The following is a 55,531-nucleotide window of genomic DNA, read 5'->3' on the forward strand; positions in this document are numbered from 1 at the left end:
CAGGGCCGCGGGGCTGTATCGATGTGCGGCTCCCGCCGCGCGGGCGCGACCGGTCACTGAAAACGCCGCGAGCTGCAACTCCCCAGGGCCGCGGGGCTGTATCGATGTGCGGCTCCCGCCGCGCGGGCGCGACCGGTCACTGAAAACGCCGCGAGCTGCAACTCCCCAGGGCCGCGGGGCCGTATCGATGTGCGGCTCCCGCCGCGCGGGCGCGACCAGCCACAACGCGACCCGCACCCGACCCACAACCCCCACACGGAACGACGATGGCCCGGACCCCCGAAGGGGACCCGGGCCATCGCCGCACGGCAAGAAATCAGACCGTACGGAACGCCAGAACCACGTTGTGCCCACCAAACCCGAACGAGTCGTTCAGCGCGGCGATCCGCCCCTCGACAGGCAGCTTCCGAGCCTCCCCGCGAACAACGTCCGCATGCGCCTCGGCCTCGGGATCGAGGTTCTCCACATTGATGGTCGGCGGAGCCACCCGGTGGTACAGCGCGAGCACGGTCGCAACCGTCTCGACCCCACCGGCACCCCCCAGCAGATGCCCCGTCATCGACTTCGTCGCGGACACCGCCATGTGATCGGCGTCGTCACCGAACACCTTCCGCAGAGCCTTCAGCTCCGCGATGTCACCGGCAGGCGTGGACGTGGCGTGCGCGTTGACGTGCACGATCTCCGCCGGATCCAGATCCGTCCGCTCCAGCAGGTTCTGCAGGGCGTGGCTGATGCCGCGCCCCTCCGGCTCCGGCTGCACGATGTCGTGGCCGTCCGCGGAGATGCCCTGGCCGACCGCCTCGGCGTACACCCGGGCACCGCGCGCGGCGGCGTGCTCGGCGGACTCCAGGACGACGACACCGGCACCCTCGCCGAGGACGAAACCGTCCCGGGCGACGTCGTAGGGGCGCGAGGCACCCTGGGGGTCCTCGTTGTTCTTGGACATCGCCATCATGTTGCCGAACGCGGCGATGGGCAGCGGGTGGATCGCCGCCTCGGTGCCGCCGGCGACGACCACGTCGGCACGGCCGGAACGGATCATCTCGATGGCGTAGCCGATGGCCTCGGCGCCCGAGGCGCACGCGGAGACCGGCGTGTGCACGCCCGCACGGGCGCCCACGGCCAGACCCACGTTCGCGGAGGGGCTGTTCGGCATCAGCATCGGCACGGTGTGCGGGGAGACGCGGCGTACGCCCTTCTCCTTCAGCACGTCGTACTGGTCGAGCAGGGTCGTGACGCCACCGATGCCGGAGGCGATGACCGCACCGAGCCGGTCGGGGTCGACGTTCGCGTCATCGCCCGCCTTGTCGGTGAAACCGGCGTCCGCCCAGGCCTCCTTGGCCGCGATCAGCGCGAACTGCGCCGAGCGGTCCAGACGCCGGGCCTGCGGGCGGGGGATCACCTCGGTCGGCTCCACGGCGACCGGTGCGGCGATCCTGACCGCCTGGTCGGCGGCCCATTCCTGCTCCAGGGGCCGGACGCCGGAACGTCCGGCGACGAGGCCCTCCCAGGTAGAGGCCGCGTCGCCACCCAGCGGTGTGGTTGCGCCGATACCGGTGACGACCACGGTGCGATTGGTCGAGCTCACGGGAATTCTTTCTCCAACGGGATACGAGGATTCAGCGGCGCCACCGCCGGGTGGCGGGGCCGGGCACATCCGGCCTAAGCGGAGACTCAGGCCTGGTGCTTGAGGATGTAGTCGGTCGCGTCGCCGACCGTCTTGAGGTTCTTGACGTCCTCGTCCGGGATCTTGACGTCGAAGCGCTCTTCGGCGGCGACGACGACCTCGACCATGGACAGGGAGTCGACGTCCAGGTCGTCGGTGAAGGACTTGTCCAGCTGGACGTCCTCGACCGGGATGCCGGCGATCTCGTTCACGATGTCGGCGAGACCGGCGACGATCTCTTCCTGAGTGGCGGCCATGTCGGGCGCTCCTTCGTAGATGTATCAGAGGGTGTGGCGGTGATTCCGTAACGGACCGACACGATGATCCGGCACGGAGTGCCTAGGGGAGGGTAACGACAGTGGCGGCGTACACGAGACCCGCCCCGAAGCCGATGACGAGCGCGGTGTCGCCGCTCTTCGCCTCGCCGGTCGCCAGAAGCCGCTCCATAGCGAGCGGGATCGAGGCGGCCGAGGTGTTGCCGGTGGTGCGCACATCACGGGCGACCGTGACGTGCTCCGGCAGTTTCAGCGTCTTCACCATCGAGTCGATGATCCGCTCGTTGGCCTGGTGGGGAATGAAGACGTCCAGGTCGTCCGGGCTGATTCCGGCCGCGTCCAGCGCCTGCTGGGCGACCTTCGCCATCTCGAACACGGCCCAGCGGAACACCGCCTGGCCCTCCTGCGTGATCGCAGGGAACTTGTCGACCTCGCCGTTGCGGTAGTCCGTCCACGGCACGGTCTGCTTGATCGTCTCGGACTTGTCGCCCTCGGAGCCCCAGACGGTGGGGCCGATGTGGGGTTCCTCGGCGGGACCCACGACCACCGCGCCGGCGCCGTCGCCGAACAGGAAGGCCGTCGCGCGGTCCTCCAGGTCGGTCAGGTCGCTCAGCCGCTCCACGCCGATGACGAGGACGTACTCCGCGCTGCCCTCGACGATCATGCCCTTGGCCAGGGTGAGGCCGTAGCCGAAGCCCGCGCAGCCGGCCGAGATGTCGAAGGCGGCGGCCTTCGCGGTGCCGAGCCTGTCGGCGATCTCGGTGGCGACGGCCGGGGTCTGCTTGAAGTGCGAGACGGTCGAGACGATCACGCCGCCGATCTGCTCGGCGGTGATCCCGGCGTCGGCGATGGCCTTGCCGGACGCCTCCAGCGACATGGCGGCGACGGTCTCCTCGTCGTTCGCCCAGTGCCGGGTCTCGATGCCGGAGCGCGAGCGGATCCATTCGTCGGACGAGTCGATCGTCTCGAGGATCACCTCGTTGGGCACGACCCGGGTGGGGCGGTAGCCGCCCACGCCCAGGATGCGCGCGAACGGGGCGCCCTTGCTGGGCCTGATCTTCGACATGCTGCTCGGCTCCTTCTCAGGCACTGTGCTCTGCGATGAGCTCGCGAGCCGCGTCGAGGTCGTCGGGGGTCTTCAGGGCGAGCGTCGCCACGCCCGGCAGGGCGCGCTTGGCCAGGCCGGTCAGGGTGCCGCCCGGGCACACCTCCAGCAGCGCCGTGACGCCGAGCTCCTTGAAGGTCTCCATGCACAGGTCCCAGCGGACCGGGTTGGCGACCTGGCCGACCAGCCGGTCCAGCACCTCGGCGCCGGTGGCGACGGTACGGCCGTCCTTGTTGGAGACGTAGGTGAGCGTCGGGTCGGCGGCGGACAGCTCCTTGGCGGCCACGGCCAGCGCGTCCACGGCGGGTGCCATGTGGTGCGTGTGGAAGGCGCCGGCGACCTTCAGCGGAACGACCTTGCGCACGCCCTCGGGCTTGTCCTCGGCGAGCGCGGCGAGCTGCTCCATGGTGCCCGCGGCCACGATCTGACCGGCGCCGTTGATGTTCGCCGGGGTCAGACCGAGCTTCTCCAGGTGCGCGACGGAGACGTCGGGGTCGCCGCCGAGCAGCGCCGACATCCCGGTCTCGGTGATCGCGGCGGCCTCGGCCATCGCCAGACCCCGGGTGCGTACGAGGGTCAGCGCGGCGGTGTCGTCGAGCACGCCCGCGAAGGCGGCCGCGGTGATCTCACCGACGCTGTGGCCGGCGACGGCGCCGGGGGTGATGTCACCCAGTGCCGCGGCGGACAGGATTCCGGCGGCGACCAGCAGCGGCTGGGCCACCGACGTGTCCCGGATCTCGTCCGCGTCGGCCTTGGTGCCGAAGTGGACGAGATCGAGGCCGACGGCGTCGGACCAGGCGGCGACGCGGTCGGCCGCGCCGGGCAGGTCGAGCCAGGGGGTCAGGAAGCCGGGCGTCTGGGCGCCCTGGCCGGGAGCGACGAGTACGAGCACTCTCACACTCTCTCTTGGGGACGGCCACGGCCGCCCGTGGGGACAGGGACGAAGAACAGCAGGGGGTTTTGTGGGCCCCCGACAAAAGCCTAGGGCTGAAGATCGCCGTCGACGAGACGTCCCAGGATGAGTGCGATCCGCAGCGTGAACGCGGAGCGTACATCGGAAGGCGACCAGCCGGTGACGTCAGTCACACGTCGAAGCCGGTAGCGCACGGTGTTGGGGTGAACGAAGAGCATCCGGGCGGCGCCCTCCAGGCTGCTCGCCTGCTCCAGGTAGACCGAGAGGGTCTCCAGCAGAGCGGACCCGGCTTCTTCGAGTGGTCTGTAGATCTCCTCCACCAACTGCTCGCGGGCGCTGGGATCCCCGGCGATGGCACGTTCCGGAAGCAGGTCGTCCGCCAGGACCGGGCGAGGTGCGTCCTGCCAGGCGGAACACGCCTTCAGCCCGGCGGCCGCGGCCTGCGCGGAGCGGGTGGCGGCGAGCAGGTCCGGCACGATCGGCCCGGCCACCACGGGGCCGGCGGCGTAGGGCCCGATCAGCGACTTGGCGACGGCGAGGGGGTTGTCGCTGCCGCCGGCGATGACGACGAGCCGGTCCCCGAGGACACCGGTCAGCACCTGGAGCTTGGCGTGCCGGGCGGCGCGCCGGATGGCCTCGACGGTCAGCTCCGAGTCCCCGTCGGGGGCCGTGCCGAGGACGACGCACACGTGTTCGGGGGAGTTCCAGCCGAGCGCGGCGGCCCGGGAGACCGCGCCCTCGTCGGCCTCGCCGCTGAGCACGGCGTTGACCACGAGGGACTCCAGGCGGGCGTCCCAGGCACCGCGTGCCTCGGCGGCCTGGGCGTAGACCTGGGCGGTCGCGAAGGCGATCTCACGGGCGTAGACGAGCAGGGCCTCACGGAGCACGGACTCGTCGCCGGGGGCCGCCACCTCGTCGATGGCGGACTCCATCACCTCGATCGTCGTCCGCACCATCTCCACGGTCTGGCGCAGCGTGATCGCCCGGGTCAGCTCCCGGGGCGCGGTGCCGAAGACGTCGGTGGAGATGGCCTGCGGGGCGTCGGGATGCCGGAACCACTCCGTGAAGGCCGCGATGCCGGCCTGCGCGACGAGACCGATCCAGGAACGGTTCTCCGGGGGCATGACCCGGTACCACGACAGCGTCTCGTCCATGCGCGTGATGGCCGCGGCGGCGAGACTGCCGGACGACTTCTCCAGCCGCTTCAGCGTCGCGGCGTGCGCATGGGCGCCGTGCGCTGCGGCTTCGGGCTTGGTGGCTTCGGGTTCGGGCACGGGGACAAGACTGCCTTATCCGGACGGGAGCATGCGCTGGCGGGGTCTACGGTGGTCGGGTGACGGACGTACGGCGCGCCGACGAGCGCTATCCAGGGGGCGACCCGGCGGCGGGCATCGAGTCCCGGCACGCCTTCTCCTTCGGCGCCCACTACGACCCCGGCAACCTCCGCTTCGGCGCGATGATCGCCTGCAACGAGGAGCGGCTGGCACCCGGTGCCGGGTTCGACGAGCACCCCCACAGTCACACGGAGATCGTGACGTGGGTGGTGGAGGGCGAGCTGACGCATCGGGACTCGCGCGGAAACGAGACCCTGGTCCGGCCCGGCGACGTGCAGCGGCTCAGCTCCGCGGGGGGTGTCCGGCACGTGGAGCGCAACGACGGGGCGGGGCCGCTCGTCTTCGTCCAGACCTGGCTGGCCCCGCTCTCCCCGGGTGGCGATCCGGGGTACGAGATCGTCCGCGGTATCGCCGACTCCACGCCGTACGCCGTCCCCGAGGCGGGCACGCTGCTCCATGTCCGCCGCCTCGCCCCCGGCGAACGCACCGCGGTCCCCGACGCGCCGTACGTCTACGTCCACCTGGTCCGCGGCGAACTCCGCCTCGCTGACCGGACCCTGTCCCCGGGTGACGCGGCCCGCCTCACGGCCCCCAAGGACATGGAAGCCGTGGCAACGACAGCGTCAGAACTCCTCCTCTGGGAAATGACCTGACCTCGCCCCGGCGGGGGCGAAGGAAAAGGCGGTCGGAGATTCAGGCGCGGAGGTCTGCGAGGAGCGCGTCCGTGAGGACCGGCCACGCCTCGGCCGCCCACGGGCCGAAGGCCCGGTCCGTCAGGGCCACGCACGCGCACCCGGCGTCAGGGTCCACCCACACAAACGTCCCGGACTGACCGAAGTGACCGAAGGTCCGAGGCGAGGACGAACCACCGGTCCAGTGCGGAGACTTCCCGTCCCGGATCTCGAACCCCAGCCCCCAGTCATTGGGATTCTGATGCCCGTACCCCGGCAGAACCCCCTTCGTCCCCGGAAACTGCACACTCATCGCCGCGGCCACGGTCCGGGCGTCGAGCAGCCGAGGAGCCTGCACCTCCGCCGCGAACAGCAGCAGATCCCCGACCGTGGACACCCCGTCCTTGGCCGGCGACCCCTCCAGCGACGTCGACGTCATGCCCAGCGGCTCCAGCACCGCCTGCCGCAGATACTCCCCGAACGGGATCTCCGTCGCCTTGGCGATATGGTCCCCGAGCTGCTCGAACCCGGCGTTGGAGTACAGCCGCCGCTCCCCGGGCGAGGCCAGCACCCGGTGCTCGTCGAAGGCCAGCCCCGAGGTGTGCGCGAGCAGATGCCGCACCGTCGACCCCTCGGGCCCGGCGGGCTCGTCGAGTTCGACCGCACCCTCCTCGTAGGCGACGAGCGCGGCGTACGCGGCGAGCGGCTTGGTGACCGAGGCGAGCGGGAACCGGTGCCCGACCGGCCCGCGGGTGCCCACGACCGTGCCGTCCGCCCGCACCACACCCGCCGCGGCGGTGGGCACGTCCCAGTTGTCGATCAGTGAAAGGCTCTGCAAGGACATGCCGGTGAGCCTAAGCGGCTCACAGGCCCAGCCGCATCGAGGGGTCCGTGTCCCGGGTGAAGCCGAGCGAGGCGTAGAGCGGCTCGGCGTCCGGGGAGGCGGTGAGCATGACGTACCCGGCGCCCCGCTCGCGGAACCAGCCCAGCAGCTCCTCCACGCACGCGCGCGCGTACCCCCGGCGCCGCGCCCCGGGGTCGGTGGCGACGCTGAAGACGTAGCCGATCAGCCCGTGCGGATTGCCGGCCCGACCGATCCGGTACTCCAGCGACCCCGCGGCGAGCGCCGCCAACTCGCCCGGCTGCTCGGGGTGGTCGACCACGAACGCCGCGAACGACCCCTCCGGAGAGGCGAGTCGGTCCCGCAGGACCGGCAGGGACTCGGCGTGCCAGTCCGTCGTACCCGGCGCGGGCGCCAGCGAATCGATCATCACCTGGCGCAGGCGCAGCACTTCGGCGGCGTCCTCGGTCGTGGCACGGCGTACGGGACTCATGTCCGGCACGCTAACCACGGTGATCACGCCATGTCCCGTGGTTTTCTCCCTCATTCGCTTGCTTGGAGCGCACTCCAAGGCCATAGCGTTGAGCGCATGACGGTGATGGAGACCACGGGTACCAGGACCGACACCTGCGCGGGGCCGCCGAGCCCCGACCGGCGCCCGGACGGCCAGGACAGCTACACGATCAGCGAGGTCGCCGCGTTCACCGGTCTGACCGCGCACACCCTGCGCTGGTACGAGCGCATCGGCCTGATGCCGCACATCGACCGCTCGCACACCGGGCAGCGCCGCTACAGCAACCGCGACCTCGACTGGCTCGACCTGGTCGGCAAGCTCCGCCTCACCGGCATGCCGGTCGCCGACATGGTGCGCTACGCCGAACTGGTGCGCGAGGGCGACCACACCTACGACGCGCGGTACGAACTGCTGGAGGAGACCCGCCGGGACGTGCTGACCCGGATCGCGGAACTCCAGGACACGCTCGCCGTGCTCGACCGCAAGATCGCTTTCTACGGCGACGCCGGGCGCGCCCTGGCGTCGGAGAGGCCCCGATGACCGAGAACAGCAGGATCGCGACCGCACGCCTGGGCGACACCGGCCCCGAGACCGGGGTGCAGGGCCTCGGCTGTATGGGCATGAGCTTCGCCTACGGCCCCTCGGACGCGAAGGAGTCCAGGGCCACCCTGGAGCGCGCGCTCGAACTGGGCGTCACCCTGTACGACACGGCGGACGCCTACGGCGCCGGGGAGAACGAGACCTTCCTGTCGCCGTTCTTCCGGGCCCACCGCGACGAGGTCGTCGTCGCCACCAAGTTCGCCCTGTCGATCCCGCCGGGCGAACCGACGCGCCGGGTCATCCGCAACGACACGCCCTACATCCGCCAGGCCGTCGAGGCGAGCCTGAAGCGCCTGGACGTGGAGGTCATCGACCTCTACTACATGCACCGCCGGGATGTGAACGTGCCGATCGAGGAGACGGTCGCCGTCATGGCCGAGTTGGTCCGCGAGGGCAAGGTCAAGCACCTGGGTCTGAGCGAGGTCACGGCCGCCGAACTGCGGGCCGCGCACGGCGTGCACCCCATCGCCGCCGTCCAGTCGGAGTGGTCGCTGTTCAGCCGGGACATCGAGGCCCAAGTGGTGCCCGCCGCACGGGAGCTGGGCGTGGCGCTGGTGCCGTACTCCCCGCTGGGCCGGGGCTTCCTCGCCGGGTCCTTCGGGTCGGCGGACGACCTCACCGACGGCGACTTCCGCCGTCAGCAGCCCCGGTTCACCGGCCACAACGCCACGGCCAACGCGGCCCTGCTGGCCCCCGTCCGCAAGGTCGCCGAGTCGCACGGCGCCTCCGTGGGGCAGATCGCCCTGGCCTGGGTGCAGCAGCGGGCGGCGGTCCACGGTCTGCCGGTCGTACCGATCCCCGGCACCCGCAGGCCCGGCCGGGTCGAGGAGAACACCGCCGCCACCCGGATCGAACTGACCACCGACGAACTGGCGTTGCTCGACCCGATCGCCCAACAGGTCGCGGGGGACCGGTACGCGGACATGACCTTCACCTCCGCCGGCCGGGAGTGACCCGGTCGGCGGACGGGAGCGCTCCGGACGGCTACCGGGAGTGACCCGGTCGGCGGCCCCTACAGCTCCGCGAGCAACTCCGCCTTCTTCATGGAGAATTCGTCATCGGTGACCAGCCCGGCCCGGTGCAGTTCCCCCAGGTGGCGGATGCGTTCGGCGATGTCCGCCGGGTCCCGGCGCGGCGCGGCCACCGCCGGGACCGTGGTCGCCGCCGGGACGGCCGGTCCCGCCGCGCGCACCGCGGCCAGCACCGACGCCGCGAACGGCAGCGACTCGTGGACCGGACCGTAGCCGAGGCCGAACACCACGGCCCCCGGATCCTGGTCCACCTGGGCCGGGCCGCTCTCACCGCGCCGCAGCAACCGCAGATGCCCCTCGAAGACCTCGGGGGAGCGCCACTCGACGCCGCACAGGTCGCCGATCGCGAACGACTGGTCCCCCGCCTTCCACTTCGCCGAGGACGCCCCCGTCCAGAACCACCGGAAGGAGACCGTGCGCCCGTCGAAGGACGCCTTGGCGTCGTACGCCTTGAACGCCCGCGGCGCCTCGGGCGCCGCCACCAGGAACCGGTCCGCGGGGCCGGACTCCTTGAGCTGCGCGCCCAGTTCGTCGGCGTAGTACTCGGCGAGGGTCTCCCGCTCGGCCGGCAGCACCAGCCGGTAGGGGTCGCAGCCCTCCTTCAACTGCCCGTCGGCCGCTTCCATCAGAGGATCGGCCCCGGGCCGGGGGTGCGCCCGCAGCACCACGGTCCCGCGCTTGCCGGGATCGAGGGTCACCGCGGAGAGCGCGGCCAGCGGTACCCGCCGCTCGCCGAGCGCCTGGAGCAGCTTCGGTGTCCGGATCCCCCGTTCGTAACGGATGAGCACGGAGTCGGACTCGAACTCCCAGGCGGCATGAAATCCGGCCAGTACGTCACCCATGCGGCTCATCGTATGCGGCACGCGCTCCTCCGTCGCCTCCTCGCGCAGACCGTACTTTCTGCGCTCTCTACGCGCGTCCGTCCGTCGTGGTGGCGGACAAACCCTCCCGGCATCCTTCGTCGTCGCCCCCGCAGTGCACCGCGTCATACGCGCCAACCCCGATCCCGGCGAGGTTGCGCACGCTGTCCGTGCCCGGCTCGAAGTACCCGCTGTGCCCCTCGGCGTCCGCCGCCGACAGCACCCGCGCCCCGAACGCCGAGGACATCGGATCGGCGCCGTGGCCGAGCCCGCCGAGCTCCAGGTACGGAACGTCCTGGATCCAGTCGTCGGCGTCCCGCATCGCCCACACCCGCGCCGAGGTGCCCAGGTTGGCCGCCTTGGAGACCCGCATGCCGGGGCTGCCGGCGACCGCGATGTCCTGGACCCGGCCGGGCAGGGTGTGCGCGGCGACACCGCAGACCACCGAGCCGTAGCTGTGGCAGAACAGCGACACCGGGGCGCCGCCGGGCAGGGCGCGCACCAGCGCGTTCAGCCGTACGGCGCCGTTCTCGGCGCGGGTCGCGGTGGCCGAGTCCAGACCGAGGCCGCCGGGCGCGGTGTAGTCCGCCCAGGCGATCACGGCGGTGGGGGTGGCCGGGGCGGCGGCGCGCTCGGCCGCGTACAGCGACTGGGCCATGCCGACCGGCGCCGAGTACTTGCGGTAGGTCCGCTGGAAGGTGAGCAGGTCGGTGTCGACACCGGGGACGACCACCGAGACCCGCTCGGCCCGGTCGAGGTCGCCGAAGACCTCGGCGACCCGTCCCGAGCCCGCCGGGTCGAACGCCAGGATGTTCCGGCCGGGGCTCATCAGCTCCTCGTACCGGTGCATCCGACGGCCGGCCGCCTGCTGCCCCTCGGGCGTCAGCCGCTTGTCGTGCATCCGTTTCAGCTCGACCTTGCGGGCCTGGAGCAGCGCGACCCGGTTGGCCCGGTAGCGCAGCCCCACGGGGGCGCCGTTCATGTTGCCGACCGCGAGCGGATAGCGGCGCACCAGGGCGGAGCTCTGGTCAGCGGTGAGCGAGGCGAAGAAGGACGCCAGCCGGGCCGGGGCCGACTCCGGGTCGGGCAGCCGGTGCCCGGCTATCCGGCCGTGCTCCCAGGCGGAGAGCGAGAGCTGAAGCGGGGGAGTGGTGCGCTGGTTGCGCAGCGCGGTCCAGCCGGTGGTCGCCAGCATGACGAACACCACGGCCAGCGCGAGCAGTGCGCGCCAGACGTTCAGCTGCGGGGAGGTGTCGAAGGAAGTCACTGGGAGGACACACTAGGAGAACGAACGAGTCTCCCGTTAACCGAGTGACGGGTATCACGTTTCGCGCCAGCTCTCGGTGAGAGCGGGGCCCACCTGCTCCAGGTAGGCGATGGTCAGCCGACGGATGCCGTCCAGGCTGAAGTCCTCTCCCATGCTCCACTGGCGCTCGGTCACCCGCATCACCCCGCCGAACACCGCCACCGCCAGCCGCGGTCGCGGATCGGCGTCCACGTCCAGGCCCTCGCGCTCCGCCAGCACCCGGGCGATCCGCTCCTCGGTCTCCGCCGAACGCCGCAGGTGGGCGGCGAGGAGGACGGGCGTGGACTCCACGACCCGGTACATCCGCAGGTACAGCTCCACCGGGACGACCGACTCGATGACGTCGTTGAGCCCGTCCCAGCCCTCGACCACGGCCTGGCGCAGCGCCTGCATCGGCGGCTCGCCGGGCGGCCGCAGCCGTACCGCCTCCACGTAGTGCGCCTCCGTCATCGCCTGGACGGCGAAGGCGGCCTCCTCCTTGCTGGCGAAGTAGCGGAAGAAGGTCCGCTGGGAGACCTCGACGGCGTCGGCGATGTCGTCGACCGTCGTCTCCTCGTACCCCCGGGTGGTGAACAGGCGCAGTGCCGCCAGCAGCAGTGCGTCCCGAGTGCGCTGTTTCTTCCGTTCGCGCAGAGTTTGCATATCCGTCAGTTACCGACTTGTGAATCCGTTTGTCAATTGTCAGAGGCTGTCACTAGCCTCGGCGGCATGACTAGTCAGACCGTCGTCGACAAGGCGCCCCAGGACGCCGTCCCGCCCTCCGGGCTCCGCGGGCATCCCTGGTTCACGCTCATAACCGTCGCCGTGGGCGTGATGATGGTGGCGCTGGACGGCACCATCGTGGCCATCGCCAACCCGGCCATCGCCGACGACCTCGGCGCCACCTTCGCCGAGGTGCAGTGGATCACCAACGCGTACTTCCTCGCCCTCGCGGTCTCCCTGATCACCGCGGGCAAGCTCGGTGACCGCTTCGGCCACCGGCAGACCTTCCTCGTGGGGGTCGTCGGCTTCGCCGCCGCCTCCGGCGCGATCGGTCTGTCCGACAGCATCGCGTTCGTCGTCGCCTTCCGCGTGCTCCAGGGCCTCTTCGGCGCCCTGCTGATGCCGGCCGCGCTCGGCCTGCTGCGGGCGACCTTCCCCGCCGAGAAGCTCAACATGGCCATCGGCATCTGGGGCATGGTCATCGGCGCCTCCACCGCGGGCGGTCCGATCCTCGGCGGTGTCCTCGTCGAGCACGTCAACTGGCAGTCGGTGTTCTTCATCAACGTGCCGGTCGGTGTCCTCGCCCTCGTGCTCGGCGGGCTGATCCTGCTGGACCACCGTGCCGAGAACGCCCCGCGCTCCTTCGACCTGCTCGGCATCGCGCTGCTCTCGGCCGCGATGTTCTGCCTGGTGTGGGCGCTCATCAAGGCGCCGGAGTGGGGCTGGGGCGACGGGCTGACCTGGAGCTTCATCATCGGGTCCGTGGTGCTGTTCCTGGCCTTCGCCTTCTGGGAGACGAAGGTCAAGGAGCCGCTGATCCCGCTCGCGCTGTTCCGCTCGGTGCCGCTGTCGGCCGGTGTGGTGCTGATGGTCCTGATGGCCATCGCGTTCATGGGCGGCCTGTTCTTCGTGACGTTCTACCTCCAGAACGTGCACGGCATGAGCCCGATCGACGCGGGTCTGCACCTGCTGCCGCTCACCGGAATGATGATCGTCGGCTCGCCGCTCGCGGGCGCCATGATCACCAAGTTCGGCCCGCGGGTGCCGCTGGCCGGCGGCATGGCCCTGACGGCCATCGCCATGTACGGCATGTCCACGCTGGAGACGGACACCGGCAGCGGCGTCATGTCCGTCTGGTTCGCCCTGCTGGGCCTCGGCCTCGCGCCGGTCATGGTCGGCGCCACCGAGGTCATCGTCGGCAACGCCCCCATGGAGCTGTCCGGTGTCGCCGGCGGTCTCCAGCAGGCCGCGATGCAGATCGGCGGCAGCCTCGGTACGGCCGTGCTGGGCGCCGTGATGGCCTCCAAGGTCGACAGCGACCTCGCCGGGAACTGGACCGACGCCGGGCTGCCCGCGCTGACCCCGGCGCAGGAGGCCCAGGCCTCCGAGGCGGTTCAGGTCGGTGTGCCACCGGTGGCCCCGGGCACCCCGGACGCCGTCGCCGCGAAGATCACCGAGGTCGCGCACGACACCTTCATCTCCGGCATGAGCCTGGCCTCGCTGGTCGCGGCGGGTGTGGCGGCGGTGGCCGTCGCGGTCGCGTTCCTGACCAAGCGCGGCGAGAACGCCGGGGCCGGAGCGGGCGCCGCGCACATCTGACCCGGTTCCCGACGAGGCCGCTTTTCGCTCATCAGGGTGACAGAGCTAAAGATTCCTCGTCCCCGGCACGCGCCGCAGGTCACAGTGGGTCAAGCCCTCCGTACGGCATAGAGGGGGCGACGGGTGCTGCGGCGCGCTGCCGGAGGGGGACAGCGCGCCCGGCAGCCCGTAGGCATAGCCGCTGGGTACGGGGTTACCCGAACCAGGAACCGAATCCAACGAATCGACGGTTCCCGGGAGTTGAGAAACCCATGGCGGGCTTCGGAAACGGAACGCGCAGGTACCCCCGCACACGTGGCCGGATGAGGTCACGGTCCGGGCCGGATCGCGCGACCCTCGGCATCATCGGAACCATCTGCGCGGTCGCCGGCTTCTTCACGCTGGGCATCGTCCTCGGCCCGGCGGCCATGATCTGCGGCTGGCTCGCGATGAACCGAACCTGGTCCGGATCCCGCCCTCTCCCGGCAGTGATAGCCCTGATCCTGGGCGCGATCGACACGCTACTGGCCCTGATCCTGCTCACCAGCACGACGCCCACGGGCTTCGGCCCGTTCTAGCCCCGGGCGTGCCGTGTGATCCGGTCGTGGGGTGACTGCGGGTCCGCCGTGACCGATCGCGCAGTTCCCCGCGCCCCTGGGTGGGACCACCCGGGCCGCATTCAAGAACCACTGCCGCCCAGCCAAGGCCACTGACCCAGGCCCACGCCAGGCACATCAGGGGCGCGGGGAACTGCGCGACCATCCCCCACCGGTCGATGGCCGACCGACGACGGCCGCACCACGCACATCAGGGGCGCGGGGAACTGCGCGATCAACCCCCATCGGCCGGTGGTCGACCGACGACGGCTGCACTACGCACCTCGGGGGCGCGGGGAACTGCGCGATCGGCCACGGCGGACCCGCGGCCGCCCCACGCCGGACCACCCGGCGCCCCGGGCGTCTACGCCCGGTCCGGGGCGGCCGCCCCGGGAAGCGGCCCCGGAGGCGCAGGCACCGCGCCCACCGGCGGAGCCGCCCGCTGCGACAGCGCCGCCACCTCCGCCCGCAACTCCCGCACCTCCCGCGTCAGCAGCCGAATCGCCTCCGTCTGCCGCCGCTCCTCCTCGTCGTCCCGCTCGAAGCGCGCGATGAACCAGGCGGCGATGTTCGCCGTGACCACACCCAGCAGGGCGATGCCCGACAGCATCAGCCCGACCGCGAGGATCCGCCCCAGCCCGGTGGTCGGCGCGTGATCGCCGTAGCCCACGGTCGTCATCGTGGTGAACGACCACCACACGGCGTCACCCAGCGTCTTGATGTTCCCATCCGGCGCGTCCCGCTCCACGGACAGCACCGCGAGCGAGCCGAACATCAGCAGGCCGATCACCGTACCGACGACATACGTGGTCAGCCGGACCTGGGACGCCATCCGGGCCCGCCGGCCCACCAGCATCAGCGTCGACACCAGCCGCAACAGCCGCAGCGGCTGGATCAGCGGCAGCGCCACCGCGCACAGGTCGAGCCAGTGCCGCCGGGCGAAGTCCCACCGCCGCTCCGCCAGCCCCAGCCGCACCAGGTAGTCGACGGCGAACGCCGCCCACACCGTCCACTCCACGACCGCGCAGGCGCGGGTCAGGGACCGGCTCGCCGAGCTGTCCACGATCGGCACGGCGTAGGCCACGGCGAACAGCACCGCCAGCACCAGCAGTGGCCGTTGGGTGCGCCGCTCCCAGCGGACCTGCGCGGTTGTCTCCTTCATGCCCGCATCGTAGGAAACGGCGAAGGGCCGGGGGAGACGAACCCCCGGCCCTCCAGCCGTACCCGAGCGGTGCCGCAGGCCCGCTCTACGCGTCGCCGCCCGCGGCCCCGGGGTCAGCCGCCGAGACGTCCAGCAGCTGGTACCGGTCGATGGCCTGCTTCAGGGCCGAGCGGTCCACCTTGCCCTCCTTGGCCAGCTCCGTCAGCACGGCCAGCACGATCGACTGCGCGTCGATGTGGAAGTACCGCCGCGCCGCGCCCCGGGTGTCGGCGAAGCCGAACCCGTCGGCCCCGAGCGACTGGTACGTCCCGGGCACCCACCGCGCGATCTGGTCCGGAACCGACCGCATCCAGTCGGAGACGGCCACGAACGGGCCCTCGGCGCCGCCCAGCTTGCGCGTCACGTACGGCACCCGCTGCTCCTCCTCGGGGTGCAGCAGGTTGTGCTCCTCGCAGTCCACGGCCTCGCGCCGCAGCTCGTTCCAGGAGGTCGCCGACCAGACGTCGGCCTTCACGTTCCACTCCTCGGCGAGGATGCGCTGCGCCTCCAGCGCCCACGGCACCGCGACCCCGGAGGCGAGGATCTGCGCCGGGATCGACCCCGCGGTGCCCTCGCCGATCCGGTGGACGCCCTTGAGGATGCCCTCGACGTCCACGTTCTCCGGCTCGGCCGGATGCTGGATCGGCTCGTTGTAGACGGTCAGGTAGTAGAAGACGTCCTCGCCCGGCTTCCCGTCCGCCGTCGGGCCGTACATCCGCCGCAGACCGTCCTGCACGATGTGCGCGATCTCGTACGAGAAGGCCGGGTCGTAGGCCACACAGCCCGGGTTGGTCGAGGCCAGCAGCTGGGAGTGGCCGTCGGCGTGCTGGAGCCCTTCACCGGTCAGTGTCGTACGCCCGGCGGTCGCGCCCAGGACGAAACCGCGCGAGAGCTGATCCGCCATCTGCCAGAACTGGTCACCCGTGCGCTGGAATCCGAACATCGAGTAGAAGACGTAGACCGGGATCAGCGGCTCGCCGTGCGTGGCGTACGCCGAGCCCGCCGCGATCAGAGAGGCCGTGCAGCCGGCCTCCGAGATGCCGTCGTGCAGCATCTGCCCGTTCGGCGCCTCCTTGTACGCCAGCAGCAGCTCACGGTCCACCGACTCGTACTGCTGCCCGAGCGGGTTGTAGATCTTCGCACTCGGGAAGAAGGAGTCCATGCCGAAGGTGCGGTACTCGTCGGGCGCGATCAGCACGAACCGCTTGCCGATCTCCTTGTCCCGCATGAGGTCCTTCAGCAGGCGCACAAAGGCCATGGTCGTCGCGATGGACTGCTGACCCGAGCCCTTCTTCACGGTCGCGTACGTCTTGTCGTCCGGCAGGGCCAGCGGCTTCGCCCGCACGACACGCGTCGGGACGTACCCGCCGAGCGCCTGCCGGCGGTCGTGCATGTACTGGATCTCCTCGCTGTCCCGCCCCGGGTGGTAGTACGGCGGCGCGCCGGACTCCAGCTCCTTGTCGGAGATCGGCAGGTGCAGCCGGTCGCGGAAGCGCTTGAGGTCGTCGACCGTCAGCTTCTTCATCTGGTGCGTGGCGTTGCGGCCCTCGAAGTTCGGGCCCAGCGTCCAGCCCTTGATCGTCTTGGCCAGGATCACCGTCGGCTGGCCCTTGTGCGCCTTGGCCGCCGAGAACGCCGCGAAGATCTTCTTGTGGTCGTGGCCACCGCGGCCCAGGTGCAGGATCTGGTCGTCGGTCATCCCCTCGACCATCGCGCGCAGCCGGTGGTCGTCGCCGAAGAAGTGGTCACGGATGTACGCACCCGTCTCGGTGGCGTACGTCTGGAACTGCCCGTCCGGCGTGGTGTTCATCCGGTTGACCAGCACACCGTCCCGGTCCTGGGCCAGCAGCGGGTCCCAGCTGCGGTCCCAGACCAGCTTGATCACGTTCCAGCCGGCGCCCCGGAAGATCGACTCCAGCTCCTGGATGATCTTGCCGTTGCCGCGGACCGGGCCGTCCAGCCGCTGGAGGTTGCAGTTGACCACGAAGGTGAGGTTGTCCAGCCCTTCGCGCGCGGCGATGGACAGCTGGCCGAGCGACTCCGGTTCGTCCATCTCGCCGTCGCCGAGGAACGCCCACACCTGCGACCGGGAGGTGTCCGCGATGCCGCGCGCCTCCAGGTACCGGTTCATCCGCGCCTGGTAGATCGCGCCGATCGGGCCGAGGCCCATCGACACGGTCGGGAACTCCCAGAAGTCCGGCATCAGCCGCGGGTGCGGGTACGAGGACAGCCCGTTCGGGGCCTTGGACTTCTCCTGGCGGAACGCGTCCAGGTTCTGCTCGGTCAGCCGGTCCAGCAGGAAGGCGCGGGCGTAGATGCCCGGCGAGGCGTGCCCCTGGAAGAAGACCTGGTCACCGCCGTCGCCCTCGTCCTTGCCCCGGAAGAAGTGGTTGAAGCCCACGTCGTACAGGGAGGCGGAGGAGGCGAAGGTCGCGATGTGGCCGCCGACGCCGATGCCGGGGCGCTGGGCCCGGGAGACCATGACGGCGGCGTTCCAGCGGGTCGCGTTGAGGACCTTGCGCTCGATCTCCTCGTTGCCGGGGAAGAACGGCTCGGCCCTGGTCGCGATCGTGTTCACGTAGTCCGTGCTGCGCATCTCGGGCACGGCGACGCGCTTCTCGCGGGCCCGCTCGATCAGGCGGAGCATCAGGTAGCGGGCCCGCTCCCGGCCGCGCTCGTCCACGGCGGCGTCGAGGGAGTCGAGCCACTCCTGGGTTTCCTCGGGGTCGAAGTCAGGAACCTGACTCGGAAGGCCGCCAATGATGATCGGGTTGCGATCGGATCCGGAAGCCACGCTGTTCCTTACCTGTCGGAGGGCTGGGTTGACTGGCTTGCTTCGGGCTTGTTTCTGTGCTTGTCGCCGGGTTTGCTCTCCCGCACCGTCCCCATCGTGTACCTCGGGACGGCAAACGTCATCTCTTCCACCGGGTAATCCAAGCGTGGTCCCGAGGGAGGGTTCCCAAAAGCGCAAAGAGGGCAGAACGGTGTGGCGTGTGTCACCTTGGGTCGTGGTGGCATGACGGCAGTTGCGGTGACACGGCCCGGAACGTCACCGTTTCGGCGGTCTGAACGGCCGGGTACTTGCGCGATTCGCCCCGCCCGTGTGGACTACGGCCAATGCTTCGCGCACGCGCGTGGCTGAGACATTCCCGAGGACATGATCAGGAGGCAACCCGTGAGCGCGACCGCGGACCACGCGGAGGAGCGGACGAACCCTGCCGTAAGGCTGGGGTTCCAGCCCGAGCAGGTGGTCCAGGAGATCGGCTACGACGAGGACGTAGACCAGGAACTCCGCGAGGCCATTGAGGAAGTCATCGGCAGCGATCTCGTGGACGAGGACTACGACGACGTCGCCGATGCCGTGGTGCTGTGGTTCCGCGACGACGACGGCGACCTGACCGATGTGCTGGTGGACGCCACCACGTACATCGAGGAGGGCGGCTCGATCCTGCTGCTGACGCCGAAGACCGGCCGCGACGGCTACGTCGAGCCGAGCGACATCTCCGAAGCCGCCACGACGGCCGGACTGTCCGCTTCCAAGAGCGTCAGCGTCGGCAAGGACTGGAGCGGCAGCCGTCTGGTGACACCGAAGGCGGCGAAGTCCGCCAAGAAGTGACCCTCCCCCGGACACTCCGGACGGGCTGACTTCGGTCGGCCCGTCCGTGGCCCCTTCGCGATCACTGCGTAGGGTGGTCGTGGACCACCCGAACAGCCCCACCGAAGGGACACAGCCGGTATGGCCATCCAGGTCGGCGAAAAGGCCCCCGACTTCGAGCTCAAGGACAACCACGGCCGCACCGTGAAGCTCTCGGACTTCCGCGGCGAGAAGAACGTGGTGCTGCTCTTCTACCCGTTCGCCTTCACCGGTGTGTGCACCGGCGAGCTGTGCGAGCTGCGCGACAACCTGCCGAGGTTCGCGGACCGCGACACCCAGCTGCTCGCGGTCTCCAACGACTCCGTCCCCACCCTGCGCGTCTTCGCCGAGCAGGAGGGTCTGGAGTACCCCCTGCTGAGCGACTTCTGGCCGCACGGCGAGGTCTCCCGCGCCTACGGCGTCTTCGCCGAGGACAAGGGCTGCGCGGTGCGCGGCACCTTCGTCATCGACAAGGAGGGTGTCGTCCGCTGGACGGTCGTCAACGGCCTGCCGGACGCCCGCGACCTGAACGAGTACGTCGAGGCGCTCGACACCCTGTGATTCTTCGGTTCCAGGGCCTGCGTGCCACGGGAACCCCTCACTAGGATCGACACGTTGATCCGGTATCAAACGCATGGCGGGGCTCCCCGCCCATGGACATCAATGGAGGACTCGTGGGAGTCAGCCTCAGCAAGGGCGGCAACGTTTCGCTGACCAAGGAGGCCCCCGGGCTGACCGCGGTCATCATCGGTCTGGGCTGGGACGTCCGCACCACGACCGGTACGGACTTCGACCTGGACGCGAGCGCGCTGCTGCTCAACAACTCCGGCAAGGTCGCCAGCGACGCGCACTTCATCTTCTTCAACAACCTCAAGAGCCCCGACGGCTCCGTCGAGCACACCGGCGACAACATCACCGGTGAGGGCGAGGGCGACGACGAGCAGATCAAGGTCAACCTCGCCGGGGTCCCGGCCGAGGTCGAGAAGATCGTCTTCCCGGTGTCGATCTACGACGCCGAGAACCGCCAGCAGTCCTTCGGCCAGGTCCGCAACGCGTTCATCCGCGTCGTCAACCAGGCCGGCGAGGCGGAGATCGCCCGTTACGACCTCAGCGAGGACGCCTCCACCGAGACCGCCATGGTCTTCGGCGAGCTGTACCGGCACGGCGCGGAGTGGAAGTTCCGCGCCATCGGCCAGGGCTACGCCTCGGGCCTGCGCGGCATCGCGCAGGACTTCGGCGTGAACGTCTGACTCGGACCCGATCCGATCCGTCCGGCGCCGCACGGTTTGCGTGCGGCGCCGGACGCGCAGGGAAACAACCAAAGAGGCACGACCCGGGGAGGACCAGCATCATGGGCGTCACGCTCGCCAAGGGGGGCAATGTCTCCCTCTCCAAGGCCGCACCCAATCTGACCCAGGTGACGGTGGGTCTCGGCTGGGACGCGCGCTCCACCACCGGAGCCCCCTTCGACCTCGACGCCAGCGCGCTGATGTGCACCGGCGGACGGGTGATGGGGGATGAGTGGTTCATCTTCTACAACCAGCTCACGAGCCCGGACGGCTCCGTCGAGCACACCGGGGACAACCTCACCGGTGAGGGGGACGGCGACGACGAGTCGCTGGTGATCGACCTCTCCAAGGTGCCCGCCCAGTGCGACAAGATCGTCTTCCCGGTCTCGATCCATATGGCGGACGAGCGCGGCCAGACCTTCGGACAGGTCAGCAACGCGTTCATCCGCGTGGCCAACCAGGCCGACGGGCAGGAACTCGCCCGCTACGACCTCAGCGAGGACGCCTCCACCGAGACCGCGATGATCTTCGGCGAGGTCTACCGCTACCAGGGCGAATGGAAGTTCCGGGCCGTCGGGCAGGGGTACGCGTCCGGTCTGCGGGGCATCGCCCTCGACTTCGGGGTCAACGTCTCATAACGCGTTATGAGCAAAAACCCGGTCCGGGTGGGCCGCTGTAGGGGGCCGACTACACTTCGGCTTCAAAAGTTCGTAAAGCCGAGTACGGCGCGGGGGAGACCCTCCCCCACACTCCGTGTGGGAGGGGCCCCCAACACAGGATTGGGTAGCCAGTGGTTCTGAAAACCTTCGGCTGGTCGTTCGCGGTCACCGCGGCCGGCTTGGTCGCAGCGGTCCTCATCGGGGGGTGGACCGCGTTCGGCATCGTGGCGATCCTCTCGATCCTCGAGATCTCGCTGTCCTTCGACAACGCGGTGGTCAACGCCGGAATCCTGAAGAAGATGAGTGCCTTCTGGCAGAAGATCTTCCTCACCATCGGCATCCTGATCGCCGTCTTCGGCATGCGACTGGTCTTCCCCGTCGTCATCGTGGCGGTCAGCGCGTCGATGGGGCCGATCGAGGCCGTCGACCTCGCGTTGACCGACAAGGACCGTTACGAACAGCTCGTCACCGACGCCCACCCGTCGATCGCGGCCTTCGGCGGTATGTTCCTGCTGATGATCTTCCTCGACTTCATCTTCGAGGACCGGGACATCAAGTGGCTCGGCTGGATCGAGCGCCCGCTGGCCAAGCTGGGCAAGGTCGACATGCTCTCGGTCTGCATCGCGCTGATCGTGCTGCTGATCACCTCCATGACCTTCGCGACCCACGCGCATCTGCACGACGGCAGCGCGAACAAGGCAGAGACGGTTCTGCTCTCCGGTGTCGCCGGTCTGATCACGTACATGATCGTCGGCGGTCTCTCGGGCTACTTCGAGGACAAGCTGGAGGAAGAGGAGGAGCGCGAGCACGAGGCGGAGGAAGCGGCGGAGCGCGCGGGCAAGCCCCGCTCGGCGGTCGTCCTGGCCGGCAAGGCCGCGTTCTTCATGTTCCTCTACCTCGAGGTCCTGGACGCGTCCTTCTCCTTCGACGGCGTGATCGGCGCCTTCGCCATCACCAACGACATCGTGCTGATGGCGATCGGTCTGGGCATCGGCGCGATGTACGTCCGTTCGCTCACCGTCTACCTGGTCCGCCAGGGCACCCTGGACGACTACGTCTACCTGGAGCACGGCGCCCACTACGCCATCGGCGCCCTGGCCGCGATCCTGCTGATCACGATCCAGTACCAGATCAGCGAGATCATCACCGGTCTCATCGGTGTCGTCCTGATCGGCTGGTCCTTCTGGTCCTCGGTGCGCCGCAACCGCGCGCTCGCGGCGGCCGAGGGAAAAGCGGAAGCCTCGGACAAGACTGAGGTCTCGTCCGGGGTGTGACACTCCCTTGAGTGAGGAACGCTTCTGAACGGGGCGGCCGGGCCTTCCGGCCGCCCCTTCGGTCTGTCGACATGCGCGTGGGGGCGGGAATGGGCTTGTTGGACGGGCTGCTGTGGCGCGGACGTGCCGCGCAGTTCGACTCGGGGAGCGCGGCGAGCAACGCGATCGAGCTGACCAAACGGCACGGCCAGGTCTCGCTCACCAAGCAGGACGCGGCCACCGGCCATCTGCGGGTCAATCTGAACTGGCGCATGCGCAGCTCCGACATAGGCGGGCCGCAGCGGGAGAGCCTGCTGCGGCACCCGTTCAAGGCGCTGAAGCCTCCGGAGGTGGTCGGGCACAGCCAGAGCATGGTCAACGTCGACCTGGACCTCGGCTGCCTGTACGAGCTGGCCGACGGCACCAAGGGCGTCGTCCAGCCGCTCGGCGGCCTCCTGGGGGACATCAACGCGCCGCCGTACGTGAAGCTCAGCGGGGACGACCGGTTCGGCTCGGCGTCCGGCGAGACGATGTACGTCAACCTCGACCAGCGTGAGCACATCAAGCGGCTGCTGGTCTTCGTCTACATCTACGACCAGACACCGGCGTTCGACCGTACGCACGCGGTCGTCACGCTGTACCCGAGCAACGGGCCCCGGATCGAGATCGGGCTGGACGAGCGGCATCCGCAGGCCCGCTCCTGCGCGGTGGTGATGATCGAGAACGTGAAGGGCGAGATCGTCGTCCGCCGCGAGGTCAAGTTCGTCTACGGCTTCCAGGCCGAGCTGGACCGGCTGTACGGGTGGGGACTGCAGTGGGGGCGCGGCTACAAGGCGAAGGCGGACCGCTGACCCGCCCCCGCCCTGCCGCGCGAGGCGCTACCGCCCGATGAACTGCGGCCCCTGCGGGGGCAGCCGGAAGTCGCCGGCGGGGGCCGGGGCCACCGGCTGCGGGTAGCCGTAGCCGCCCTGGGGCGGCCGGGCGGCCGTCTGGGGGTAGCCGTACCCGGACTGCTGGGTGGTGGGCGGCGGCGCCTGCGGATAGCCGTAGGCGGGCTGCGGCGGGACCGTCGTCGTGGGCTGCTCCGGCGGCAGCGGCTGCGACCGGGGCTCCTCGGCGGGCTCCTGCCGGGGCTCCTGGGCGGCCATGCCCTCCGACTCGTCCACCGAGATCCCGAAGTCCGTGGCCAGGCCCTCCAGGCCGTTGGAGTAGCCCTCCCCGAGCGCCCGGAACTTCCAGCCCTCGCCCCGCCGGTACAGCTCGCCGCAGATCAGGGCCGTCTCCTCGCCCGTCTCCGGCTTGATGTCGAAGTGCAGCAGCGGCTCACCGTCGGCGACGGACGCGTCGTACAGCAGGATGCGCAGGGACCGTACGCGGTCGAACGCGGCTCCGTCGGCCGAAGCGACCAGGTAAATCTGGCTGACGTCGGGCTCGACACCGGCGAGATCTGTCTGGATCGTGTCGGTGAGGCCCTCGGTGACCCTTTTCTTGCCGAGTCGCCACACCTTCCCGGAGGGGTGCCGGGGCTGGTTGTAGAAAACGAAGTCCTCGTCGGATCGCACACGGCCGTCGGGACCGAGGAGCAGCGCCGAGGCGTCGACCTCCGGGACCCCCTGCCCGGGCGTCCAGCGGAGCACGGCACGTACGGTCGTGGCTTCGAGCGGGACGTTCGACCCCTTCAGCATCGCGTGCGTCATGCGGTCATCCTGCCCTCTCGGTCCTGATCACGACAACGCGGGGGTACATGATCGGTAAGGGGTGTCCGTGCCTGCGTTACCAGAAATTCATGCCCCACCGGAACCCCCGACATAGCTATCTACGTACTATTACCGGCCACCTGTGAACTGGTCACAGGCGGCGCTCAGCCACCACGGGGGAGTTCCATGCGTCATTTCGGGCACATCGCCCCTGAGGTGCGGCAGCGCCTCTTCCACCAGGAGCCGTGCGCCTTCGACGCCGACTCCCCGGCCCGGCTGCTCTCCGCGGCCCTGGGCGCCACCCTGTACAGCCCGGCGACCCGCCCGCGGCTGGCCGACGACGTCCTCAAACAGGCCGCCCGTGGCGTGGTCTCGATGGTGCTGTGCCTGGAGGACTCCATCGGCGACGAGGACGTCCCGGCCGGCGAGGAGAACCTCGTCCGGCAGTTCACCGACCTCGCGGCCCGGGAGCCGGCGGACCTGCCGCTGCTGTTCATCCGGGTCCGCGCCCCCGAGCAGATCCCCGACCTGGTCCGCAGGCTCGGCCCCGCGGCCCGGCTGCTCTCCGGCTTCGTCCTGCCGAAGTTCACCGAGGAACGCGGCATCCCCTTCCTGGAGGCGCTGACCGGCGCCGAGGCGGCGAGCGGGCGGCGGCTGTTCGCCATGCCCGTGCTGGAATCGCCCGAGCTGCTCTTCCGCGAGTCCCGGGTGGAGACGCTGGAGGGGATCTTCCGGGCGGTCGACAAGTACCGTGAGAGGGTGCTCGCGCTCCGGCTCGGCGTGACCGACTTCTGCTCCTCCTACGGTCTGCGCCGCGCTCCCGACATGACGGCGTACGACGTGCAGATCGTCGCCTCCGTCATCGCCGACGTGGTCAACATGCTCGGCCGCGCCGACGGCACCGGCTTCACCGTCACCGGACCGGTGTGGGAGTACTTCCGCGTGCAGGAACGTATGTTCAAGCCCCAGCTGCGGCGCAGCCCCTTCCTGGAGGGGCAGGCCGAGGAGCTGCGCGAGGCCCTCATAGAGCACGCCATGGACGGCCTGCTCCGCGAGATCGCCCTCGACCAGGCCAACGGCCTCACCGGCAAGACCTGCATCCACCCCTCCCACGTACCCGCCGTGCACGCACTGTCCGTGGTCAGTCACGAGGAGTTCAGTGACGCCCAGGACATCCTGCGACCCGAGCGCGGCGGCGGGGGCGTCATGCGTTCGGCGTACACGAACAAGATGAACGAGGTGAAGCCGCACCGCGCCTGGGCCGAGCGGACCCTGCTGCGCGCCGAGGTCTTCGGTGTGGCCAACGAGGACGTCGGCTTCGTCGAGCTGCTGGCCGCCGGAATCCCCGGCTGACACCTGACAACCAAGGGACGCATGAACAAGGCAGTGAACAACGGGGTCTGGTCCGGCACCTGGGTCGCCGAGCGGCTCGGGGTCGGACTCACGGGCGACGACACGCTGAAGGACCTGCTGGGGCTCGCGCTGCGCCGCAACCCCAAGCGGGCGCACCTGCTCGTCTCCCATGTGCTCGGCAAACACATCCCGCAGTCACCTGCCGTGGTCTACGGACACGGTCTCGCCCTCGGGCGGCGGGTGCGGGAGCTGCTGGGCGCCGAGCAGGCGCGCAGCGCCGTCGTGCTCGGCTACGCGGAGACCGCCACCGGCCTCGGCCACTCGGTCGCCGACGGCCTCGGCCTCGCCCCGTACCTGCACTCCACCCGCCGCCCGGTCACCGGCATCGCCGCGGCGGGCGGCTTCGAGGAGTCCCACTCCCACGCCACCTCCCATCTGCTGCTGCCCGAGGACCCGGCCCTGCTCGTCGGCGACGGCCCGCTGGTCCTGGTCGACGACGAGTTCTCCACCGGCAACACCGTCCTGAACACCATCCGCGACCTGCACGAGCGCTACCCCAGACGGCGGTACGTCGTCGTCGCGCTGGTCGACATGCGCTCGGCGGCCGACGCGGGGCGCCTGGAGGAGTTCGCGCGGGAGATCGGCGCGCGCGTGGACCTGGTGGCCGCCGCCTCCGGCACGGTGAGCCTGCCGGAGGGCGTCCTGGAGAAGGGGCAGCGGCTCGTCGCGGAGCACGAGGAGCGCACCGGCCCGCAGACGCCCACGCAACCGCAGGCGCCGTACGGCCAGGTCACCCGGGTCGATGTCGGGTGGCCCCGCGGCGTGCCCGACGGCGGCCGGCACGGCTTCACCCCCGCGCACCGCGAGCGCCTCGAAGCGGCCCTGCCCGGCATGTCCGCCCGGCTGGCCGAGGCGATACCCGAGGGCGCCCGGCGCGTCCTCGTCCTCGGCTTCGAAGAGCTGATGTACGCCCCCCTCCGCCTCGCCGGCGGGCTGGAACGGCTCACCGACGCCGAGGTCCGCTACTCCACCACCACCCGCTCGCCGGTCCTCGCGGTCGACGACCCCGGCTACGCCATCCGCAGCCGGCTGGTCTTCCCCGCGCACGACGACCCCGCCGACGGCCCCGGCGACCGCTACGCCTACAACGTCGCCGGCGCCGGCTTCGACACCGTGGTCGCCGTCGTCGACTCCGCCGCCGACACCCCCGCACTGCACGCCCCCGGCGGTCTGCTCGACCGGCTCGCCGCACACGCCCCGCACGTCCTGCTCGCGGTCGTGCCGTCCTACGTCCCCGAGCCCCTGTACGTACCCGAAAGGCCCTCGATGCTGCCCGAGCCCCTCCGCGGCCCCGCCTTCTCCTCGTACCCGCCCGACGAGGTGGGCTGGCTGCTCCAGGACCTGTCGGAGGTCACCCTGGAGGCGCCGACCGAGGAGCGCGAGGAGGCCATCCAGAGCGGCGGCGCGCACTACGCGGAGTCCCTGCCGGTGGAGTACCAGCCGAGCGCCCGCTACCAGCAGCTCTTCCAGGACGCGCTGGAGGAGTCCGCCGACCGGCTCGCGCAGGCCGTCGGCGCGGTCACCGAGGTCGTGCTCGCCGAGCGCTCGCCCCGCCCGGTGCTGGTCTCGCTGGCCCGCGCCGGCACCCCGGTCGGCGTGCTGATGCGCCGCTGGGCCCAGCACCGCCACGGCCTGGACCTGCCGCACTACGCGGTGTCCATCGTGCGCGGCCGCGGCATCGACGCCAACGCGCTGCGCTGGCTGGCCGCCCACCACGACCCCCGGGACGTCGTCTTCGTCGACGGCTGGACCGGCAAGGGCGCCATCACCCGCGAACTGGCCGCGGCCATCGAGGAGTTCGAGGCCGCCGAGGGCATCACCGGCTTCGACCCGGAGATCGCCGTCCTCGCCGACCCGGGCTCCTGCGTGCGGACCTACGGCACCCGCGAGGACTACCTGATCCCGTCCGCGTGCCTCAACTCCACCGTGTCCGGCCTGATCTCCCGCACCGTCCTACGCGCGGACCTGGTCGGCCCGAACGACTTCCACGGCGCGAAGTACTACCGCGAACTCTCCGGCGCCGACGTCTCGGTGGACTTCCTGGACGCCGTCTCCGCCCGCTTCGCCGAGGTCGCCGACGCCGTCGACGCCCAGGCCAAGGAACTGCTCTCGGCCGACCGGACCCCCACCTGGGAGGGCTGGGCGGCGGTCGAGCGGATCAGCGAGGAGTACGGCATCCACGACGTGAACCTCGTCAAGCCGGGCGTCGGCGAGACCACCCGGGTCCTGCTGCGCCGGGTGCCCTGGAAGATACTGGCGCGGGCCGGTGCCGGCGCCGACCTGGACCATGTCCGACTGCTTGCCGAACAGAGAGGGGTTCCGGTGGAAGAGGTCGCCGAACTGCCGTACACCTGTGTGGGGTTGATCCACCCGAAGTACACGCGCGGGGCGACGGGCGCCGACGGCCGGACGGTGACGTCCTGATGCCGGTGCTGGTGGCGAGTGACCTGGACCGTACCCTCATCTACTCCGCGGCGGCCCTCGCGCTGACCATGCCGGACGCGCGGGCGCCCCGGCTGCTCTGCGTGGAGGTGCACGAGGCCCGGCCGCTGTCGTTCATGACCGAGACCGCCGCGCAGTTGCTGACGGAACTCGGCGACGCGGCGCTGTTCGTGCCCACCACGACCCGCACCCGCAAGCAGTACCAGCGGATCAACCTGCCCGGCCCGCCCCCGAAGTACGCGATCTGCGCCAACGGCGGGCACCTCCTGGTGGACGGCGTCACCGACGCCGACTGGCACGGGCGGGTCCTGGCCCGCCTCGCCGACGAGTGCGCGCCCCTCGACGAGATCCGCGAGCACCTGATGGCCACCGCCGACCCCGTCTGGGTGCGCAAGCACCGGGTCGCCGAGGACCTGTTCGCCTACCTCGTCGTGGAGCGCGAGCTGCTGCCCGAGGAGTGGGTCAAGGAACTGGCCGTGTGGGCGGAGAACCGGGGCTGGACGGTCTCCCTCCAGGGCCGCAAGATCTACGCCGTGCCGAAGCCGCTCACCAAGAGCGCCGCGATGCGTGAACTGGCCCTGCGCACCGGGGCCGACCTCACCCTGGCGGCCGGCGACTCCCTCCTCGACGCGGACCTGCTCCTCGCGGCGGACCGGGGCTGGCGCCCGGGCCACGGGGAACTCGCCGAGGCGGAATGGACCGCGCCGGCCCTCGCCGCGCTGCCCGAGCGGGGCGTGCTCGCGGGCGAGCGCATCCTGCGGGAGTTCCTGCGGGCGGTGCGGGAGCCGAGGCAGTAGGAGCCGGGTCGCGTTCGGGGGCCGGGTCGTGCCTGGGGGCCGGATCGCGCTCGGGGGCCGGGTCGTGCTCGGGGCCGGGTCGTGCCCGGGGGTGGGTGGTGATCCGCCCGCCCCGTGCGTCACGCCCCGTGGGCCGCGCCCCGTGCGCCCCGCCCGCCGTGTGCGGCCGTCAGCCGCAGCAGCCCCCGCCGCAGCAGCCGCCTCCGCCGCCCCCCTGGGGCGCCGCGGGGGCGCTCGCCGCTCCGCCGACGGCCAGGCCCACCGTCGACAGCAGCTTCACGGTGTCCTCGTGTCCCGCCGGGCAGGCCGCGGGATCGGAGGACTGGGCCATCGGACGGCTGATCTCGAACGTGTCGCCGCAGGTCCGGCACCGGTAGTCATAGCGAGGCATGCGGACAGGTTAACGGGCGGGGCGGGGATGCCGTAGAGCGAGCGGCACATTCCGGTGGCCGTGGTGGTGGCGGTGCCCGTGTCGATGCCAGTGGCCGGTCGCGGCTCGCACGCCTCGCCTCCGCGCCCTGGCGATGGCCGGTAGGGGCCCCGCGCTCTGCGGTGGCCGGTAGCGGCCCGGCCTCGTCCCCGCGCTCTGCCGGTGGTCGGTAGCGGCCCCGCCCCGCGACCTACCGGTGGCCGGTAGCCGCACCGTCCCGCGCCCTACCTGTGGCCGGTCGCGGTCCGCCCCGCACCCGCCCCCCGACCTCAGTGCCCCGCGCCCCGCTCCTCGCGGATCTGGGACACGACGCGGGCCACCGCCTCGCGGACGCCCTCCAGTTCCGTCAGGAAGTGCCAGTAGTCCGGGTGCCGGCCCTCCAGGGTCTCCACGGTGCGGTCCAGCCGGGCCACCGACTCGTCCAGCGGGCGGGCGTGCCGCGGATCCGGTGTGTTGCGGCCCGCCATCGCCAGCCGCTGGGCGTCCCGGATCGCGAACCGGGTGCGCTCGATCTCCGCCTGCGGATCCTTCTGCACCGCGTTCAGCCGGCGCAGCCGGTCCCCGGCGGCGGAGACCGACTCGTCGGTGGAGTTCAGCAGCGCGCGGACCGTGGACAGCAGCGCCGTGGCGTCCGGCCAGCGCTGCCCGTCCCGCGCGACCCCCGCCTCCCGCAGCTTCAGCTCGGCCTGCCGCACGTTCTCCAGCGCCTGGTCCGGCACCCCCTGGAGGTCCTGCCAGCAGGCCACCGCGAACCGCCGCCGCAGCTCGCTGAGGATCGGCTCGACCTGCTCGGAACGGGTGGTGAGGGCCTGCGCCCGGGTCCGCAGCGAGACCAGCCGGTGGTCGATCTCGGCGGCCCGCTCCGGCAGCCGCTCGGCCTCCGCGCGCACCGCCCCGGCCTCCCGCGCGACCCGCTCGGCCCGCTCCAGCGTCTGCGGCACACCGTGCTGCCCCGCGCCCTGGTTCAGCTTGGTCAGCTCCGGGGCGAGCGCCGCGAGCCGGGCGGCCAGGTCGTCCGCCCGCAGCCCCGATCCGCGGACCGTGTCCAGGGCGTTGGAGGCGGCCAGCAGTCCCTGCCGGGCCCGCTCCACGGCGGGCGCCAGCCGGGCCAGCTGGGTCTCCGCCTTGCCGAGCAGCGGGCCCAGGCCGGCCTCGAAGCGGTCCAGCTCCCGCTTGACGTTCGCCAGCTCGTCCTTGGCCTTCGTCAGCTCCGTGCGCGCGCGGACCGCGGCCGACGCCTCCAGGTCGTCCCGGTCCAGGTCATGGGCGTCGACGGCCTCGATGTACTGGTGGGAGACCTCGTCGATCCGCCGGCTGACCGCCTCGAAGTCGGTGACCGCGCGCCGGGCTGCGGGGGAGTCGTCGACGGCCGTGATGGTCTCTATCGAGATCCGCAGATCCCGCTGGGCGGTGTCGAGTTCGTAGAAGGCGGCGGCCGCCGCGTCCTTCGCGGCCTGCGCCTCGGCCCGCTGGCTCTCGGCGCGCCCGCCGAACCAGCGCCGGGTGCCGCCGCCCGCGAACGCGGCCGGCAGCGCGAGCGCCGCGGCGAGCGGCAGGGCCATCAGGGTGAGGGTGTCCACGAGCGCGCGGCGCACGGGACGGGGTGCGCGCGGCACCAACGGCGAGTACGGCTGCGATGGTGTCGCCGTCACATCCCTCTCCCGTGCTGTCGTCCGCCCTGCCCGGAGCTGTCATTCTCCCACCGGTTAAGGACGAACACACGGGCCCGTTAGTTCGCGGTTCGGACCGTGACTTTGCCGTCGCCGGTACGGGCGGTGAGCACGTGCGCGCTGTGCTCGTCCCGCGGGACGTCCACGTCGACCCCGCCGTCGCCGGTCTGCGTGGTCACCCGGTACGTGGCGCTCGGCACCTCGATCGTCACCGAGCCGTCGCCGGTGCGGGACTCCACCAGGTCGGGTACGACGCCGAGTTGGAGCCGCACCGAGCCGTCGCCGGTCTGCGCGCGGACCTCGCGCGAGTCGACCTCGGCGCGCACCGAGCCGTCCCCGGTCTGCACCCGCAGCGGTCCGTTGCTGTCGGTGACGTGCACCGAGCCGTCGCCGGTGCGGATGTTCAGCGCGTCCTCGAAGCCCCGGGCGCGGACGCTGCCGTCGCCGTCCTGGACCTGTACGGCGACACCGCGCGGCACCTCGATCCGGTGCCGGGCGGAGCAGTCGGCGATCACGCCGGAGCAGTGCATCCGCAGCGTCAGCCGGTCGCCCTCCATCCGCCAGGTCACCTCGGGCTCGCCGCCCACCACGACCGAGCCCTTGAACCACCGGGTCACCTCGACCCGTCCCGCCGTGTGGTCCTCGGCGGCGACGATCTCCAGCGCGGAGTCGTCGGAGTCGACGACGAGCGTGCGCCCCTCCAGGGCGAAGGAGCGCGTCTCGGGCTCCTTGTCGTCCGCCGCGGAGGCCCCGCAGGCGGCCGTTCCCGCGCCGGCCAGCAGCAGGACACCCCCGACGACCACAGCACGAGCCACACCACCACGGGCCATGACGGCCTCCCCCTGTACGGAACGCCGGTCCCGGTGACCGGCCACTCCGACGGTACGAACCCGCGCGCCGCGGCGGGATCCGGGACGCTCCCGGATCCCGGGTGGGGTTAACCCCCGGGTTTGCCGGGCAGTGCCCCCGGCAAGGTACGCTGTCGACTCGTCACGGGTGCGTAGCTCAGGGGTAGAGCGCCTGCCTTACAAGCAGGATGTCGGCGGTTCGAAACCGTCCGCGCCCACCGAAGCAGGAAACAGGCCAGAGGTCTCCCGGGAATCCGGGGGGCCTCTTTCCTTTGGTCTCCCCGGGGCGGGGTCAGCCCGCCGTGCGGGCGGGGTGGCCGCGGACCTCCAGGTCGGCGAGCAGGTGCGCGGTGGCCTGGGCGACCGCGTCGACGGCCTGGTCGAAGACCTCGCGGTTGTGGGCGGCGGGGGCGCGGAACCCGGAGACCTTGCGGACGTACTGCAGGGCCGCGGCCCTGATGTCGTCCTCGGTGGCCTCTTCGGGCAACGCCGGCGGGCGGAGTGTCTTGATGCTTCGGCACATGTGTCCAGTCTTGCGCGCGGCACTGACAATCCGTCCCCCTGCCCGCGCGAGGTCTGCCATGATCGCCGCGGAGGCGGCCACCGGACCGACGGGGCCGACCGGCGAAAGGACGTTCCACCATGACCAGCCTCAGTGTCGCGATACTCGGGCCCGGCGGAGTCGGTGGCCTGCTCGGGGCCCTGCTCTCCCGCGCCGGGCACCGGGTCGTCTGCCTGGCGGGCGAGGACACGGTCCGGGTGCTGCGCGAGTCGGGCCTGCGGGTCCGCTCCGGGCTCTACGGCGACTTCACCGCGCGCGTGGAGGCCGACACCGAGCTGCGCGAGCCGGTGGACGCCTGTCTGATCGGGGTCAAGCAGACCTCCCTCGACGCGGCCCTGGAGCGGATTCCGGCCAAGGCGTTGGGCGACGCCCTCCTCGTACCGTTCCTCAACGGCGTGGAGCACCCCGCAGCGCTGCGGGAGCGGCACCGGCACGATCTCGTCGCGCCCGGTGTCATCCGGGTGGAGTCCACCCGGGTCGCCCCCGGGGTGATCGAGCACCGCAGCCCGTTCGCCGAGGTCGATCTCGCCGGTGACGCGGTGGCCCGCGAGCGGCTGGACGCTCTCGCGGAGGCGCTCGGGGCGGCCGGTCCCGTCACCCGGGTGGTGGAGGACGAGACCGCGGCGCTGTGGGCGAAGATGTCGTTCCTCGCGCCGTTCGCGCTGCTGACCACCCGGCACGCCCTGCCGCTGGGCGAGGTGCGCACCCGCCACCGGGAGGAACTGACGGCGCTCGTCGAGGAGACCGCCGCGGTCAGCCGGGCGTGCGGCGGCCCCGCCGACCCGGCCCAGGCCCTCGCCCGCTACGACGCGTTCCCGGCGGCCACCAGGTCCTCCATGCAGCGGGACGCCGAGGCGGGACGCCCCGTCGAGCTCGACGCCATCGGCGGCGCCCTCCTGCGCGCGGCGGACCGGCACGCGGTCGCCGTCCCCGTGGCCGCCCGGCTGGTGGGGGAGCTGCGGGCCGCGGGGTACTGAGCCGGGGCGCGCGGCCGGCCCGTCCGCCGTGGTGCGGGCGGGTCAGATGCCGAAGGGCCCGGCGTACCGGATGGTGCCGGCCGGGAGCGGGGCGGACCCCAGCGCGAGGGCCATCAGGGCCTCCTCGGGGACGTCGAAGGGGACGCCGATGCCGTGCGCGGCGGCCCTTTCGAAGCCGAAGCGCGGGTAGTACCCGGGGTGGCCGAGGACCGTGACGAACTCCTCGCCCCGCCGCCGGGCCGCCTCCAGGACGGACCGGATCGCCGCGTCCCCCGCGCCCCGGCGCTGCTGGTCGGGGTGGACGGCGACGGGGGCGAGACAGAGCGCCGGGACCTCCCCGATCCGGCAGCGGGTCAGCAGGGCGTACCCGACGGGCGTTCCGTCCGGGCCGGCGCTGACGTGGGACAGGCCGTCGATCCAGGCGTCGTCGGAGCGCAGCGCGTCCACCAGGTCGGCCTCCAGCGGCGTCTCGAACGCGGCCAGGACGATGTCACGGACGACGTCGACGTCGGCGGCGGTCTCGGGGCGGGCGGTCCAGTGTGAGTGCATCCCTCCATTTTGGGCGCTTGTCTCCGCCGCGCGATGACCCACCCGTTCGAATGAACCCCGCGAAGCAACTCGCCTCTCAAAATCGAACAGGCGTACCATTGCCGCCGTGGCAACGACCTATGACTTTCCGAGTGACCTCCTCGCCGGTCAGGAGGAGCTGCATCAGGTCAGGGCCGAGCTGTCGGCCCTGCTCAAGCGCCTGCCCTGGTCGGTCGAGCCGCTGGAGGGATTCAGTGACGACAACGGCTGGCGCAAGATCGAGCGCCCCGCCTCCCCCGGCTGGACCGACGACGAGCAGGCGGCCGTGGAGAAGCTCCGGCGGCGCGAGCACGAACTCGCGGTGTTCGTCAGCACGCACCGCTTCTGGGCCGAGGTCGCCGCGGCGGACCGCGTCGACGCCCGGATGAACGCCAAGCACGCGCACGGCCGGTCAGGAGCCGGTGAGGACGACTAGACGCTGCGTCGCCCGCGTCATCGCCACATAGCGGTCCACCGCTCCCTCGATCCCCTCCCCGAACCGCTCCGGGTCGACCACGACCACCAGGTCGAACTCCAGCCCCTTGGACAGCTCCGGCGTCAGCGACCGCACCCGCGAGGTCGCCCGGAACGCCGGGTCGCCGATCACACACGCGACGCCCTCGTCGTGCGCGCCGAGCCACTCCGACAGGATCGCGTCCCGGTCCGCGTACCGGCCGTGCAGCACGGGAATCCCCGAACTGCGCACCGACGTCGGCACGTTGGCGTCCGGCAGGGCCGCCCGGATGACCGGCGCCGCCTGAGCCATGACCTCCTCCGGCGTCCGGTAGTTGACGCTCAGCGAGGCCACCTCGATCCGGTCCAGACCGATCCGTTCGAGCCGCTCCCGCCACGACTCGGTGAAACCGTGCCGGGCCTGCGCCCGGTCGCCGACGATGGTGAAGCTCCGCGACGGGCAGCGCTGCAACAGCATCTGCCACTCCGCGTCGGTCAGCTCCTGCGCCTCGTCCACCACGACGTGCGCGAACGGACCGGCCAGCACATCGGGGTCGGCGGTGGGCAGTTCGGACTCGTCGACGAGATTGCGCTGGAAGTCCTCCCGGCGCAGCTGCGTCATCAGACCCTCGCCGTCGTGGTCGGCGGCGATGAGGTTCTCCACCACCTGCGCCATCCGGTCGCGCTGCGCGGCCAGCGCGGCCTGCTGCCGCCGCCGGCGCCGGGCCGCGCCCGGGTCGCCGAGCCGCTGCCGGGCCGCGTCCAGCAGCGGCAGGTCCGACACCGTCCAGGCGTGCGGGGCCTGCTTGCGCTGGAGCGTCCGCACCTCCTCCGGGGTGAGCCAGGGCGCGCACAGGCGCAGATAGGCGGGGACCGACCACAGGTCACCGACCAGGTCGGCCGCCTCGATCAGCGGCCAGGCCCGGTCGAGCGCCCCGACCAGCTCCTGGTCGTGCAGCAGCGACCGGTGGAACCGGTCGGGCGGCACCTCGGCGCCGAGCCTGTCCAGCAGGAGGGTGGACAGCTCCTCCCGGATCAGCTCGCGGGCCTCGTTGTGCGGGGTGCCCGGCCCGGGCGCCTCGAACGCCTCGGCCCAGTCCGCCGCGGTGAGCGGTACGTCGCCCCACGGGGTGCTGACCGTCATCGCCTCGGTGGGCGGCTCCTCGTAGAACCGCACCGCCTTCTCGATGCCGCGCACCAGGGCGGCGGAGGACTTCAGCCGGGCCACCTCGGGATCGGTCTCCTCCGCGGCCCCGGCGCCCTCGGCGACCAGATCGCGCACCGTGCAGGTCTGCACCCCCTCCTCGCCGAGGCTCGGCAGCACGTCCGAGACGTACGACAGGTACGGCTGGTGCGGGCCGACGAAGAGCAGGCCGCCGCGCCGCCCGCCGAGCCGCGGGTCGGAGTAGAGCAGGTAGGCGGAGCGGTGCAGGGCGACGACGGTCTTGCCGGTGCCCGGGCCGCCGTCGACGACGAGGGCGCCGCGCGAACCGGCGCGGACGATGGCGTCCTGGTCGGACTGGATGGTGGCCAGTACGTCCCGCATCCGGTCCGAGCGGCCCGCGCCCAGCGTGGCGATGAACGCGGACTGGTCGTCGAGGGCCGCGTGCCCCTCACGGCCGTCGGCGGTGAACACCTCGTCCCAGTAGTCGACGATCAGACCGCCCTGCCAGCGGTAGCGGCGGCGGCTGGCCAGGCCCATGGGGCTCGCGTGGGTCGCCCCGAAGAACGGCTCGGCCGCGGGGGAGCGCCAGTCGATCAGCAGCCGGTGCCCGGTGCTGTCGGTCAGGCCGAACCGGCCGATGTACACGGGCCGGCCGTCGGCGCCGACGATCCGGCCGAGGACCAGATCGAGCCCGAAGCGGCGCAGGACCCGCAGCCGGGAGGTGAGCCGGTGGACCTCCGCGTCCCGGTCCATCGCCGCCCGTCCCGCGCCGCCGGGAGCCCGCAGCTCCCTGGCGAGGCTGTCGGACAGCTCGGCGACGGTCCGCTCCAGGCTCTCCGCGATGGCGGCGAACTGGCGCTCGTCGACGGCGATCAGCGCGGGGTCCGCCTTGGCGGCGAGACGGTCGGGCAGGTCGAACGCGCTGTCAACCAGTGGGGCGGTCACTTCGTGAGTCACTCATTTCCGCAGCTAGGGGCGTTGGAAGAGCGATTGTGCGGCACCAGGGGGGCCTTGCCGCAAGGCCCCCCGTGCGCTATAAGTTGAGAGTGGCAAGGGATGCGCTTCCTTGCCTTTCGTCATGTACGGGCCTGCGCCGCACCCCGCGAACGGGCCGCGGACCGCCCCCGGCCGTCAGGCCGCCGGGCGCCGTCGCACCAGGTACGTCGCCCCCGCGCCCGCCGCCGCCAGAGCCCCCAGGGACACCCCCGTGGCCAGCCAGCTGGCGCCCATCCACTGCGCGCCGAAGTAACCGAGCGCGACGCTGTAGGTGGCCCAGGACAGACCGGCCAGCGCCGACCAGGGCAGGAAGTCCCGGGCCCGCCGGTGCGCCGCTCCGGCGCAGAACGAGACGACCGAGCGGCCGGCCGGGGCGAAGCGGGCGAGGACGACCAGGGCGCCGCCGCCGCGGGCCAGAGCCGCGCCGAGACGTTCCTGCGCGGTGGTCAGCCGCCGCGAACGGGCGATGGTCCGGCTCAGCCGGGAGCCGCCGTGCCAGGCGAGACGGTAGGCCACCAGATCACCCAGCACCGACGCGGTCGCCGCACAGAGCGTCAGCGCCAGGATGTCGGGCACCTCCGCCGCCGTTCCCGCCGCCGCCGCGGTGGCCGCCATGATCACCAGCACCCCGCTCGGCAGGACCGGCAGGAACACATCCAGCAGGACCGACAACGCCACCGCCCAGTAGATCCATGGACTGGCGGTCAGTGACCCCACACTTTCGAAACTCTCCAACACCCCGGCTCCCCGTTTCCCCCGTGGCTGTACAGCGTACGCCGCGGGGAGTGACGGAGGGTTCACAGGGGGCGCGTGTGCTCAATACGTGATGTTCTTCCGGTCACGCCGTCGTGGGGGTCCGCCCGGCCAGGGGTTCGGCGGCCCGCGCCGGGGAGCGCCGGGCGGACAGCCGGTCCAGGGCGGCCCGGGCCACCGCGTCGGCATCCGCGAGCGTGACCGAGTCCACCCCCGGCCGGGCCCCGGCCGCGGTCACCCAGTGCACCCCCTCCGTCGGCACACCGAACGCGAACCGCCTTGGATGCGGACGTCCTTGACGGTCAATCAGGTGGTAGGGGCGCTCGGTCACGTCCAGTCCGCCGGTCTCGTGGCCGTCGACCGTGTGCGGACGGCACTGCCCGGTCTTCAGCAGCCGGGCGAGCAGTTCGTCGGAGGTGCGGCGCAGATCCGGCTCCGGCAGCCGGGCCTCCACCAGCGTGGTCACGCGCACCGCCGAACCCGGCACCGCGGGGGAGTGCGCGACCCAGGCGCCGTCCTCCTCGCGCACCTCCAGACGCGGTCCGAGCACCTCCACCGCCCCCGCCTCCAGCAGCGCCGCCAGCTCCTCCACCCGGCGCCGGGGCGGGCCGATGGACAGGAACGCGTTGAGCGGCGTGTACCAGCGGTCCAGATGGTCCCGCCGGGACACCCCGGACAGCCCCCGGTGGTCCACGATCTGCCGCAGCTCGTTGCGCAGGTCCCGCAGCACGTCCAGCGCCGCCTTCAGCGGGCCCGCCACATTGCCCAGGGCGGCCTGCCGGGCGTCCTCGCGCAGATACGCCAGCAGCCAGCCCCGCCACGCCCCCGGCCCGCCGAACCCGGTGCCCGCGTACGGCCGCGAGATCCGGTCCCAGGACCAGCGGTCGCCCTCGGCTATCCCGAACTCGTCGAGCAGCGCGGCCTCTTCGGGACCGCGGTGCGCGAGGGCGAGGAAGCGGCCGGTGAAGTCCGCTCCGGTGCCGGGCAGGGCGCCGTAGTAGACCGCCTCCACCTCCTTGGCCACCAGCGGCCAGATCTCGGCGAGGAAGTCCGGGGCCCGGCCGGACCGCGCCCGCTCGCGAAAGCCGGCGATCACCCCGGGGGTCAGCAGCAGCGGGCGGTGCCGGCCGTAGGGGCCCTTGGCGTTGTCCCCGCGCGCCTGGTACGGCAGCCCGCGCCGCGAACCGGCGTACAGCCGGGGCTCGTCACCGGAGGGCAGATAGCGCAGCCGCCCGCCGGCCCGGACGAACCGGCCGCCCCGGCCGGTGGTCAGCAGTGCCAGATGGTCGAAGAAGTTCAGGCCAAGACCGCGCAGGAGCAGCGGTTCGCCCGGCGGTACGGCCGACAGGTCGACGTCGGCCGGGTTGGCGGGCGGGACATGGCGCAGGCCGTGCAGTTCGGCGTACCCGGTGAGGCGGCGCTGCGCCGTGTCGGGCGCCGTGGGCAGGTGGCCCTGGGCCAGGACCACGGCGGACAGCCCGGTCAGGGTGCGGCCGTCGTCGAGGGTGAGGCTCTGGCTGCCGTCGGGGGCGTCGTCGAGCCGGGTCGCCCGGGCCGCGTGGGTGCGGACGTCGACCGAGGGCGGTGCCTCGCGGACCGTACGGGCGAACACCCACTCCAGGTAACGCCCGTACTGGGCGCGGGTCGGGTACTCGTCCGGCCCGATCGTGCCGCCCGCCCACTCGTGCAGGCTGGGGCCCGGCCGCAGCGGGCCCGCGCACCCGACGCTGGCGTCGGTGAACAGGGTCACCTGGCAGGCCACGGTGTTCATCAGCAGCTCGGGCGACTGCGCGGTGCGCCACACCCGGCCCGGCCCCGGTGGCGCCGGATCGACCATGTGGACCGTCAACCGGGCCTCGGGCGGCAGGAGTTCGGGGGCGGAGGCGCAGAGGCGTTCCAGGACGCCGGTGCCGCGCGGTCCGGCGCCGACCACGGCGACGGAGACGGGTACGGGGGCCGAGGACGGTGCAGGCAAGGGGGTGACTCCCGGGCGGTGGGGCGCATGGGCGGGCGGACCGCCTGCCGGACCGCGGTGCCCGAAGGCCCCGTAGGAAGCGGACGGTCCGCCTCATCATGCCGGTGCCGGGGGGTGCTTCCGGGGCCGGGTCGGCGGGACTGTGGGATGCGTCACTGGCATCGGGGCATCCGGGGCCGGCGGGGTGGCCGGCGCCTGAAAGAGGCTTGTTGCGGGCCTAGTTGGGATTCGGCGGCGGGCCTTCTACGGGCTGAGCCGGGACTCCGCGACCGTCCGCAGCCGGGCCCCGCCGCCCTTCTCCGGGGCTGCCTGCTCCAGGCGCAGGGTGGCCGAACGCCCGCGCAGCACCAGCGTCATCAGCTGGTTGCCGAACCACGGTCCGCCCGTGCGCCGCCAGTCGATCCGGGGCCGGGGCACCCCGCCGTGCCCCGCGATACGCCGGCCGAGGGCCCGTGCGGGCGCGCTCCAGCCGAACCGGAAGCCGGCCCGGATGTAGCGCGGGACGGAGTTGTGGACCGGGGAGCAGGTGAGCTGCAGGACCCGGGCCTCGGGCCCCTCGTCGCCCGGCCAGGTGGGCTCGGCCACGTACGCGTGGTGCACGTCCCCCGACAGCACGCACACCGTCGCCGGCGCCCCCGCCCCCGAGCCCGCCTGCCGGACCGCCTCCGCCAGCGCCTCGAACGAGGCCGGGAAGGCCGCCCAGTGCTCCAGGTCCGCCGCCCGCCGCAGCCGCTCCCCGAACCGCGCCCAGCGCTCGCCCCGCTCGCCCCGGCACAGCGCGGCGTCCCACGCCTCGGCGTCGTGCACCAGGTGCGGCAGCAGCCAGGGCAGCGAGGTGCCGATCAGGAGGTGGTCGTAGGAGCCGCGGTCGTCGTGGATCTGCGCGCGCAGCCAGGCCGCCTGGCCGGGGTCGAGCATCGCGCGCCGGTCCTCCTCCAGGACCCGGGCCGCCCGCGTGTCGACCATCAGCAGCCGCACCCGGCCGAAGTCGCGCCGGTAGCTCCAGCGCACGCCGGCCGGTTCGGCGTCGGCCCGGCAGGCGAAGGCGCGCAGCTCGTCGGTGCCGTCGGCCGCGTCGCGCACGGCGGCGTAGAGCGGGTCGGCGGCCAGCTCGGCCGGGCCGAGATTGCCCAGGTGCTGGTGGACCCAGTACGACATCAGGCCGCTCAGCAGGCGCTCGCGCCACCACGGGGTGGCCCGCATGTCGGCGAGCCAGGCGGCGGAGGTGTTCCAGTCGTCGATGACGTCGTGGTCGTCGAAGATCATGCAGCTGGGCACGGTGGACAGCAGCCAGCGCACCTCGGGGTCGAGCCACGACTCGTAGTACAGCCGGGTGTACTCCTCGTAGTCCGCGACCTCGGCGCCCGGGGGCTCGCTCAGGTCGCGGCGGGCGGCGAGCCAGTTGCGGGTGTCCTCGGAGACCTCGTCGGCGTAGACCTGGTCGCCCAGGAGCACCAGCACGTCGGGGCGCTCGCCGTCGGGGTCGGCCGCGATCCGGGAGGCGAGGGTGTCCAGGGCGTCCGGGCCGACCGGGTCGTGGCCGCCGTCCGGCGGGGCGGCCCAGCGGCAGGAGCCGAAGGCGACCCGGACGGTGCCGTCGGCCTCCGGGGTGCGGATCACCGAGGGCGGGAACGGGGAGTCGGGCAGCGGCCACACCCGGGCGCCGTCCAGGAACACCTCGTACGCCTCGGTGGTGGCCGGTGTGAGTCCGCCCACCTCGATCAGGGCGTAGTGGTGCCCGGCGATCTGGAAGGTGCGGGTCCCGCCGTGCGCGCCCGCCGCGCCGCGCACCTCGGCGGCGCAGGGACGGCTCGTCTCGACCCACACGGTCGCGGACGAACCGTCGGCGTATCTCAGCAGTGGTCCCAGGCGCAGTTCCGCCACAGCGATCACTCTCCTCCGTCGCACCGTACGGTACGGAACGACGGAGGCCGTTGGGGAGGTTCCGGACGGTCTTTCGATCAGCAGGCGTTCAGATAGCCGGTGAGCGCGCTCTTCTCGGCGGTGTCCACGGAGAGGCCGTAGTAGTACTTCACCTGGACCCAGGCGCGGACGTAGGTGCAGCGGTAGGCGGTGCGCGACGGCATCCAGGTGGCCGGGTCCTGGTCGCCCTTGGCCTGGTTGACGTTGTCGGTGACCGCGATGAGCTGCGGGCGGGTCAGGTCGTTGGCGAAGGACTGGCGCTTGGAGCTGGTCCAGTTGTCGGCACCGGAGTCCCAGGCCTCGGCGAGCGGGACGAGGTGGTCGATGTCGAGGTCGGAGGCGGCGGTCCAGGTGGCGCCGTCGTACGGGGAGTACCAGCTGCCGCTGGTCGAGGCGCAGGCCGAGTCGGTGACGACGTTGGAGCCGTCGCGCTTGAGGACCGTCTCACGGGTGTTGCAGCTGCCGGAGATGGTGATCCAGTGGTTGAACAGGTCGCGGTTGTAGCCGGTGCGGTCCTCGGTCGCCACGGTCAGCGAGGCGAGGTAGGTGCGGGCGGTGGCGGCGCTGACCGGGGTGGGGAGCGCGGCGGAGGCGGCCGGCCCGTTGAAAAGGCCGACGGAGGCTATGAGACCCGTGAACGCGGCGAGTATGCTCAGGCGTCGACGCGCGTAGAACTTCGACATGCGAACTCCCTTGGGACCTGGGGGTGTTGGCGTACGGGCACGGGAATGCTCGCGGCGCCGTGTTGCCGGGGGGTGTGCGTTGGGTGAGAAGTTAATGACGCGTGCATGACATGACAAGGTTCATGGCGAAACATTCACGTACACTGGTTCGAGCAGAAGGGGAGTAGCTCTTCGCCGGACCGTCGACATACTGCTCAGCTCGTCTGAGCCGGCGCCCGGAGGCCGATCTCGTCAGAGGTCGTGCCAGCGAGACCTTCGGCAAAGCAGTGCATTGACCGTGCGCTGCCGTGCCGAGGTGTCTTTTTTTGCGGTGACGCACTCTCGGTGGGGCAGCCCGACCGATTGAGGAACCTTGATCAGCATCAGCGTGACGGCGCTCGTCTTCGGCGTCGTCTTTCTCGCGGAACTGCCCGACAAGACGGCGCTCGCGGGACTCGTCCTCGGCACCCGCTACCGCGCCTCCTACGTCTTCGCCGGCGTCGCCGCCGCCTTCGCGCTCCATGTCACGCTCGCCGTCGCGGCGGGCAGCGTGCTCACCCTGCTGCCGCAGCAGCTGGTGCACGCGCTGACCGGTGTGCTGTTCCTCGGTGGCGCGGCGGTGCTGCTGATGAAGAAGGGCGAGGGCGAGGAGGAGATCCGCAAGCCGGAGGACCAGTCGTTCTGGAAGGTCTCCGGGGCGGGGTTCATGCTGATCCTCGTCGCCGAGTTCGGTGATCTGACGCAGATCATGACGGCGAACCTCGCGGCGCGCTACGACGACCCGCTCTCCGTCGGCCTCGGTGCGGTGCTCGCGCTGTGGGCGGTCGCCGGACTCGGGATCGTCGGCGGGAAGGCGCTGATGAAGCGGGTGCCGCTGAAGCTGATCACGCAGGTCGCGGCGCTGCTGATGCTCGGGCTCGGGGTGTGGAGCCTGTGGGAGGCGATCGCCGGCTGACCGGCGGCCGGCCCCGGCCGTGCCGCCCGCCGGGCTGAACGGGGGATGAACGTTTCCCGGAGGCGGTGGCGGGATCATGGAACTGTTTTGTACCGTAGAGAAACAAAGTGGATCCCGCCCGTTTTCCCTGACCGGCGGGCGGGGCCACCTTGTTCACCACCCCGCGCTTTGGAGCTGCCGATGACGGCCACCGTCTCTCTCACCGCCCGCGCCCTCCTGCTCGACATGGACGGCACCCTCGTCGACTCGCACGCCGTCGTGGAACGGATCTGGCGCCGCTGGGCCGACCGGCACGGGCTGGACGGGGACGAGGTCATGAAGGTCGTCCACGGGCGGCAGGGGTACGCCTCCATGGCGCTGCTGCTGCCCGCGCGGCCGATGGCGCAGAACCACGCCGAGAACGCGCGGATGCTCGCGGAGGAGACGGCCGACATGGACGGCGTCGTCGAGATCCCCGGAGCGGGGGAGTTCCTCGCCGCGCTGCGGGCCGGGGCCGTGCCGCACGCGCTGGTGACGTCGGCGGACGTCGCGCTGTCCACGGCGCGGATGGCCGCGGCGGGGCTGGAGCTGCCGGACGTCCGGGTCACGGCGGAGTCCGTGGGGGCCAGCAAGCCCGATCCCGAGGGCTTCCTCAAGGGCGCGGCCGAGCTGGGGATCGAACCCGCGGAGTGTGTGGTGTTCGAGGACTCGGGGGCCGGTATCCAGGCGGGGCGGGCGGCCGGGATGCGGGTCGTGGGGGTTGGGCCCCAGGCCGGGTTCCATGGGCCGGATGCCGTGGTGCGGGATCTTTCGCAGGTGCGGGTGGAGGTTCTGGCGGGCGGGGGCGTGCGGCTGCACGTGGGGTGAGGTGTGGGTCCGGGGGGCGCCCCTTGGGTGTTCGCCCCCGCCGCCCCTTCCCGTCCCGACCCCGGGGGCTGCCGCCCCCGGACCCCCGCTTCGGCCCTGAAGGGGCCTCGTCCTCAAACTCCCCCAAAGGGGGCACCCCCAGACGGGCTGGTGGGGGGCCTGTTGTGGTCAGGGCTCCGAGGTCTCCGACTCCAGGGCCGCCCTGGTTTCCGCCGTGTAGACGCCCAGGGTGTCGCGGCCCACTCCGCGGCTCCACTGGTAGTTCCTCAGGGCGTCCTCGACGCGGTGGTTGAAGTTGCCGTTGATGTCGTCGTTGTAGAGCCAGAGCTGGTGCAGGCGGAGCTGGAGTTCCGTGACCTCGGGGCCCCGGTCGCCTCTGCGCAGGACCGTGGGCTCCGGTGCCTCCTCCGGTGTGGTCGGGGGGTCGGAGGCGCGGACCGTGGTCGGGGTCTCGGTCGGGGTCTGCGTGGCCGTCGGTGAGGCGGACGGGGACGCGCTCGACGCCGAGGGGGACGGGGACTCGCTCACGGACGGTGAGGGGGACGTGGTCGACGCCGAGGCGGACGGGGACGCCGAGGACTTCGGGACCGCCGTCGTCAGCGTCGGTGAGGCGTCCGGGACGCCGGGGCGTACGACCTCCGGGCGGGCCGTGTCCCGGGTGGGCGTCTCGTAGCCGAACAGGCCGCTGGCCATACCGGCCGCCGCCACCACGGTGACCGCGGCCGTCGCCGCCCCCAGCAGCAGTACCGTCTTGCGGCGGCCCCGCGGGCGGTCCTCCGGGGCCGGCTGTCCGGCCTCGGACAGGCGGATGTCGGCCGCGCCCGACTGTCCGGCCTCGAAGAGGCGGATGTCGCCGGCGCTCGGCTCCGGCAGCGGCGGGATGCGCAGGGCCATCGTCGCCGCCGGGTCCGCCTCCGCCGGGGGCGCCGGCGTCTCCGGCTCCGTACCGCCGTCCAGCTCCACGTACGGGCGTATGCGCAGCGGGTCGAAGTCCTCCGCCGCCGCTGCCTGGGCCTCGCGCGCGTCGCGCAGGGCCTCCGACGCCCGTTCCGTGCAGGCGCAGGACGGGGTGTTGTCAGCGGCCCGCGGCGCCCCGCACTCCGGGCAGGCGTGGTCCTTCGGTCCTGTCATGTCGTTCGACCCTCCCCTCGCGTCGCGACTCCCCTCGCGAACTCCAGAGATTATGCAGATTTCCTTCACAGCGGCGGCGCCGCGCCCCCCTCCAAGCCCGGAGTCCGGCAGGACTCAACAGGCCATAACCGGCCACACCACCCACGATGGAACTTGCATTGAGCCCCAGGAGGCCCGGGAGGACCGCACATGGCCGGGGATACCCACGCACGGCACGGCACCGTGGTCCGGGAGAACGTGCCCGGCAACGTCCTCGTGCCGATCGGCGCCCTGCTGCTGGGGATGCTGCTCGCCGCCCTCGACCAGACCATCGTCTCCACGGCGCTGCCCACCATCGTCAGCGACCTCGGCGGCATGGAGCACCTGTCGTGGGTCGTCACCGCCTATCTGCTGGCCTCCACCGCCGCCACCCCGCTCTGGGGCAAGCTCGGTGACCAGTACGGGCGCAAACGGCTGTTCCAGATCGCGATCGTCATCTTCCTGATCGGCTCGGCGCTGTGCGGCATGGCCCAGGACATGCCGCAGCTCATCGGCTTCCGCGCGCTCCAGGGCCTCGGCGGCGGCGGGCTGATGGTGCTGTCCATGGCCATCGTCGGCGACCTCGTCCCACCCCGTGAACGCGGCCGCTACCAAGGGCTGTTCGGGGCCGTGTTCGGCACCACCAGCGTCCTCGGGCCGCTGCTCGGCGGCCTGTTCACCCAGCATCTGAGCTGGCGCTGGGTGTTCTACGTCAATCTGCCGGTCGGGGTCGTCGCCCTCGCCGTCATCGCCGCAGCGCTGCACATCCCGCGCCGGACCGAGAAGCACGTCATCGACTATCTCGGCACCTTCCTGATCGCCGCGGTCGCCACCTGCCTGGTCCTCGTCGCCTCGCTCGGCGGCACCACCTGGGACTGGGGCTCCCCGCAGATCGTGGGGCTCGCCCTCCTGGGCGCCGTACTCGCCCTGGCCTTCGTGGCGGTGGAGCGGCGGGCCGCCGAACCGGTCCTGCCGCTCAGGCTGTTCCGGATCCGCACCTTCGCCCTCTCCGCCGTCATCAGCTTCATCGTCGGGTTCGCGATGTTCGGGGCGATGACCTACCTGCCGACATTCCTCCAGGTCGTGCAGGGCGTGACGCCCACCATGTCCGGTGTGCACATGCTGCCGATGGTGCTCGGGCTGCTGCTGGCGTCGACCGTCTCCGGGCAGATCGTCAGCCGCACCGGCCGCTGGAAGGTGTTCCCCGTCGCGGGCACCGGTGTGACCGCCCTCGGGCTCCTGCTGCTCCACCAGCTCGACGTGGACAGCTCCACCGCCGTGATGAGCCTGTGCTTCTTCGTCTTCGGCCTCGGACTCGGCCTGGTCATGCAGGTGCTCGTGCTGATCGTGCAGAACGCCGTGGGCTACGAGGACCTCGGCGTCGCCACCTCGGGCGCGACCTTCTTCCGGTCCATCGGCGCGTCCTTCGGCGTCGCGATCTTCGGTACGGTCTTCACCGCCCGCCTCGACGACAAGCTCGCGGACGCCTTCCGGGGCGTCCGACTGCCGGACGGCGTCACGGTGGACGCGCTGGAGTCGGACCCGCGGGGCATCTCCGAACTGCCCTCCTCGCTGCGGCCCACGGTGATCGAGGCGTACGCCACCTCCATCACGGACGTCTTCCTCTACGCCGCCCCCGTCGCCGTCCTCGGTTTCGTGCTGGCCTGGTTCCTCAAGGAGGACCGGCTGCGCGGCTCGGTCACCGCGCCGGACATCACCGAGACGCTGGCCAGCAACCCGGTGGAGCGGTCCTCCTACGACGAGGTGTGCCGGGCGCTGTCGGTGCTGGGCACCCGGGAGGGCCGCCGCGAGATCTACGTGAAGATCACCGAACGGGCGGGCTACGACCTGCTCCCCGGCGCGAGCTGGCTGCTGCTGCGCATCAACAAGTACGGCTGGGTGGAGCCCGGCGGGCTCGCCGAGCGCAGCACGGTACCGATCTCGGTGATCCTCGAAGCGGCCCGCCAGGTGGAGGAGCACAGGCTGGCCGTCCGGGAAGGGCTGGACCTGGTCCTGACCGACGAGGGCCGTGCGGCGGCGCACCGGCTCGCGCAGGCCCGCGAGGACTCGCTCGCCGAGCTGCTGGGCGACTGGTGGGGGCCGGACCGGCCTACGGACCTGGTCCAGCTGGTCAAGGAGCTCAACACGGAACTGTGCGGCTCGGACCGCGAACAGCCCCACGAAGGACCGTCCGGCAGGCCCGGCTGAGCGACCTCGCGGGCGGCGCGGGGGAGTTGGGCCGTCCGGGTGGACGGCCGGGTCAGGTCCGTCATTCTCGCGCGGTCCTGTTTGAGGGTGCCCGGCGCGGCAACCCGGTTCCCGTACCGGCTTGCACGGAGGGCCGGTTGGGTCGACACCGGAAGGCATCCATGTCCACAGGCCTGATCATCGCTCTGATTGTGATCGTGGTGGCCGCTGTCGTCGTCGCGGCCGTTCCCGGTCTGCGGGCCCGGGGTCCGCAGCGGGGCCGGAGCCTCAAGCGGCGCTTCGGGCCCGAGTACGAGCTGGCGGTCGCCCGCCACAACGGTGACGCCAAGGCCGCCGAGCGGGAGCTGGGCGAACTGGTGCAGCGGCACGGGTCGTTGCACGAGCGTCCGCTGGAGCCCGAGCGCCGGCAGGAGTACAAGGAGCGCTGGGCCGAGGCCCAGGCGCACTTCGTCGAGTCGCCCGAGGAGTCCCTCCGCGAGGCCGACCGGCTGCTGGCCGAACTCGCCGTCGAGCGGGGCTTCCCCGAGGGCGGCCGGCGTGAGGAGCAGCTGGAGGCGCTCTCCGTCCACCATCCGCGCCACGTCGACGGCTACCGGCGCGTGCACCGGGCCTCGGCCGAGTCGAACGGCGCCGACACCGAGGAGATGCGCGCCGCCATCGTCGAGGCCCGCGGGCTCTTCAAGGAGCTCGTCGGTTTTGAATCGTCCCGTGAGCCCGCGCTGCACAAGGGGAGTTGAGCGACATGACCGAGAAGGACACCACCGGCCGGACGACCGGCACCGACAAGCCCGTGGGCGACGGCAGGACCACCGACCGCGGCATCACGAACGACCGCGGCATCACGAACGACCGCGGTGAGACGAACGACCGCGGCAGGACCGACGCCGACAGGGCCAGGTCGGCCGGCGACGGCAGGGCCGCCGACGGCGGCGGCCGGGGCGTGGACCGCGGGCCGGCCGTGGACGGCGGACGCAGCACGGGGCTCGCCGCCGCTGCGGACCCCGCGGGCACCGCCGAGGCGCCCGGCGCGCGCTCGGCCACCGGCCCGGCCGGCGCCCCTCCGCCGCCCCCGGCCGCCCCCACGCCGGTGCCGCTGCCGGACGCCCCGCACGCACGCGCCGCACGCCCCGAGCGCGCCGCGTCGGCCGGCAAGGCCCCCGAGGAGGCGCCCGGCAAGCACCCGCAGAGCGCCGACACCGGCGGCAAGCCCCTGCTGCCCCGCGAGGAGCAGGACAAGCTCGACCTGCGCCTCCAGGGCGCGCTGTCCGGATTCATCGACGCGCCGCGTGCCGCGGTCGAGGAGGCCGACCAGCTGCTGGAGGAACTGGCCGGGCGGGTCACCGAGGCGCTGCACCAGCGCCGCGACACCCTGCGCGGCTCCTGGCAGCACGACCGGGCCGCCTCCGACACCGAGCGGCTCCGGCTCGCCCTGCGCGACTACCGGGAGCTCGCCGACCGTCTGCTACACGTCTGAGGTCCCCGGCCGCCCGGCCTCCCGCCAGCGCCGTACCACGTCTTCCACGTCGTACGGCTTCATGCCCAGCGGGGGGCCGGGCGGCGGCCTGAACATCATGTCCCGGATCTTGGCGTTGACGTCCGTGACGATCTTCCGGACCAGCCGTTCCGTGGGCGCCTTCAGCGCCGCCTCCAGGGCGTCCTCCGCCTCCTTGCGCAGCGCGAGGGTCGGCGGCAGCACCGAGAGGCCCTCGCGGGCCATCTTCTGCCTGATCCACCACAGTTCGTCGTACGAGGTGTCCGTGCCCGGCGGCAACGGCTGCCCGGCGCCGGGGAGTTGGTCGAACTCGCCCCGCCGCTCCGCGTCGCGGATCTGCTTGTCCACCCAGGACTCGAACGGGACCCCCGGTGGCTTTCGCTCGGTCATGACTCCATTGTGCCGGACACGGCAGGGCCGGGCGATTTATCATGCGGCCGCTGTGTAAGGACACTTCAGGAGGAACGCCCGTGCTCGAACTCACCATGGCCGCCGTCACCGCGGCGGAGGAGGGTGCCACGGCCGGCATGCTCATGGCCGACGCGCCCAGCGAGCCGGGCGCCGTGCTGCGCGTGGGCCGGGACAAGTCCGTCTGCCGGCTGAGCACGCCGGACGACTGGCTGTTCGTCTCCCGGGTGCACCTGGAGTTCCTGTGCGGCCCGGACGGCACCTGGCACGTGTCCTGGCTGCGCGGCTCGCAGCCCGACCCGTCCTCCGAGGTGCGGATCGTCGTCGGCCAGGCCGTCCACCCCCTCGCCTACGGAGGCACCGCCCCGCTGCCCAGGGGCGGCAGCGGGGAGATCGTCGTGCAGGACCGCACCGCGCCGCGCAGTGTCAACGTCGGCTTCTACCACGAGGTCTGACCCGCGATCCGGCGCCGGGGCCCTCGCCCCGGCGCCCCGCTAGGCCAGCACCCGGGCCAGCGCGAAGCCGTCGTAGCCCTTGCCGCCGACCGTCTGGATCGCGGTGGCGCTCAGGCGCGGGTGGCTGCCGAGCAGTTCGACGGCCGCGCGGGTGCCCCGTACGTCCGGGTCCGTGCTGCCCGCGTCGGTGACCCGGCCGCCGCGCACCACGTTGTCCACGATGATCAGGCTCCCCGCGCTGGTGAGTCTCAGCGCCCACTCCACGTAGTGCGGGTTGTTCCGCTTGTCGGCGTCGATGAAGACCAGGTCGAAGGGGGCCGGGTTCTCGTCGGCGAGCCGGGGCAGCAGGTCCAGGGCCGGGCCGACGCGCACCTCGGCCACCTTGTCCAGGCCCGCCCGCGCGAGGTTGCGGGTGGCGACCTCGGCGTGGAGCGGGCTGTACTCCAGGGAGATCAGCCTGCCGTCGGCGGGCAGCGCGCGGGCCAGCCAGATGGTGCTGTAGCCGCCGAGGGTGCCGATCTCCAGGATGCCCCGCGCGCCCTGCGTCTGCGCCAGCAGCTGGAGCAGCTTGCCCTGGGTCGAGGTCACCGCGATCTGCGGGAGGCCCGCCGCCTCGCTGTCGCGCAGGGCCGCCCGCAGCGTCTCGTCGTCCGGGGCGAGATGGGCGGAGAAGTAGTCGTCGACGGCGTCCCAGAGTTGCGACTCGCTCATACGGCTGTGCCTTTCATATGGCTAGTTAGAGCGGCTAAGTAGTGTTGCTAAGGAATATAGCCGCCGATGCCGTCGTGACCGCCCCAAAGCGAGATATCAAGCCCCGGACTATCGTCATTCGGGAAAAAGAAGGGGGTATCCGGTGAACCGGGGGTTGCCTGCATCTCATCCCGAGGTGGTGCAAGCCTCATAGGGTTCGCAAAAGGGATCTCCCGCGCGACAGGCGCGGGGCGGAAGGGGCGGGAGGCCGATCAGGCGTGGCGGATGCGGAGCGCGGCGGGCGACCGGCGGACACGTTCGGAGCGACGGCCGTCGGAGCGGCCGGGACACGCCTGCGTGCGGCCCGCGCCGGGCTCTGGCTGATCGCCGCGGTGCTCGCCGTACGGCAGGTCGCCGTCGTCCTCGGCACCCCCCGCGGGGAGCGCCTGACGGACCTGGAGACCTGGGTCGGCCCCGACGGCGTCCTCCATGTCAACGGCTCGCTCTACGACTCCACGCTCTTCACCGGTACCCCTTTCGGGGGACTTGTGCTGAAGCCCCTGACCCGGTCCGCCGAGCAGGCCCTCGGCGGGGGCTGGACCTTCGCCACCCTGCTCCTGGTCGTCGCCCTCGGTCTGGTCGCCGCCCGCGCGCTGCCCCACCCGGTGAGCCGGCGGACCTCCCTGCTCGCCGCTCCCGTCGCGGTGACCCTGCTGATGCTGTCGCTGCCCGTGCGCAACAGCTTCTGGCTCGGCCAGACCAGCGTCGTCCCGGTCCTGCTCGTCCTGCTCGGCTGTCTCGCCGTACGCGGGCAACGGGCGAGCGGGGTGCTCATCGGCGTCGCGGCCGCCCTCCAGCCGACCCTGCTGCTCTTCGTTCCCCTGCTGTGGTGCACCGGGCGCGGACGCGCCGCCGCGGCCTCCGGGGCGACCTTCGCCGGGACGACGCTGCTGGCCTGGGCGGCGATGCCGCACGACTCGTACACCTACTGGGTCCACCACATCGCAGGGGCCGGGCTCGGCGGGCGGGCCGACCTGCCGGCCAACCAGTCCCTGCACGGCGCCCTGCTGCGGCTGGGCCTGGACGGGCCGCCGGAGATCGGCCTGTTCCTCGCGCTCGCTGCCGCGGTCGCCGTCCTCGGCGTGCGCCGCGCGGTGCGCTACGCCCGTGACGGGCAGCCGCTGCTCGCCGTCGCCGTCACCGGCTGCGCCGCCATGGTGGCCGCGCCCACCGCCTGGCAGCACCAGCTGCTGTGGGTGCTGCTCACGGTGGTCGGCCGGGTCGGGAGGAAGGCGTCCGACCGCTGGCTGTGGCCGGTCGCCGTGGTGCTGGCGATGTCCCTCCCGGCGAGGATGATGCTGCCGGACATGGCGGCCCTGTACCCGCTGCGGGACAACCTCGTCCTGCTGGCCGCGCTCGCCGCCGCCACCTTCGTGCCGTTCCTCTCCCGCACCTCGCCCCACTACCGCTCGCCGGTCCCGACCCGGTACGCCGACCCCGTCCCCACCCGCTTCCGGCACGTCCCGCTGCTGCCGTTCCTGCGCCGGCCCCTCACCCGGCCGAACCTGCTGCTGGAACTGCTGCTCATCCGGGTCGGCTACGCCGCCTACGCCAAGGTCCGCCTCGCCGCGACCGGCGGCAGCAACTCGGCCGGGCGGGAGCGGGCCGAGGAGCACGGGCAGCAGATCCTCGACCTCGAACGCGTGCTGCGCATCGACATCGAGCACACCCTCAACCACGCCGTGGTGAAGGCCGCCCCGGTGCGGGAGTTCTTCGACTTCTACTACACGTCGTTCCACTTCGTGGTCCCGCTGACCGTGCTCGGCCTGCTCTACTGGCGCCGCCCGGTCGACTACCGCTGGGCCCGCTCCGCCCTCGGCTTCGCCACCCTGTTCGCCCTGGTCGGCTTCTGGCTCTACCCGCTGGCCCCGCCCCGGCTGATGCCAGGGCTCGGGATCATCGACACGGTCCACGGCGTGCAGGACTTCTCCCAGCCGGACTACGGCACCCTCACCGCGCTGACCAACCAGTACGCGGCGATGCCGTCGCTGCACTTCGGCTGGTCGCTGTGGTGCGGTCTGGTCATCGCGGTCGTGGCGCCCAGAGCCTGGATGAAGGCCCTCGGCCTGCTCCACCCCGCCCTCACGCTCACCGCGATCGTCGTCACCGGCAACCACTGGGTGCTGGACGCCCTCGGCGGAGCCCTCGTCGTCGGCGCCGGCTTCGGGCTGACGTACCTGCTCCAGGGGCCGCGGGCCCGGCCGGTGCGCCGGGCGGCGGTCAGCGGCGAGCGGGAGCCGGTGAAGGACCGCGCGCCGAGCTGACCGGCCGCTCCTCGTGCTCAGCCCAGGGTCACCTGGAGGTGCTTCACGCCGTTGATCCACGCCGAGCGCAGCCGGTCCGGATCACCGGCCAGCCGCAGCCCGGGCATGGCGTCCGCGACGGCGTTGAAGATCAGGTCGATCTCCAGCACGGCCAGCGACTTGCCGAGGCAGTAGTGCGGGCCTCCGCCGCCGAAACCGAGGTGGGGGTTGGGGTCGCGCAGCACGTCGAACACCTCGGGGTCGGTGAAGACCTCGGGGTCGTGGTTGGCGGCGGCGTAGAAGACGCCGACCCGGTCGCCCTTCCTGATCAGGCTGCCGCCCAGCTCGGTGTCCTGGGTGGCGGTGCGCTGGAAGGAGTTGACCGGGGTCGCCCAGCGGACGATCTCCTCGGCGGCCGTCGCGGGCCGCTCCCGCTTGAACAGCTCCCACTGCTCGGGGTGGGTGAGGAAGGCGTGCATGCCGTGGGTGATGGCGTTGCGGGTGGTCTCGTTGCCCGCGACCGCCAGCATCAGCACGAAGAAGCCGAACTCGTCGGAGCCCAGGCTGCCTTCGCCCTCCGCCGTCACCAGCGTGGTGACGATGTCCTTCGCCGGGCACGCCTTGCGGTCGGCGGCCATGTTCATCGCGTAGGCGATCAGCTCGGTGGCCGACTCGGCGCCGACCTCCTCGGTGATCGCGTACTCCGGATCGTCGTACGAGATCATCTTGTTGGACCAGTCGAAGATCTTCGCCCGGTCGTCCTGGGGGATGCCGATCAGCTCGGCGATCGCCTGGAGCGGCAGTTCGCAGGCGACCTGCGTGACGAAGTCGAAGGGCCCTGAACGGGCGCGGGCCTCGGTGACGATCGCCTCGGCGCGGTCGCGCAGCCGCTGCTCCAACGCCCTGATCGCGCGCGGGGTGAAGACCCGCTGCACGATCTGGCGGACCCGGGTGTGCTCGGGCGGGTCCATGTTCAGCAGGATCAGCCGCTGGGCGTCGATCGCGTCGCGCGGGATGTGCTCGTTGAAGCGGATGATCGCGGTGTTGACCCAGGAGGAGAAGAGCTCCGGGTGCGTGGAGACGTACTTGACGTCCGCGTGCCGGGTGACCGCCCAGTACCCGTCGTCCTGGAAACCGGCCACTCCGTGGGGCTGCGGGATCCAGCGCACCGGCTCGGCGCGGCGCAGTTCGGCGTACTCCGGGAAGGGGACGCGGTGTCGCAGGAGGTCGGGGTCGGTGAAGTCGAACCCGTCGGGAAGCGCTGGACAGGGCATGGCGGCTCCAGCCATCGGCCATCTCGGGGCGGCGATCTGACGGACCATCAGGTATTGCGCAAAGTAAAGGCGGGCTCCGAAGACTGCAAGACCCTTGCGGTGATGGGCGTCACATCCGCAGACTGCACACAGAACTAGAACACGTACTAGTTGTCACGTCTGCTGGTTCCGGACGAGAGGACCGTCCCCCATGGCCGCCGAACCCGTGATCGTCGAAGCCGTCCGCACCCCCATCGGCAAGCGCGGCGGCGCGCTCGCCAATCTGCACCCCGCCTATCTGCTGGGCGAGACCTACCGCGAACTCCTCGGCCGCACCGGCATCCCCGCCGACTGCGTCGAGCAGATCGTCGGCGGCACGGTGACCCACGCCGGCGAGCAGTCCATGAACCCCGCGCGCACGGCCTGGCTCACCATGGGCCTGCCCTACGAGACGGCGGCGACGACCGTCGACTGCCAGTGCGGGTCCTCCCAGCAGGCCTCGCACATGACCGCCAACATGATCGCGGCCGGGGTCATCGACGTCGGCATCTCCTGCGGCGTCGAGGCGATGTCCCGGGTGCCGCTGGGGTCGGGCTCGAAGCACGGGCCGGGCAAACCGTTCCCCGACGAGGCCAACGTGGACCTCCCCAACCAGTTCGAGGCGGCCGAGCGGATCGCGCGCCTTCGGGGGCTGACGCGCGAGAACGTCGACTCCCTCGGGCTCCTCTCGCAGGAACGGGCCGCCGTCGCCTGGGCGGAGGAGCGGTTCAAGCGGGAGACGTTCGCCGTACAGGTCCCGACGACGGAGGACGAACAGCGCGCCGGACAGGGCATGTGGCGGCTGGTCGACCGGGACGAGGGGCTGCGCGACACCTCCCTGGAGGCCCTGTCCGGCCTCAAGGCCGTCATGCCGAAGGCCGTCCACACGGCCGGCAACTCCTCGCAGATCAGCGACGGAGCGGCGGCGATCATGTGGGCCTCGAAGCGGATGGCGCGGGCGCTGAAGCTGCGCCCGCGCGCGCGGATCGTCGCACAGGCGCTGGTCGGCTCCGACCCGCACTTCCACCTCGACGGTCCCATCGACGCGACGAAGGCGGTCCTGGGCAAGGCGGGCATGTCCCTCAAGGACATCGACCTCGTCGAGATCAACGAGGCTTTCGCCTCGGTGGTGTTGAGCTGGGCCCAGGTCTTCGAGCAGAGCCTGGACAAGGTCAACGTCAACGGCGGCGCCATCGCGCTCGGTCACCCGGTGGGCGCCACCGGGGCCCGCCTGATCACCACGGCCCTCCACGAACTGGAGCGCACGGACAAGGAGTTCGCCCTGGTGACGATGTGCGCGGGTGGCGGACTGGCCACCGGCACGATCATTCAGCGGCTGTAGCGGCCCAGTCGGCGAAGCGGAGCCCCGAGGGTTCTCCTCGGACGGCAACAGGTGAGGTACGCATGCCTGCGATGAGGACGGCCAGCAGGTCGGCGAGGGCGAGTGCGCCCTCGGGGTCGTCGGCGCGGCGCTGGAGGCGTCGTACCGGGCCCACCTGGTCGAGGGTGACACCGGCCCGGGCCAGCAGGAAGGTCAGGGTGAGGAAGGCCGAGCGGGCGTTGCCGTCCTCGAAGGGGTGGAAGAAGCAGACGTCGAGGTAGGCGCGGGCCGCTCGGGCGGTGACGGGGAGCGGGTCGGTCTCCGCCTCGGTGAGGCAGGCGTCGAGGCGGGCGGGGAGGTCGGGTCCGGTGCCGTAGCGCTCGCGGCCGGCCTTGGCGTGGGCGGGGTGGCGGCGGAAGGGGGCCTCTGGGACGTCCAGAACCAGGCGCTGCCAGTCGGCGAGCACGGCGAAGGTGAGGGGAGCGGGGGAGGTGGCGTCCTCGCGGGCACGGTCGAGGGCGGCCAGGAGGCGGGCCGCGCGGTCCGGGTCGCGGGCATGGTCGTGGGTGCGGATGTCGTGGGCGGCGCCGTCGCGGTAGGGGTGGGTCGCGGGGACGGTGGCCGGGCGGGCCCGGTGCCAGGGGATGTCCTCGCGCAGGGCGAGCCAGCCGCGCAGATGGTCCGGGGCGGTGGTCATTCGTCGAGGTAGGAGTGGAGGCGGGCGGAGGTCCAGGTGTACGCCTCCGGTCCCGGAGCGGGGGTGGCGTCGGGCTCCAGGGAGGTGGCGAGCTGTTCGGCCACGGAGGTCACGACGGTGACGTCGGGTGCGGTCCAGCTGCCGAAGCGGCCGCCGACGGCGTCCTCGACGAGGGTGCGGGCGGTGTCCGGGTCGACCTCCCAGCGGGTGAGGAACCAGGTCAGGACCTGATGGCAGTGCGCGTACCAGGCGTCTCCGGAGCCGGTGCGGTCCAGGCAGTGGAGGATCAGCTGCTGGGTGGCACGCTCCCAGACGTCGCGGCGGTCGTCGGCGGAGAGGCCGGTGAGGGGGTACCGG

Annotated in this window: 53 protein-coding genes and 1 tRNA gene (1 of these 54 running past the window's edge); 25 read left to right on the forward strand and 29 right to left on the reverse strand. The window is 71.9% G+C overall.

Annotated features, from left to right (window positions below):
* Positions 1–316 precede the first annotated feature (316 nt).
* The 5 genes from fabF to ABT296_RS22880 all read right to left on the reverse strand — a co-directional run bounded on the left by fabF (position 317) and on the right by ABT296_RS22880 (position 5,233).
* Positions 317–1,588 carry a beta-ketoacyl-ACP synthase II gene (fabF, locus tag ABT296_RS22860; RefSeq protein ID WP_351930169.1) on the reverse strand — a complete coding sequence of 424 codons (1,272 nt, stop codon included), beginning with the start codon at positions 1,586–1,588 and terminating at the stop codon, positions 317–319.
* An 86-nt stretch (positions 1,589–1,674) separates the two neighbouring features.
* Positions 1,675–1,923, reverse strand: coding sequence for an acyl carrier protein (locus ABT296_RS22865; protein WP_015660680.1), 249 nt, complete (start codon positions 1,921–1,923; stop codon positions 1,675–1,677).
* 82 nt (positions 1,924–2,005) lie between these two features.
* A complete protein-coding gene (locus tag ABT296_RS22870; protein WP_351930171.1) occupies positions 2,006–3,007 on the reverse strand; it encodes a ketoacyl-ACP synthase III in 1,002 nt (333 codons plus the stop codon).
* Positions 3,008–3,023: 16 nt separating this feature from the next.
* Positions 3,024–3,938 (reverse strand): ACP S-malonyltransferase, encoded by a 915-nt coding sequence (locus ABT296_RS22875; protein WP_351930173.1) that lies wholly within the window; start codon positions 3,936–3,938, stop codon positions 3,024–3,026.
* Between the two features lie 89 nt (positions 3,939–4,027).
* On the reverse strand, positions 4,028–5,233 hold the full coding sequence (locus ABT296_RS22880; RefSeq protein WP_351930175.1) for a PucR family transcriptional regulator: 1,206 nt from the start codon (positions 5,231–5,233) through the stop codon (positions 4,028–4,030).
* A 59-nt stretch (positions 5,234–5,292) separates the two neighbouring features.
* Here ABT296_RS22880 and ABT296_RS22885 point away from each other — a divergent pair, with 59 nt between their 5' ends.
* Positions 5,293–5,946: a pirin family protein gene (locus tag ABT296_RS22885; protein WP_351930177.1), complete on the forward strand. Its 654-nt coding sequence runs from the start codon at positions 5,293–5,295 to the stop codon at positions 5,944–5,946.
* Positions 5,947–5,986: 40 nt separating this feature from the next.
* Here the strand turns inward: ABT296_RS22885 and ABT296_RS22890 are convergent, their stop codons facing one another.
* Both ABT296_RS22890 and ABT296_RS22895 read right to left on the reverse strand, forming a co-directional pair.
* Complete coding sequence (locus tag ABT296_RS22890) at positions 5,987–6,808, reverse strand: serine hydrolase domain-containing protein (protein WP_351930179.1); 822 nt, start codon at positions 6,806–6,808, stop codon at positions 5,987–5,989.
* Between the two features lie 19 nt (positions 6,809–6,827).
* Positions 6,828–7,298, reverse strand: a complete 471-nt coding sequence (locus ABT296_RS22895) for a GNAT family N-acetyltransferase (protein WP_351930181.1) — start codon at positions 7,296–7,298, stop codon at positions 6,828–6,830.
* 96 nt (positions 7,299–7,394) lie between these two features.
* Between ABT296_RS22895 and ABT296_RS22900 the strand changes: the two genes are divergently transcribed.
* Together ABT296_RS22900 and ABT296_RS22905 are read left to right on the forward strand one after the other, a co-directional pair.
* Entirely contained in the window at positions 7,395–7,859 is a 465-nt protein-coding gene (locus ABT296_RS22900) for a MerR family transcriptional regulator (protein WP_351930183.1), read from the forward strand.
* Positions 7,856–8,872: an aldo/keto reductase gene (locus ABT296_RS22905; RefSeq protein ID WP_351930185.1), complete on the forward strand. Its 1,017-nt coding sequence runs from the start codon at positions 7,856–7,858 to the stop codon at positions 8,870–8,872. The genes ABT296_RS22900 and ABT296_RS22905 overlap by 4 nt, the downstream gene beginning before the upstream one ends.
* A 59-nt stretch (positions 8,873–8,931) precedes the next feature.
* Here the strand turns inward: ABT296_RS22905 and ABT296_RS22910 are convergent, their stop codons facing one another.
* From ABT296_RS22910 to ABT296_RS22920, 3 genes are read right to left on the reverse strand one after another with little or no spacing between them, the layout of a single operon-like run.
* Positions 8,932–9,801: a DUF4429 domain-containing protein gene (locus tag ABT296_RS22910; RefSeq protein ID WP_351930378.1), complete on the reverse strand. Its 870-nt coding sequence runs from the start codon at positions 9,799–9,801 to the stop codon at positions 8,932–8,934.
* Between the two features lie 58 nt (positions 9,802–9,859).
* On the reverse strand, positions 9,860–11,077 hold the full coding sequence (locus tag ABT296_RS22915; RefSeq protein ID WP_351930187.1) for an alpha/beta hydrolase: 1,218 nt from the start codon (positions 11,075–11,077) through the stop codon (positions 9,860–9,862).
* Positions 11,078–11,131: 54 nt separating this feature from the next.
* Entirely contained in the window at positions 11,132–11,758 is a 627-nt protein-coding gene (locus ABT296_RS22920) for a TetR family transcriptional regulator (RefSeq protein ID WP_351930189.1), read from the reverse strand.
* A 66-nt stretch (positions 11,759–11,824) separates the two neighbouring features.
* On the opposite strand from ABT296_RS22920, the gene ABT296_RS22925 reads away from it, so the two are divergent.
* Together ABT296_RS22925 and ABT296_RS22930 are read left to right on the forward strand one after the other, a co-directional pair.
* Positions 11,825–13,417, forward strand: coding sequence for an MFS transporter (locus tag ABT296_RS22925; RefSeq protein WP_351930191.1), 1,593 nt, complete (start codon positions 11,825–11,827; stop codon positions 13,415–13,417).
* Between the two features lie 251 nt (positions 13,418–13,668).
* Positions 13,669–13,974, forward strand: coding sequence for a small hydrophobic protein (locus ABT296_RS22930; protein ID WP_351930193.1), 306 nt, complete (start codon positions 13,669–13,671; stop codon positions 13,972–13,974).
* 382 nt (positions 13,975–14,356) lie between these two features.
* Here the strand turns inward: ABT296_RS22930 and ABT296_RS22935 are convergent, their stop codons facing one another.
* Positions 14,357–15,154 carry a potassium channel family protein gene (locus tag ABT296_RS22935; protein ID WP_351930195.1) on the reverse strand — a complete coding sequence of 266 codons (798 nt, stop codon included), beginning with the start codon at positions 15,152–15,154 and terminating at the stop codon, positions 14,357–14,359.
* Positions 15,155–15,239: 85 nt separating this feature from the next.
* A complete protein-coding gene (gene aceE, locus ABT296_RS22940; RefSeq protein WP_351930196.1) occupies positions 15,240–17,987 on the reverse strand; it encodes a pyruvate dehydrogenase (acetyl-transferring), homodimeric type in 2,748 nt (915 codons plus the stop codon).
* 381 nt (positions 17,988–18,368) lie between these two features.
* Here aceE and ABT296_RS22945 point away from each other — a divergent pair, with 381 nt between their 5' ends.
* The 6 genes from ABT296_RS22945 (at position 18,369) to ABT296_RS22970 (ending at position 22,879) form a co-directional block, all read left to right on the forward strand.
* Positions 18,369–18,809, forward strand: a complete 441-nt coding sequence (locus ABT296_RS22945) for a DUF3052 domain-containing protein (RefSeq protein ID WP_351930198.1) — start codon at positions 18,369–18,371, stop codon at positions 18,807–18,809.
* A 120-nt stretch (positions 18,810–18,929) separates the two neighbouring features.
* Positions 18,930–19,388, forward strand: coding sequence for a peroxiredoxin (locus ABT296_RS22950; protein WP_351930200.1), 459 nt, complete (start codon positions 18,930–18,932; stop codon positions 19,386–19,388).
* A gap of 113 nt (positions 19,389–19,501) precedes the next feature.
* On the forward strand, positions 19,502–20,077 hold the full coding sequence (locus ABT296_RS22955) for a calcium homeostasis/redox stress adaptation protein (RefSeq protein WP_351930202.1): 576 nt from the start codon (positions 19,502–19,504) through the stop codon (positions 20,075–20,077).
* Between the two features lie 101 nt (positions 20,078–20,178).
* Positions 20,179–20,754 carry a TerD family protein gene (locus tag ABT296_RS22960; protein ID WP_351930204.1) on the forward strand — a complete coding sequence of 192 codons (576 nt, stop codon included), beginning with the start codon at positions 20,179–20,181 and terminating at the stop codon, positions 20,752–20,754.
* A gap of 152 nt (positions 20,755–20,906) precedes the next feature.
* Positions 20,907–22,049 carry a DUF475 domain-containing protein gene (locus tag ABT296_RS22965; RefSeq protein ID WP_351930206.1) on the forward strand — a complete coding sequence of 381 codons (1,143 nt, stop codon included), beginning with the start codon at positions 20,907–20,909 and terminating at the stop codon, positions 22,047–22,049.
* 89 nt (positions 22,050–22,138) lie between these two features.
* Complete coding sequence (locus ABT296_RS22970; RefSeq protein ID WP_351930208.1) at positions 22,139–22,879, forward strand: TerD family protein; 741 nt, start codon at positions 22,139–22,141, stop codon at positions 22,877–22,879.
* Between the two features lie 27 nt (positions 22,880–22,906).
* On the opposite strand, the gene ABT296_RS22975 is transcribed toward ABT296_RS22970, so the two are convergent.
* Positions 22,907–23,725: a TerD family protein gene (locus ABT296_RS22975; protein WP_351930210.1), complete on the reverse strand. Its 819-nt coding sequence runs from the start codon at positions 23,723–23,725 to the stop codon at positions 22,907–22,909.
* Positions 23,726–23,911: 186 nt separating this feature from the next.
* On the opposite strand from ABT296_RS22975, the gene ABT296_RS22980 reads away from it, so the two are divergent.
* From ABT296_RS22980 to ABT296_RS22990, 3 genes are read left to right on the forward strand one after another with little or no spacing between them, the layout of a single operon-like run.
* The gene (locus ABT296_RS22980; RefSeq protein ID WP_351930212.1) at positions 23,912–25,078 is read left to right on the forward strand and encodes an HpcH/HpaI aldolase/citrate lyase family protein; all 1,167 of its coding nucleotides are present in this window, start codon (positions 23,912–23,914) and stop codon (positions 25,076–25,078) included.
* A 21-nt stretch (positions 25,079–25,099) separates the two neighbouring features.
* A complete protein-coding gene (locus ABT296_RS22985; protein ID WP_351930214.1) occupies positions 25,100–27,562 on the forward strand; it encodes a phosphoribosyltransferase in 2,463 nt (820 codons plus the stop codon).
* A complete protein-coding gene (locus ABT296_RS22990; RefSeq protein ID WP_351930216.1) occupies positions 27,562–28,377 on the forward strand; it encodes an HAD family hydrolase in 816 nt (271 codons plus the stop codon). The genes ABT296_RS22985 and ABT296_RS22990 overlap by 1 nt, the downstream gene beginning before the upstream one ends.
* A 169-nt stretch (positions 28,378–28,546) precedes the next feature.
* Here ABT296_RS22990 and ABT296_RS22995 read toward each other — a convergent pair whose 3' ends face one another.
* From ABT296_RS22995 to ABT296_RS23005, 3 genes are all read right to left on the reverse strand, one after another.
* Positions 28,547–28,768 (reverse strand): FmdB family zinc ribbon protein, encoded by a 222-nt coding sequence (locus tag ABT296_RS22995; RefSeq protein ID WP_351930218.1) that lies wholly within the window; start codon positions 28,766–28,768, stop codon positions 28,547–28,549.
* A gap of 308 nt (positions 28,769–29,076) precedes the next feature.
* Positions 29,077–30,459, reverse strand: a complete 1,383-nt coding sequence (locus ABT296_RS23000) for a hypothetical protein (RefSeq protein WP_351930220.1) — start codon at positions 30,457–30,459, stop codon at positions 29,077–29,079.
* 77 nt (positions 30,460–30,536) lie between these two features.
* On the reverse strand, positions 30,537–31,307 hold the full coding sequence (locus ABT296_RS23005) for a DUF4097 family beta strand repeat-containing protein (RefSeq protein WP_351930222.1): 771 nt from the start codon (positions 31,305–31,307) through the stop codon (positions 30,537–30,539).
* A gap of 164 nt (positions 31,308–31,471) precedes the next feature.
* Here ABT296_RS23005 and ABT296_RS23010 point away from each other — a divergent pair.
* Positions 31,472–31,543 (forward strand) — tRNA-Val (locus ABT296_RS23010).
* A gap of 74 nt (positions 31,544–31,617) precedes the next feature.
* On the opposite strand, the gene ABT296_RS23015 is transcribed toward ABT296_RS23010, so the two are convergent.
* A complete protein-coding gene (locus tag ABT296_RS23015; RefSeq protein WP_351930224.1) occupies positions 31,618–31,848 on the reverse strand; it encodes a DUF2277 domain-containing protein in 231 nt (76 codons plus the stop codon).
* A 119-nt stretch (positions 31,849–31,967) separates the two neighbouring features.
* Between ABT296_RS23015 and ABT296_RS23020 the strand changes: the two genes are divergently transcribed.
* A complete protein-coding gene (locus ABT296_RS23020) occupies positions 31,968–32,864 on the forward strand; it encodes a ketopantoate reductase family protein (RefSeq protein WP_351930226.1) in 897 nt (298 codons plus the stop codon).
* 42 nt (positions 32,865–32,906) lie between these two features.
* Here the strand turns inward: ABT296_RS23020 and ABT296_RS23025 are convergent, their stop codons facing one another.
* Positions 32,907–33,413: a GNAT family N-acetyltransferase gene (locus ABT296_RS23025; protein ID WP_351930228.1), complete on the reverse strand. Its 507-nt coding sequence runs from the start codon at positions 33,411–33,413 to the stop codon at positions 32,907–32,909.
* A 106-nt stretch (positions 33,414–33,519) separates the two neighbouring features.
* Here ABT296_RS23025 and ABT296_RS23030 point away from each other — a divergent pair, with 106 nt between their 5' ends.
* Positions 33,520–33,867 carry a DUF8825 domain-containing protein gene (locus ABT296_RS23030; RefSeq protein ID WP_351930230.1) on the forward strand — a complete coding sequence of 116 codons (348 nt, stop codon included), beginning with the start codon at positions 33,520–33,522 and terminating at the stop codon, positions 33,865–33,867.
* Here the strand turns inward: ABT296_RS23030 and helR are convergent.
* The 5 genes from helR to ABT296_RS23055 all read right to left on the reverse strand — a co-directional run bounded on the left by helR (position 33,844) and on the right by ABT296_RS23055 (position 41,379).
* The gene (gene helR / locus ABT296_RS23035) at positions 33,844–35,994 is read right to left on the reverse strand and encodes an RNA polymerase recycling motor ATPase HelR (protein ID WP_351930232.1); all 2,151 of its coding nucleotides are present in this window, start codon (positions 35,992–35,994) and stop codon (positions 33,844–33,846) included. The genes ABT296_RS23030 and helR overlap by 24 nt on opposite strands.
* 186 nt (positions 35,995–36,180) lie before the next feature.
* Positions 36,181–36,783: a DedA family protein gene (locus tag ABT296_RS23040; protein WP_351930234.1), complete on the reverse strand. Its 603-nt coding sequence runs from the start codon at positions 36,781–36,783 to the stop codon at positions 36,181–36,183.
* Positions 36,784–36,883: 100 nt separating this feature from the next.
* Positions 36,884–38,773 (reverse strand): FAD/NAD(P)-binding protein, encoded by a 1,890-nt coding sequence (locus ABT296_RS23045; RefSeq protein ID WP_351930236.1) that lies wholly within the window; start codon positions 38,771–38,773, stop codon positions 36,884–36,886.
* Positions 38,774–39,016: 243 nt separating this feature from the next.
* The gene (locus ABT296_RS23050) at positions 39,017–40,657 is read right to left on the reverse strand and encodes an alkaline phosphatase D family protein (RefSeq protein ID WP_351930238.1); all 1,641 of its coding nucleotides are present in this window, start codon (positions 40,655–40,657) and stop codon (positions 39,017–39,019) included.
* Positions 40,658–40,734: 77 nt separating this feature from the next.
* A complete protein-coding gene (locus ABT296_RS23055) occupies positions 40,735–41,379 on the reverse strand; it encodes an HNH endonuclease family protein (protein ID WP_351930240.1) in 645 nt (214 codons plus the stop codon).
* Between the two features lie 352 nt (positions 41,380–41,731).
* Here ABT296_RS23055 and ABT296_RS23060 point away from each other — a divergent pair, with 352 nt between their 5' ends.
* Together ABT296_RS23060 and ABT296_RS23065 are read left to right on the forward strand one after the other, a co-directional pair.
* Positions 41,732–42,313, forward strand: coding sequence for a TMEM165/GDT1 family protein (locus tag ABT296_RS23060; protein ID WP_351930242.1), 582 nt, complete (start codon positions 41,732–41,734; stop codon positions 42,311–42,313).
* Positions 42,314–42,493: 180 nt separating this feature from the next.
* Complete coding sequence (locus ABT296_RS23065; RefSeq protein WP_351930244.1) at positions 42,494–43,159, forward strand: HAD family hydrolase; 666 nt, start codon at positions 42,494–42,496, stop codon at positions 43,157–43,159.
* A 168-nt stretch (positions 43,160–43,327) separates the two neighbouring features.
* On the opposite strand, the gene ABT296_RS23070 is transcribed toward ABT296_RS23065, so the two are convergent.
* On the reverse strand, positions 43,328–44,290 hold the full coding sequence (locus ABT296_RS23070) for a peptidoglycan-binding domain-containing protein (RefSeq protein WP_351930245.1): 963 nt from the start codon (positions 44,288–44,290) through the stop codon (positions 43,328–43,330).
* 189 nt (positions 44,291–44,479) lie between these two features.
* Here ABT296_RS23070 and ABT296_RS23075 point away from each other — a divergent pair, with 189 nt between their 5' ends.
* From ABT296_RS23075 to ABT296_RS23085, 3 genes are all read left to right on the forward strand, one after another.
* Positions 44,480–46,516, forward strand: a complete 2,037-nt coding sequence (locus ABT296_RS23075; RefSeq protein ID WP_351930247.1) for an MDR family MFS transporter — start codon at positions 44,480–44,482, stop codon at positions 46,514–46,516.
* 161 nt (positions 46,517–46,677) lie between these two features.
* A complete protein-coding gene (locus ABT296_RS23080; protein WP_351930249.1) occupies positions 46,678–47,253 on the forward strand; it encodes a hypothetical protein in 576 nt (191 codons plus the stop codon).
* Positions 47,254–47,258: 5 nt separating this feature from the next.
* Positions 47,259–47,990: a hypothetical protein gene (locus ABT296_RS23085; RefSeq protein ID WP_351930251.1), complete on the forward strand. Its 732-nt coding sequence runs from the start codon at positions 47,259–47,261 to the stop codon at positions 47,988–47,990.
* Here the strand turns inward: ABT296_RS23085 and ABT296_RS23090 are convergent.
* Positions 47,979–48,398 carry a DnaJ family domain-containing protein gene (locus ABT296_RS23090; RefSeq protein WP_351930253.1) on the reverse strand — a complete coding sequence of 140 codons (420 nt, stop codon included), beginning with the start codon at positions 48,396–48,398 and terminating at the stop codon, positions 47,979–47,981. The genes ABT296_RS23085 and ABT296_RS23090 overlap by 12 nt on opposite strands.
* A gap of 80 nt (positions 48,399–48,478) precedes the next feature.
* Here ABT296_RS23090 and ABT296_RS23095 point away from each other — a divergent pair, with 80 nt between their 5' ends.
* Positions 48,479–48,871, forward strand: coding sequence for a hypothetical protein (locus ABT296_RS23095; protein WP_351930255.1), 393 nt, complete (start codon positions 48,479–48,481; stop codon positions 48,869–48,871).
* Positions 48,872–48,910: 39 nt separating this feature from the next.
* Here the strand turns inward: ABT296_RS23095 and ABT296_RS23100 are convergent, their stop codons facing one another.
* Complete coding sequence (locus tag ABT296_RS23100) at positions 48,911–49,582, reverse strand: O-methyltransferase (RefSeq protein ID WP_351930257.1); 672 nt, start codon at positions 49,580–49,582, stop codon at positions 48,911–48,913.
* A gap of 257 nt (positions 49,583–49,839) precedes the next feature.
* Between ABT296_RS23100 and ABT296_RS23105 the strand changes: the two genes are divergently transcribed.
* Positions 49,840–51,885 carry a bifunctional glycosyltransferase 87/phosphatase PAP2 family protein gene (locus ABT296_RS23105; protein ID WP_351930259.1) on the forward strand — a complete coding sequence of 682 codons (2,046 nt, stop codon included), beginning with the start codon at positions 49,840–49,842 and terminating at the stop codon, positions 51,883–51,885.
* A gap of 17 nt (positions 51,886–51,902) precedes the next feature.
* Here ABT296_RS23105 and ABT296_RS23110 read toward each other — a convergent pair whose 3' ends face one another.
* On the reverse strand, positions 51,903–53,138 hold the full coding sequence (locus tag ABT296_RS23110) for a cytochrome P450 (RefSeq protein WP_351930261.1): 1,236 nt from the start codon (positions 53,136–53,138) through the stop codon (positions 51,903–51,905).
* A 190-nt stretch (positions 53,139–53,328) separates the two neighbouring features.
* Between ABT296_RS23110 and ABT296_RS23115 the strand changes: the two genes are divergently transcribed.
* On the forward strand, positions 53,329–54,498 hold the full coding sequence (locus tag ABT296_RS23115) for a steroid 3-ketoacyl-CoA thiolase (protein ID WP_351930263.1): 1,170 nt from the start codon (positions 53,329–53,331) through the stop codon (positions 54,496–54,498).
* On the opposite strand, the gene ABT296_RS23120 is transcribed toward ABT296_RS23115, so the two are convergent.
* Together ABT296_RS23120 and ABT296_RS23125 are read right to left on the reverse strand one after the other, a co-directional pair.
* On the reverse strand, positions 54,482–55,174 hold the full coding sequence (locus tag ABT296_RS23120) for a Fic family protein (RefSeq protein WP_351930265.1): 693 nt from the start codon (positions 55,172–55,174) through the stop codon (positions 54,482–54,484). The two genes, ABT296_RS23115 and ABT296_RS23120, sit on opposite strands and share 17 nt — an antisense overlap.
* Positions 55,171–55,531, reverse strand: partial view of a hypothetical protein gene (locus ABT296_RS23125; protein WP_351930267.1) — the end only. 437 nt of this gene lie beyond the right edge of the window; 361 of the gene's 798 nt are visible here — the last part of the coding sequence; its start codon lies off the right edge, out of view; its stop codon occupies positions 55,171–55,173. The genes ABT296_RS23120 and ABT296_RS23125 overlap by 4 nt, the downstream gene beginning before the upstream one ends.

The organism is Streptomyces sp. NPDC000983 (assembly GCF_040299205.1).
In the GTDB taxonomy this organism is placed as follows: Bacteria; Actinomycetota; Actinomycetes; order Streptomycetales; family Streptomycetaceae; genus Streptomyces.

What these genes read in the sequence shown, in the direction of transcription:
- ABT296_RS22865 (WP_015660680.1), bottom strand. Translation starts at nt 1,923, where the DNA reads ATGGCCGCCACTCAGGAAGAGATCGTCGCCGGTCTCGCCGACATCGTG.
- ABT296_RS22925 (WP_351930191.1), top strand. Translation starts at nt 11,825, where the DNA reads ATGACTAGTCAGACCGTCGTCGACAAGGCGCCCCAGGACGCCGTCCCG.
- ABT296_RS22985 (WP_351930214.1), top strand. Translation starts at nt 25,100, where the DNA reads ATGAACAAGGCAGTGAACAACGGGGTCTGGTCCGGCACCTGGGTCGCC.
- ABT296_RS22950 (WP_351930200.1), top strand. Translation starts at nt 18,930, where the DNA reads ATGGCCATCCAGGTCGGCGAAAAGGCCCCCGACTTCGAGCTCAAGGAC.
- ABT296_RS22990 (WP_351930216.1), top strand. Translation starts at nt 27,562, where the DNA reads ATGCCGGTGCTGGTGGCGAGTGACCTGGACCGTACCCTCATCTACTCC.
- ABT296_RS23005 (WP_351930222.1), bottom strand. Translation starts at nt 31,307, where the DNA reads ATGGCCCGTGGTGGTGTGGCTCGTGCTGTGGTCGTCGGGGGTGTCCTG.
- ABT296_RS22910 (WP_351930378.1), bottom strand. Translation starts at nt 9,801, where the DNA reads ATGAGCCGCATGGGTGACGTACTGGCCGGATTTCATGCCGCCTGGGAG.
- ABT296_RS23025 (WP_351930228.1), bottom strand. Translation starts at nt 33,413, where the DNA reads ATGCACTCACACTGGACCGCCCGCCCCGAGACCGCCGCCGACGTCGAC.
- ABT296_RS23120 (WP_351930265.1), bottom strand. Translation starts at nt 55,174, where the DNA reads ATGACCACCGCCCCGGACCATCTGCGCGGCTGGCTCGCCCTGCGCGAG.
- ABT296_RS23020 (WP_351930226.1), top strand. Translation starts at nt 31,968, where the DNA reads ATGACCAGCCTCAGTGTCGCGATACTCGGGCCCGGCGGAGTCGGTGGC.
- ABT296_RS23085 (WP_351930251.1), top strand. Translation starts at nt 47,259, where the DNA reads ATGACCGAGAAGGACACCACCGGCCGGACGACCGGCACCGACAAGCCC.
- ABT296_RS23075 (WP_351930247.1), top strand. Translation starts at nt 44,480, where the DNA reads ATGGCCGGGGATACCCACGCACGGCACGGCACCGTGGTCCGGGAGAAC.
- ABT296_RS22995 (WP_351930218.1), bottom strand. Translation starts at nt 28,768, where the DNA reads ATGCCTCGCTATGACTACCGGTGCCGGACCTGCGGCGACACGTTCGAG.
- ABT296_RS22960 (WP_351930204.1), top strand. Translation starts at nt 20,179, where the DNA reads ATGGGCGTCACGCTCGCCAAGGGGGGCAATGTCTCCCTCTCCAAGGCC.
- ABT296_RS23080 (WP_351930249.1), top strand. Translation starts at nt 46,678, where the DNA reads ATGTCCACAGGCCTGATCATCGCTCTGATTGTGATCGTGGTGGCCGCT.
- ABT296_RS22930 (WP_351930193.1), top strand. Translation starts at nt 13,669, where the DNA reads ATGGCGGGCTTCGGAAACGGAACGCGCAGGTACCCCCGCACACGTGGC.
- ABT296_RS22870 (WP_351930171.1), bottom strand. Translation starts at nt 3,007, where the DNA reads ATGTCGAAGATCAGGCCCAGCAAGGGCGCCCCGTTCGCGCGCATCCTG.
- ABT296_RS23100 (WP_351930257.1), bottom strand. Translation starts at nt 49,582, where the DNA reads ATGAGCGAGTCGCAACTCTGGGACGCCGTCGACGACTACTTCTCCGCC.
- ABT296_RS23055 (WP_351930240.1), bottom strand. Translation starts at nt 41,379, where the DNA reads ATGTCGAAGTTCTACGCGCGTCGACGCCTGAGCATACTCGCCGCGTTC.
- ABT296_RS23110 (WP_351930261.1), bottom strand. Translation starts at nt 53,138, where the DNA reads ATGCCCTGTCCAGCGCTTCCCGACGGGTTCGACTTCACCGACCCCGAC.
- ABT296_RS22905 (WP_351930185.1), top strand. Translation starts at nt 7,856, where the DNA reads ATGACCGAGAACAGCAGGATCGCGACCGCACGCCTGGGCGACACCGGC.
- ABT296_RS23090 (WP_351930253.1), bottom strand. Translation starts at nt 48,398, where the DNA reads ATGACCGAGCGAAAGCCACCGGGGGTCCCGTTCGAGTCCTGGGTGGAC.
- ABT296_RS23070 (WP_351930245.1), bottom strand. Translation starts at nt 44,290, where the DNA reads ATGACAGGACCGAAGGACCACGCCTGCCCGGAGTGCGGGGCGCCGCGG.
- ABT296_RS22935 (WP_351930195.1), bottom strand. Translation starts at nt 15,154, where the DNA reads ATGAAGGAGACAACCGCGCAGGTCCGCTGGGAGCGGCGCACCCAACGG.
- ABT296_RS22895 (WP_351930181.1), bottom strand. Translation starts at nt 7,298, where the DNA reads ATGAGTCCCGTACGCCGTGCCACGACCGAGGACGCCGCCGAAGTGCTG.
- ABT296_RS22980 (WP_351930212.1), top strand. Translation starts at nt 23,912, where the DNA reads ATGCGTCATTTCGGGCACATCGCCCCTGAGGTGCGGCAGCGCCTCTTC.
- ABT296_RS22890 (WP_351930179.1), bottom strand. Translation starts at nt 6,808, where the DNA reads ATGTCCTTGCAGAGCCTTTCACTGATCGACAACTGGGACGTGCCCACC.
- ABT296_RS22975 (WP_351930210.1), bottom strand. Translation starts at nt 23,725, where the DNA reads ATGACGCACGCGATGCTGAAGGGGTCGAACGTCCCGCTCGAAGCCACG.
- ABT296_RS23115 (WP_351930263.1), top strand. Translation starts at nt 53,329, where the DNA reads ATGGCCGCCGAACCCGTGATCGTCGAAGCCGTCCGCACCCCCATCGGC.
- ABT296_RS22920 (WP_351930189.1), bottom strand. Translation starts at nt 11,758, where the DNA reads ATGCAAACTCTGCGCGAACGGAAGAAACAGCGCACTCGGGACGCACTG.
- ABT296_RS22970 (WP_351930208.1), top strand. Translation starts at nt 22,139, where the DNA reads ATGGGCTTGTTGGACGGGCTGCTGTGGCGCGGACGTGCCGCGCAGTTC.
- ABT296_RS23065 (WP_351930244.1), top strand. Translation starts at nt 42,494, where the DNA reads ATGACGGCCACCGTCTCTCTCACCGCCCGCGCCCTCCTGCTCGACATG.
- ABT296_RS22900 (WP_351930183.1), top strand. Translation starts at nt 7,395, where the DNA reads ATGACGGTGATGGAGACCACGGGTACCAGGACCGACACCTGCGCGGGG.
- ABT296_RS23015 (WP_351930224.1), bottom strand. Translation starts at nt 31,848, where the DNA reads ATGTGCCGAAGCATCAAGACACTCCGCCCGCCGGCGTTGCCCGAAGAG.